The 57671-nt window shown below is 48.0% G+C and carries 42 protein-coding genes (2 of these 42 cut by a window edge); 20 read left to right on the top strand and 22 right to left on the bottom strand.

Features of this window, described 5'->3' with window-relative positions:
• Positions 1-683, top strand: the 3' portion of a protein-coding gene (locus PN498_RS10745) for a DUF554 domain-containing protein (protein ID WP_272062746.1). 64 nt of this gene lie to the left of the window's left edge; the window shows 683 of its 747 coding nt (coding positions 65-747); the start codon falls outside the window, past its left edge; its stop codon occupies positions 681-683.
• Between the two features lie 202 nt (positions 684-885).
• Here the strand turns inward: PN498_RS10745 and PN498_RS10740 are convergent, their stop codons facing one another.
• The 11 genes from PN498_RS10740 to PN498_RS10690 all read right to left on the bottom strand — a co-directional run bounded on the left by PN498_RS10740 (position 886) and on the right by PN498_RS10690 (position 18129).
• Positions 886-1323 (bottom strand): aspartyl protease family protein, encoded by a 438-nt coding sequence (locus PN498_RS10740; RefSeq protein ID WP_272062745.1) that lies wholly within the window; start codon positions 1321-1323, stop codon positions 886-888.
• A gap of 403 nt (positions 1324-1726) precedes the next feature.
• Positions 1727-3505, bottom strand: a complete 1779-nt coding sequence (locus PN498_RS10735) for a tetratricopeptide repeat protein (RefSeq protein WP_272062744.1) — start codon at positions 3503-3505, stop codon at positions 1727-1729.
• A 7-nt stretch (positions 3506-3512) separates the two neighbouring features.
• On the bottom strand, positions 3513-4796 hold the full coding sequence (locus tag PN498_RS10730) for a P-loop NTPase fold protein (protein ID WP_272062743.1): 1284 nt from the start codon (positions 4794-4796) through the stop codon (positions 3513-3515).
• 53 nt (positions 4797-4849) lie between these two features.
• On the bottom strand, positions 4850-5686 hold the full coding sequence (locus PN498_RS10725) for an SWIM zinc finger family protein (protein ID WP_272062742.1): 837 nt from the start codon (positions 5684-5686) through the stop codon (positions 4850-4852).
• Between the two features lie 65 nt (positions 5687-5751).
• Positions 5752-6210 carry a DUF29 domain-containing protein gene (locus PN498_RS10720; protein WP_272062741.1) on the bottom strand — a complete coding sequence of 153 codons (459 nt, stop codon included), beginning with the start codon at positions 6208-6210 and terminating at the stop codon, positions 5752-5754.
• A 17-nt stretch (positions 6211-6227) separates the two neighbouring features.
• Complete coding sequence (locus tag PN498_RS10715) at positions 6228-9443, bottom strand: DEAD/DEAH box helicase (RefSeq protein ID WP_272062740.1); 3216 nt, start codon at positions 9441-9443, stop codon at positions 6228-6230.
• 167 nt (positions 9444-9610) lie between these two features.
• Positions 9611-12259, bottom strand: a complete 2649-nt coding sequence (gene glgP / locus PN498_RS10710) for an alpha-glucan family phosphorylase (RefSeq protein WP_272062739.1) — start codon at positions 12257-12259, stop codon at positions 9611-9613.
• Between the two features lie 207 nt (positions 12260-12466).
• Positions 12467-14011 (bottom strand): DNA recombination protein RmuC, encoded by a 1545-nt coding sequence (gene rmuC / locus PN498_RS10705; RefSeq protein ID WP_272062738.1) that lies wholly within the window; start codon positions 14009-14011, stop codon positions 12467-12469.
• Positions 14012-14222: 211 nt separating this feature from the next.
• Positions 14223-15356 (bottom strand): glycosyltransferase family 4 protein, encoded by a 1134-nt coding sequence (locus tag PN498_RS10700; RefSeq protein WP_272062737.1) that lies wholly within the window; start codon positions 15354-15356, stop codon positions 14223-14225.
• Positions 15357-15536: 180 nt separating this feature from the next.
• On the bottom strand, positions 15537-16688 hold the full coding sequence (locus tag PN498_RS10695) for a UDP-sulfoquinovose synthase (RefSeq protein ID WP_272062736.1): 1152 nt from the start codon (positions 16686-16688) through the stop codon (positions 15537-15539).
• A 208-nt stretch (positions 16689-16896) separates the two neighbouring features.
• Positions 16897-18129: an esterase-like activity of phytase family protein gene (locus PN498_RS10690; protein WP_272062734.1), complete on the bottom strand. Its 1233-nt coding sequence runs from the start codon at positions 18127-18129 to the stop codon at positions 16897-16899.
• A gap of 256 nt (positions 18130-18385) precedes the next feature.
• Here PN498_RS10690 and PN498_RS10685 point away from each other — a divergent pair, with 256 nt between their 5' ends.
• The gene (locus PN498_RS10685; RefSeq protein ID WP_272062733.1) at positions 18386-20857 is read left to right on the top strand and encodes a bifunctional diguanylate cyclase/phosphodiesterase; all 2472 of its coding nucleotides are present in this window, start codon (positions 18386-18388) and stop codon (positions 20855-20857) included.
• Here the strand turns inward: PN498_RS10685 and prmC are convergent.
• The 3 genes from prmC to petH all read right to left on the bottom strand — a co-directional run bounded on the left by prmC (position 20841) and on the right by petH (position 24506).
• Positions 20841-21818, bottom strand: coding sequence for a peptide chain release factor N(5)-glutamine methyltransferase (gene prmC, locus PN498_RS10680; RefSeq protein WP_272062732.1), 978 nt, complete (start codon positions 21816-21818; stop codon positions 20841-20843). The two genes, PN498_RS10685 and prmC, sit on opposite strands and share 17 nt — an antisense overlap.
• Positions 21819-21827: 9 nt before the next feature.
• Positions 21828-23147 carry a homoserine dehydrogenase gene (locus PN498_RS10675; RefSeq protein ID WP_272062731.1) on the bottom strand — a complete coding sequence of 440 codons (1320 nt, stop codon included), beginning with the start codon at positions 23145-23147 and terminating at the stop codon, positions 21828-21830.
• A gap of 147 nt (positions 23148-23294) precedes the next feature.
• On the bottom strand, positions 23295-24506 hold the full coding sequence (petH, locus tag PN498_RS10670; RefSeq protein WP_272062730.1) for a ferredoxin--NADP reductase: 1212 nt from the start codon (positions 24504-24506) through the stop codon (positions 23295-23297).
• A gap of 714 nt (positions 24507-25220) precedes the next feature.
• On the opposite strand from petH, the gene PN498_RS10665 reads away from it, so the two are divergent.
• Positions 25221-26219, top strand: coding sequence for a phosphoribulokinase (locus PN498_RS10665; protein ID WP_272062729.1), 999 nt, complete (start codon positions 25221-25223; stop codon positions 26217-26219).
• Between the two features lie 86 nt (positions 26220-26305).
• Here PN498_RS10665 and PN498_RS10660 read toward each other — a convergent pair whose 3' ends face one another.
• Together PN498_RS10660 and PN498_RS10655 are read right to left on the bottom strand one after the other, a co-directional pair.
• Positions 26306-26965, bottom strand: a complete 660-nt coding sequence (locus tag PN498_RS10660; RefSeq protein ID WP_272062728.1) for a response regulator transcription factor — start codon at positions 26963-26965, stop codon at positions 26306-26308.
• A 3-nt stretch (positions 26966-26968) separates the two neighbouring features.
• On the bottom strand, positions 26969-28201 hold the full coding sequence (locus PN498_RS10655) for a sensor histidine kinase (RefSeq protein WP_272062727.1): 1233 nt from the start codon (positions 28199-28201) through the stop codon (positions 26969-26971).
• Positions 28202-28371: 170 nt separating this feature from the next.
• Between PN498_RS10655 and PN498_RS10650 the strand changes: the two genes are divergently transcribed.
• Both PN498_RS10650 and PN498_RS10645 read left to right on the top strand, forming a co-directional pair.
• The gene (locus PN498_RS10650) at positions 28372-28785 is read left to right on the top strand and encodes a Spy/CpxP family protein refolding chaperone (RefSeq protein WP_272062726.1); all 414 of its coding nucleotides are present in this window, start codon (positions 28372-28374) and stop codon (positions 28783-28785) included.
• Between the two features lie 699 nt (positions 28786-29484).
• The gene (locus tag PN498_RS10645; protein ID WP_272062725.1) at positions 29485-29859 is read left to right on the top strand and encodes a HesB/IscA family protein; all 375 of its coding nucleotides are present in this window, start codon (positions 29485-29487) and stop codon (positions 29857-29859) included.
• Between the two features lie 81 nt (positions 29860-29940).
• On the opposite strand, the gene cobQ is transcribed toward PN498_RS10645, so the two are convergent.
• Positions 29941-31431, bottom strand: a complete 1491-nt coding sequence (cobQ, locus tag PN498_RS10640; RefSeq protein WP_272062724.1) for a cobyric acid synthase CobQ — start codon at positions 31429-31431, stop codon at positions 29941-29943.
• Between the two features lie 421 nt (positions 31432-31852).
• Positions 31853-33490 (bottom strand): FAD-binding domain-containing protein, encoded by a 1638-nt coding sequence (locus tag PN498_RS10635; RefSeq protein ID WP_272062723.1) that lies wholly within the window; start codon positions 33488-33490, stop codon positions 31853-31855.
• A gap of 210 nt (positions 33491-33700) precedes the next feature.
• On the opposite strand from PN498_RS10635, the gene PN498_RS10630 reads away from it, so the two are divergent.
• On the top strand, positions 33701-34345 hold the full coding sequence (locus PN498_RS10630) for a hypothetical protein (protein ID WP_272062722.1): 645 nt from the start codon (positions 33701-33703) through the stop codon (positions 34343-34345).
• Positions 34338-34826, top strand: a complete 489-nt coding sequence (locus PN498_RS10625) for a hypothetical protein (RefSeq protein WP_272062721.1) — start codon at positions 34338-34340, stop codon at positions 34824-34826. The genes PN498_RS10630 and PN498_RS10625 overlap by 8 nt, the downstream gene beginning before the upstream one ends.
• A gap of 173 nt (positions 34827-34999) precedes the next feature.
• Here PN498_RS10625 and PN498_RS10620 read toward each other — a convergent pair whose 3' ends face one another.
• From PN498_RS10620 to PN498_RS10605, 4 genes are all read right to left on the bottom strand, one after another.
• On the bottom strand, positions 35000-35809 hold the full coding sequence (locus tag PN498_RS10620; protein WP_272062762.1) for an ABC transporter permease: 810 nt from the start codon (positions 35807-35809) through the stop codon (positions 35000-35002).
• Between the two features lie 8 nt (positions 35810-35817).
• Positions 35818-36675, bottom strand: coding sequence for an ABC transporter permease (locus tag PN498_RS10615; protein WP_272062719.1), 858 nt, complete (start codon positions 36673-36675; stop codon positions 35818-35820).
• Between the two features lie 94 nt (positions 36676-36769).
• Entirely contained in the window at positions 36770-38077 is a 1308-nt protein-coding gene (locus PN498_RS10610) for an ABC transporter substrate-binding protein (RefSeq protein ID WP_272062718.1), read from the bottom strand.
• 63 nt (positions 38078-38140) lie between these two features.
• Positions 38141-39340 carry an ABC transporter ATP-binding protein gene (locus PN498_RS10605; protein ID WP_272062717.1) on the bottom strand — a complete coding sequence of 400 codons (1200 nt, stop codon included), beginning with the start codon at positions 39338-39340 and terminating at the stop codon, positions 38141-38143.
• 765 nt (positions 39341-40105) lie between these two features.
• On the opposite strand from PN498_RS10605, the gene PN498_RS10600 reads away from it, so the two are divergent.
• The 13 genes from PN498_RS10600 to PN498_RS10540 form a co-directional block, all read left to right on the top strand.
• Positions 40106-42346, top strand: a complete 2241-nt coding sequence (locus tag PN498_RS10600; protein ID WP_272062716.1) for a GumC family protein — start codon at positions 40106-40108, stop codon at positions 42344-42346.
• A gap of 1046 nt (positions 42347-43392) precedes the next feature.
• Positions 43393-43821 carry a hypothetical protein gene (locus PN498_RS10595; protein WP_272062715.1) on the top strand — a complete coding sequence of 143 codons (429 nt, stop codon included), beginning with the start codon at positions 43393-43395 and terminating at the stop codon, positions 43819-43821.
• A gap of 543 nt (positions 43822-44364) precedes the next feature.
• On the top strand, positions 44365-46197 hold the full coding sequence (locus tag PN498_RS10590) for an ABC transporter ATP-binding protein (RefSeq protein ID WP_272062714.1): 1833 nt from the start codon (positions 44365-44367) through the stop codon (positions 46195-46197).
• 32 nt (positions 46198-46229) lie between these two features.
• Positions 46230-46781 carry a serine O-acetyltransferase gene (locus PN498_RS10585; RefSeq protein ID WP_272062713.1) on the top strand — a complete coding sequence of 184 codons (552 nt, stop codon included), beginning with the start codon at positions 46230-46232 and terminating at the stop codon, positions 46779-46781.
• An 18-nt stretch (positions 46782-46799) separates the two neighbouring features.
• On the top strand, positions 46800-47693 hold the full coding sequence (gene murB / locus PN498_RS10580) for a UDP-N-acetylmuramate dehydrogenase (protein WP_272062712.1): 894 nt from the start codon (positions 46800-46802) through the stop codon (positions 47691-47693).
• An 11-nt stretch (positions 47694-47704) separates the two neighbouring features.
• Positions 47705-48976, top strand: a complete 1272-nt coding sequence (locus PN498_RS10575) for a UDP-N-acetylglucosamine 1-carboxyvinyltransferase (protein WP_272062711.1) — start codon at positions 47705-47707, stop codon at positions 48974-48976.
• 224 nt (positions 48977-49200) lie between these two features.
• Positions 49201-50313, top strand: a complete 1113-nt coding sequence (locus tag PN498_RS10570; protein ID WP_272062710.1) for a glycosyltransferase family 2 protein — start codon at positions 49201-49203, stop codon at positions 50311-50313.
• A 144-nt stretch (positions 50314-50457) separates the two neighbouring features.
• On the top strand, positions 50458-51702 hold the full coding sequence (locus PN498_RS10565; protein ID WP_272062709.1) for a glycosyltransferase family 4 protein: 1245 nt from the start codon (positions 50458-50460) through the stop codon (positions 51700-51702).
• 126 nt (positions 51703-51828) lie between these two features.
• Positions 51829-52767, top strand: a complete 939-nt coding sequence (locus tag PN498_RS10560) for a glycosyltransferase family 2 protein (RefSeq protein ID WP_272062708.1) — start codon at positions 51829-51831, stop codon at positions 52765-52767.
• 59 nt (positions 52768-52826) lie between these two features.
• On the top strand, positions 52827-53726 hold the full coding sequence (locus tag PN498_RS10555; protein WP_272062707.1) for a sulfotransferase family protein: 900 nt from the start codon (positions 52827-52829) through the stop codon (positions 53724-53726).
• Between the two features lie 6 nt (positions 53727-53732).
• On the top strand, positions 53733-54995 hold the full coding sequence (locus tag PN498_RS10550; protein WP_272062706.1) for a glycosyltransferase family 4 protein: 1263 nt from the start codon (positions 53733-53735) through the stop codon (positions 54993-54995).
• Positions 54996-55045: 50 nt separating this feature from the next.
• Complete coding sequence (locus PN498_RS10545; RefSeq protein ID WP_272062705.1) at positions 55046-56392, top strand: O-antigen ligase family protein; 1347 nt, start codon at positions 55046-55048, stop codon at positions 56390-56392.
• A gap of 429 nt (positions 56393-56821) precedes the next feature.
• Positions 56822-57671: the 5' portion of a sulfotransferase domain-containing protein gene (locus tag PN498_RS10540; RefSeq protein ID WP_272062704.1), read on the top strand. It continues 5 nt past the right edge of the window; 850 of the gene's 855 nt are visible here — the first part of the coding sequence; the start codon lies at positions 56822-56824; the stop codon falls past the right edge of the window.

The following is a 57671-nucleotide window of genomic DNA, read 5'->3' as shown; positions in this document are numbered from 1 at the left end:
CGGGGTTTGGGCTGCTGCTCCGACATCGCTTGCCTGTTGCGATGCAGCAGATTATTACTCAGGCCGTGGGATTACTGACGCTGGTGATCGGGTTTGCGATGTCGCGGAGCCTGTTTGAAGCCGAAACAGGACGGGTGGATGGCGTCATCTTAGGGCTGCTGGCATTAGTCCTCGGAGGCCTGCTGGGCGAGTGGTGGCAGATTGAGAAGCGACTGGTTGCGATCGGCGATACGTTAAAGGCTCAGGTGCAGGGTGGCGGCAAGTTTACAGAGGGATTTGTAGCCGCTAGCCTGCTGTTTTGCATTGGCCCCATGACCATCGTCGGCAGCCTCAACAACGGCTTGTCGGGGGACAACACATTGCTAACGCTGAAAGCCACCATGGACGGCCTCGCCTCCGTTGCCTTTACGGGCACCTATGGCATCGGGGTCGGCTTTTCAGCCCTCACGATACTCGTTGTGCAGGGTGGCCTCTCTCTCCTGGCGGGCACCCTTGCCGCCGTCATCACCGACCCCACCACCGATCCCCATGTCCTCGTCGCGACGGGCATCGGCGGCATGATGATCATCGGCTTAGGATTTAGCCTACTGGAAGTCGCCAAAATTCGCGTCGCGTCGTTTTTGCCAGCGTTGGTGGTCGGGCCAATCTTGGTGGCGATCGCTCTACAATTCACCACACTTTAGGCTAGCTTTTGCAATCATCGTCAGCACTTACCCGACTTAAAATTCAAAACTTAAAATAACGAACTCTCCCTTCACCCCTTTTCTGACTTCTGCCCTTATCCCTCGGCCTTGTCAATGTCGTTTTCTGTCCTGCCGTCAGCCCCACCGGGCCTTTGATGTCTATTCCAGCACAAACGCGATCGCCCCAAACATCTGCATTCAGTTAGAGGATTGTGAGATAAGTCTCAATCGATTCTTCCGGCAATACTTTGAGATTCTGATTCCGTAAATCCAACTCAATACCAAGTGCTTCTAGAGGAATGACGCCTAATAAAGCATCCTGCCCACCTGGCAGTTCTAAGCACTCGAACGTACCTTCACGTCCCATCAGAGAAATACGAGCATCCTGAAAAATTCGAGCTTTACTAAAACCAGCCGCAGTAGCAACATCGACTTCTTTAAGAAGCTCTAACCCGAGTTGCTTGATCGCTTCAGCAGAGAGACATAAAGTTGTAGCTCCAGTGTCCACTAGAACGTTATTGAGGGTGACAGAGCGGATCTCGTCAGTTGGTATGACTTGTCTGGAGGCAAGAATCTGATCGGCTCGGTTGGTGATAGTGAGTGTGGTGAGAATTTTACCCATTGCTTGGTCTGTAGACATGGTGACCCTCCCAAGTTGCCCTATTGCTATTGTAGAAGCACACACAGACTATTCTCTCGGATAGGTCGTTCTCACCCATCCCCCTTCTATTCTCCTATCCGTTAGGCATAAGTTGCTCTATCGTTTGTACAGCCTAAGTTTTAGAAGCAAGTTGGGGGATTTCAAGCAATGACTTCGTGGTGAAGAGGAGCTAATCATTACTGCTGATCAGCAGCGCCCCTTTCATCATCGTGACAACATCAACCCGACCAATACGGCTATTCCCAATGCCAGTAAGAACCAAACCCATACAGGTACTTTTTGTCCCCTTGATGATGAACTTGATTCGTCAGAAGTTCTTGAGCTTTCAGGCCCACCGGGAGTGGCTGAAGCAGCTTGGCCGATGGGCGGTGCACGCTTTGGCTCAACCACCACCCGTTTCCCCCAAATTGCTAATGGCTGCGTCGCATCTTTCGACTTCTTTAGGTAAGTCTAGTTCTTCATACAAAGCCCGTGCCGCTTCGTAGCATGACTGTGCTTCCCATTTCTTACCCAGCTTCGCCAACGCATTCCCCTTGTTGAATAGGGAGGTTGCTTCGCCACGGCGATCGCCAATCTCTCGCGCAATCTCTAAAGACTGCTGTTGAAAGTTGATCGCCTGCTGATACTGACCTAGCGAATGGTACGCAATCCCCAAATTGCCAAGGGCATTGGCTTCGCCACGGCGATCGCTTATCTCACGCTTAATCTCCAAAGACTGCTGGTAAAAGTCAACCGCCCGCTGATACTGGCCTAGCGCATCGTACGCAATCCCCAAATTGCCAAGGGAATAGGCTTCGCCACGGCGATCGCCCATCTCACGCGCAATCTCTAAAGACTGCTGGTAAAAGTCAATCGCCTGCTGATATTGACCTAGTGAATGGTACGCAATCCCCAAATTGCCAAGGGAATAGGCTTCGCCACGGCGATCGCCCATCTCGCGTGTAATCTCTAAAGACTGCTGGTAAAAGTCAATCGCCTGCTGATACTGACCTAGTGAACGATATGCAAGACCTAAATTGCCAAGGGAATAGGCTTCGCCACGGCGATCACCCATCTCGCGTGTAATCTCTAAAGACAGCTGGTAAAAGTCAATCGCCTGCCGGTATTGGCCGAGCGAAAGATACGCACTGCCCAAATTGCCGAGGGAATAGGCTTCGCCACGGCGATCGCCCATCTCGTGCTTAATCTCTAAAGACTGCTGATGAAAGTCAATCGCCTGCTGATACTGACCCAGAGCAAAGTACGCATTTCCAAGCTGATTGAGCGTTGCGGCTTCTCCATGATGGTCTTCAAGCTGGCGGTAAAGGGCGAGTGCCTGTTCGTAATAGCTGATTGCCTGGGGGGGACGGCCGTGGGCACGCAGCGTATCTCCCAAATTATGGAGGGCGCGAGCTTGGTTGGGGAGATCTTGGTGAGTTTGGGCTAGGGTTTGGGCTTTTTTGTACTGTTCTAGCGCGGCTTGATAATCGTACTGACGCTGGTAGGCGTCGCCCAAGGTGTTGTGGAGAGTAGTCAGCAGGGGCGAGTGGGGGGAGGTTTCTTCAATGGCGGCGACTTGCTGTTGCAGGTCGGCGATGGGGATTTGACTGTCGCTATCGGTGTGGTCTGTTTCTGACTGGAGGGGCTGGGGGGCAAGGTGAGGGGCGGTGATGGCGGGGGCGGGAGGAGGGGTGGTGAATTCAAACACGCCGCTGCGCCAGCTCCAAAAGTCGGGAGCCTGCTGGGCGAGGCGAGTGGCGATGCTGTCGGGCAGCCACAGCACGATGGGAAAGTTGAACTGCCGCAGAGCTTCCCGCGTCCACTGAAGGGAAAAGAAAAAGCGTTCCTGCTCAGACTTGTCATCGGTGAGGCGAACGCCAAGGAGTTCTCCCGCGTTGAGAACGGTGACAATGGCAGGGTCTCTTTGCAAAATCGGCTCTTGTTCAGTGAGGTCTACTAAAGCGGCACGGAGGCTGGGCCGCTTATGGCTAAGGCGGACGCGGAGGGGAGTAATGTCGGCCTCAGCAAGTTTGGTTTCGTAGGCAGTGATGAGCTGGGCTTGCAGGTTGCGGTCATCACAAATGGCCAACACCAAATCGAGCCGCTGGATGTTGGCCTGAAGGGTGAGCACCAGCTTACGGAATTCGCGTCGGTTACCAGCGTCAAGATCGGGTAAGGACATGGGCGGATTAAATCAGCTGCTTGCGTCGCAGGATGTCGGCAACGAGGGGATGCAGGTCATACCACAGGTCGGCATTCTCATATTCCAACACATACAGCCCGTGCAGGAGTTCCAAAAACTCTTCGCTCTCGGCATCCGGCGGGGCAAAATTTTCATACGTCTGCGCCAGCATTGCATAGCGATTGGTGCCGATAGGCCGTGCATACTGGTTCCGCAGAGACTTGACTGCTTCGGTCAAAATGTCGTCGTTAATTTTAACGTCAGTTGTTTCAGGCTCCAGGTCTATGACCAGTAGGCACTCCCGACAGCATTCTCGACAAAGACGAACCAGTTCGCGGAGGACGCCGCCGCTTAGCAATACAATTTGCCGCACCATGTCAGGTTCAATTAGGTGCGCTGGAATTCGCTTCTCCAGAATTCGTTCCAACATCTCAACATTGGACTGAATAGGAACGCGCTCTGTCTGGTGAGCTTTCTCCTTCGGAAAGAACTTCATCACGGGTAGCAGGATAACGTTGCTTCTGGCCGCCAGCGCCGCATAAATCTGGGGTTCGCGAATCACCGAAATCGGGATCGTGAAGACAACCCGGACATTGGGTGAAAACAGTGCGTTGACATTTTCCTGAAAAATGGACCTCACTACGGGCAGGTCTAGCTTATCCAGGTCATCAATGATGACGAGGACCTTCTTTCGAGTTGCCGAAAAGATGGCTGCTGCAATTAGGTCAATCTGCCGGGATAAGTCTGAGACGCTGCGCTCGTAGGTTTCTTTGATTTCTTCTCGAAAAACGCTTTCCTTCTGCAACTTCCCTGTAAAAAAATTAAAGAAGTCTATTCCCGCAGACATGGCTTGGTTAAGTTGGTCTATGTAAGTCCGAGACTTGGTCTGAGTAAACCAGTTGATGAGGGTATTTTTGGTGTTCTCGGTAATGGGAATTCGTTGCTTCGTTGCCTGACTCAGCAGCTTCAGCGCAATAGCGTACAGGATATTGATATGGTTCACGTCTGACATTTCTACCATGTCAGCAATGGAGAAGAAGGAGACGAAGAGGTCGTCCTCTCGCATTAATCGAGGCAGTTGCGCCAGCAAAGTAGACTTGCCGCACCCTCGGTGCCCCGTGAAAATGACTTTACCGGCGTCTCCGACTGACAAAATGTCGCCTCGCAGTCGAGCCAGCACACGCTGTCCGTAGGGAACCCGGAATCTCTCGATGTCCTCTGCTGCTAATAGAGGAAAGTTCTCTAAGTTTCGAGAGACTGTGATGAACTCCGCGTAGCGATCGCTAACCATACCCACTCTTTCCCAGAAACCACACTCATCATACCGAGCGCTTAGCCAAGCGATTAGAGCTTCTTGGCATTCTTGCTCTTAACGTAGCCATACAGTCCTTCCATTGCTTCAATGAAGGAGTTGTCTCGGTGCCAGAATTCGGGGAAGTCGCCTTGCTTTTTGACCAGCACGGCTGAGACGGGCGATGGTGAAACGGCTTCAACGGTTTGGGGCAGTCGTTTTTCCCCTTGCCAAAATGTTTTCAAGCTCAACTCTGGTGCTGATTGCAGTTCGGGTCGAGTGAAATAGCTGTCTACAGGCGTTGGGGGCTTTCGTTGGGCGGCGAGTTCTGCGGAGAGGGCTTGACCGAGGGGCGTTTTGGCAAGTTCGGCTTGGAGCTGATCGCGGGAGAGACCACGGAGCTGAAAAAGCAAAAACGGGTCGCGATCAACTTCCTCGGCAATGCGATAGTAGAGGCCAGCGACGTGTTTGCAGGGATTGCTCCAGTCTGGGCAGGAGCACTGGGTATGGAAATCGCCTTTCTTGGCGGGCAGCAGGTGTAGTCCTAGCGTGGCAAAGCTGTCTTCGATGTTTTCAGGAATTTCGTTGAGGAGCAGGCGAGAAATGAGGCTGGCTTTGGACCCAATGAGGGCGATCGCAGCAGCCCACTTAGCTCGACTGATCGGCTCAAAGTCAATCACGGTGTGATAACGCGGTTCTTCATAAACGCCGAAGTAGGGATTAACGTTGCCGCGAATCTGAGCCGTGACTGTGCTGTCTTCCAGATTGAAGCTGAGGATGCGGGAGGGGCTAGCGTAGGAGCGTCCTCGACTGAGGCGACCAGGATCGGTCAGTTTCTCAATCGCTTCAATGAATTTCTGTCCCCACCAAGTTCGTCCAAATTTAGCCATTGCAATTTACTCCATAACACTTTTGGGTCAAATAAAGTCAGTCGGTCAGGGTCAGGCAGGCAGATTCAGGCAGGCAAAAACGCTGTATCTAAAACGGCTTCGGGAGCAAAGGGGCAAACATTGGGAAAAGTCTCAATCGGCAGCCCTGTTTCAACAGCAGCTTTCTGACGAGAGCGGCAATAAGCTTCGGCAAAAATCTGGCTGAAATAGAGTTTGAGGCTAGGGCTGTCACGGAAAGATTTGAGGATGCGATCGCGGTGTTCCAGAAGGGTGAATCGCCAACTGTTGGAGCGGAGATCTGGCTGGTACTGATACTTCAGCAAGTGCCGCAGGAGGATTTCTAAGTTGCTTTCAAGTGCTCGTTTTTCGCTGCGCCCCATGTCTTCGAGTTCTTCGACCAGGTTGACAATATCGACGGCTTCTAGCTTGCCTTCTCGCAGTAGTAAGGCTGTCTGGGATAGCCACGCTGCGTAGTCGCGATCGTAGAGGGGCGTAGAGGGTGAATGAGAGGGCACAGTCGTCATGGGAGTAGGAGAGGTTTCTATTCCAGGATGGCACTTTTGTTGAGAGCGATTAGTTCTTTGAAGGCGTCGTTGTCGAGTTCAGTGAGCCAGGATTCATCAGAGCCGACGATCGCCCCTGCCAGTTTTTTCTTGTCTTCAATCATCTGGTCAATGCGTTCTTCCAGGGTCCCCATCGTGACGAACTTGTGGACGAAGACATTTTTCTTCTGGCCGATACGAAAGGCGCGGTCCGTGGCCTGATCTTCAACAGCAGGATTCCACCAGCGATCGAAGTGGAAAACGTGGTTGGCTTTGGTCAGGGTGATACCGACACCGGCGGCTTTGAGCGACAGAACAAAAATGGCGGGATCTGAATCGGGATCTTGGAAATCGGCGATCATTTGCTCGCGCTTTTTGCGGTTAGTGCCGCCGTGGATGTAGTGGGTTTTGTAGTGACGGGTATGGCGCAGGTGATTTTCGAGGGCATCACCGATTTCGCGAAACTGGCTGAAGACCAAAGCGCTTTCGCCTTCCTCGACCACCTCTTCCAGCATTTCGGAGAGACGGCTGAGTTTGTGTGATCGCTCCGGCGCAAACTCACTCTCGTCTTGCAAAAACTGACGGGGGTGATTGCAGATTTGCTTGAGCTTCGTCAGCGTTGCCAGAATTAATCCTTTGCGCTGAATCCCCTCAGAGTCATTAAGCTGTTCTGTAACGTCCTTAAGAACCGCTTCATAGAGGGAAGCCTGCTCCTTCGTGAGGTTGCAAAATAGCTTTTGTTCCACCTTGTCGGGCAAGTCTTTGATGATGGACTGGTCAGTTTTGACCCGTCGCAGAATGAACGGCTCCACCAGCTTCTTGAGGGTTGCAGAGCGGGTAGGGCTGTTGTCTTTTTGAATCGGCACTTCAAACTGTTTGCGAAACTGTGCTTGAGTACCGAGGTAGCCCGGATTCAAAAAGTTGAAGATGGACCAGAGATCGAGCAGTCGGTTCTCTACGGGGGTTCCAGTCAGTGCTAGGCGGTGATTGGCTTCCAGCTTGAGGATGGCTTTGGTCTGGGCTGTTTTAGGATTTTTAATGTTTTGGGCTTCGTCCAGCACAATGCGATGCCAGTTGACTAAGTTGAGCAATTTGGCATCTTTGCGGGCCAGGGTGAAGGAGGTAATGACGATATCGTTGCCACGACACATAGCTTTGAAGTCTTTGGCTTCTTTGGCGCGATCGCTGCCATGGTGCACAATCGCTTGTAGACCAGGCGAAAATTTTTCAATTTCGTGTCGCCAGTTCCCCAAAACAGAAGTTGGGGCAATGAGCAGTGTTGGGGGAATGTTTTTGATTCCAGCCTCAGTCGCCAGTTCGCGCTCCTGCACCAAACGAGCAATGACTTGAACCGTTTTTCCCAACCCCATATCGTCGGCCAGACAGCCGTTTAGCCCCAGGTTTTCTAAATATTGCAGCCAGGAAAGACCGCGTTTCTGATATTCCCGCAGCGTCCCCTCAAACTGAGCGGGGTCCTCTGAAACATGCAGGCACGTTTTGTCGTTGAGCTGCGTCAGCATGGTGGCTAGCGTATCTTGGCGATCGAACTCCACCTCTAGGTTATTTTCGTCTTCAGCCGCTGCTAGCTTCATAAATTCCAGCAGCGACATTTCAGGATTCTCAGCCTGCTGCTGTTTCCAGAACTTCAGCATTTCCTGCATTTTGTCCTGGTCTAGCTCCATCCACTGTCCGCGAAATTTCACCAGCGGCGATTTCGCCTCTACCAGTTCTTGCCACTCCTGCTCGGTAACCGGCTTATCCCCAATAGACAACTCGTACTGGTACTGCACCAGGGTTTCAAACGAGAAGTAGCTCTTACTTTTGTCATTGCCGCCGAGCGACTTGCCTTGTGCTTTTAACCGTACCTTGGCGCGTTTGCGACCTTTGGGTGTCCACCAGGCTGGCACGATGACTTTGTAGCCGGCATCTTCCAACACCCAGGCCGCTTCCTTGAGGAAGTTGAAAGCCGTATCCAGGTTGACGGAAATGCCAACGGGTTCATCGGTTTCTAAACCATCCCAAAAACCAGGATAAATCCGAGCGGCGTAACCTAGATTCATGAGCAAGTGCTGCTCAAATTCATCGCCAAACTGTTTTTGTAGTTCTTGTTGTTTGCTCCCCCGCAGTCGCCAAAAGTCCAGCAGGGCTATTTGCAAAGAGGGATCATGCTTAGGCGCTACGTAGAAGAGAATTTGCCAAGCGTCTTCTGGTTTAGCAGGTTCCTCTAGCTTGAAGGCAATATGAAAGGGAGCCGCAGTTTCTGAGCGGCTGATGCGATCGCGCCATGCCTGCCATCGCTGATAGTTTTCTAGGGATGAACCGTTGCCTACCCACGGATACTGGGGGCTTTGTTGTAGGCAAACCTCAATGAGGGACCCTTCAATCCGCTTGCAATACGACTGCGGCAGGTATGTTTGCTTGATTAAAGCATTCATCCAACATTCTGAAAAATGGCGCAGCAGAGTTTTGCGGTCAAAGAGTTGGAGATCATCAGGTGGTGTATCAAAGCCCGCAACGCAGAGATAGGGCATATATTCGCTGTAGGCTTGCAGATCATTTTCGTAGCGATCGCCGGCAATTTCCCAACCGGCATAGATTTCAAACTTGTCGCTAGCTGATTTAGAACGGCTGGAAGTGGCTCGGGAGGACGCCTTTTTGGAACGAGTTTTCGTCTTAGCTGTCGTTGATTGAGCAGTAGATAGGCTGCGGTACTTCAGCGCCGGGATATATTGGTCCCGTAAAATGACCTGTTTGAACGCCTGGGTATAGTGATACCAAAACAGCAGATCAGCCCCTAGCTGAACATCCGCCAAGTTATAAAAAGCTAAAAAATGCAGGTCATTCAGCGTACTAATTAAGCTGGCATTGTCGCTAATAGAAAAGCAATCAATTTGCCAAAACTGCCAGTCGAAGGAATCTGGAGTCTCTGTTTCTAGGTAGCGAGACATCTCCAAAGAGGGCAGTGGCTGTTCCTCTACCGTGGGCAATAGGAACAAACGTGGGGCAATAAAATCCTTTAACTGCCATCGTCCTTTTGGTTGAATGCCTAGTTCACCCTCCAGCAGAGGAACCAACTCAGGCTCGAACAGATGGTAAGGATGTCCTGCTCGACGGCGACGACTTTTTTGATCGGTCTCTACCCAGAGACAAAAGGTACCCGTCTGCAGAAAATCGGTTGTTGATTGGGGTATCCAAGTACCGTGGAGAACTTGCATCGCGGCCCCCTGAAAATGGCAGCGGTGGACTTTTGATAGTGAATTATTGGAAATTTTAAGGCATTCATACGCAAAAAGAGCAGGTGCAGCCCTTAAGAAGAAAATTCTTATCAAGCTACCTGCTCTTTGAGTCGAGTGTCGGACAAGCTTTAAAGTGCTGCCGACCGTTATTTAGCGATCGCTGCTGGTTCTGCGATAGGCAGTGGGCTAGGGACCTGTTCGCCTACCGAGACCTGAACTTCATCGGGCTGTGCCCACAGAATCAGTCCGGGATCTAGTGAGCTATTGAGGTAGCGATGCTTCGGCAGAATTCGCAAAGACAACCCCTGCAAGCCACTCTTGGAATATTGCAGAGTGCCGCCATAGCGACTTTGACCTTGACCGCTGTCCCCTTCATAGGTCATTGGAATAGCAACGCCGCTGTGCATTTCGCCATCGACTTGCACCGTGCCCTGATAAAGCTCAACCTGGACATCCTCAGGGGTTAGCTGCCCCAAATTGATGTCAGCCTTGACCTCAAACGTTTGATTCACCTGCAAATCAGTCGGCTCGGCGATATTGATGGAGTCGATCTTGATGGCGTACCAGTGCTCGTGCAGGCGATTGTTCCAGGCTGCTAACTCCCTGGCAGGCTCATACTGGTTGGTGATGAGCTGCTGTAGGCGATCGCTGGTGGTGAAGTAGGCCCGGCGGGCATACTCCTTGACCATGCGAGCCGTATTGAAGGTTGGCGTGTTCAGATAGATGGCGTCCTTCATCTTGCTGACCCAACCGCGAGGAACATCATTTTCATCGCGATCGTAGAACAGCGGCACAACTTCCTTCTCAATCAGTTCATAGAGCGCATTGGCCTCTACATCATCCTGATAGTTGGGATTGTCGTACTCTTCACCAGAGCCAATCGCCCAGCCTGTTTTCACATAGTCTGCCTCATCCCACCAGCCGTCTAGGACGCTAAGATTCAGCACGCCGTTCATCGCTGCCTTCATGCCACTGGTGCCTGAGGCTTCGCGAGGACGACGAGGATTGTTCAACCAGACATCAGCTCCGGCAACCATCGCCCGAGACGTATGAATGTCGTAGTTGGGCACAAAGACGATTGAACTGTCGAGACCTTCATCACGGGTAAAGTGAATAATGCTGCGAATCAGCTCTTTTCCAGGAATGTCCCTGGGGTGTGCCTTACCGGCGATGACAAACTGGACTCGACGATTGAGCTTGCCACTGCCTGTGATGATTTGGCGAATCCGTTCCAAGTCTCTGAGGAAGAGCGTTGCTCGCTTATACGTCGCAAATCGTCGGGCAAATCCGATAGTCAGCACAGACGGATCGAGTACTTCCTCAGCCTTCATAATTTCATGCGGCGGGGCATCTCGATTAACCAAGCTCTGCTTCAGTCGATTGCGGACATATTTGACGAGCTGGGAGCGGCACAGCTCATGGTTGCGCCACATTTCCTCATCAGGAATAGATTTCACTCGTTCCCATAGCGGATCTTTAGATCCGGCTTGTGACCAATTCGGTCCTAGATAGCGATCAAAAAGCTCTTGAGTGGGCTTAGCTACACAGCTTCTGGCATGAACTCCGTTAGTGATGGACGTGATAGGCACTTCCGACAAGGGGAGAGCTTGCCACAGCAGACCAAACATTTCCCGAGATACTGCCCCGTGGAGCTTACTGACGCCATTCACGAAACTGGCAGTTCTGATGGCTAGCACCGCCATGCTGAACGGTGTTGACAAGTCGCCAGTATCCCCTCGACCTAGGGCCAGAAACTGATCGTCGGAGAGACCAAAGCTGCGGGCATAGTGCCCTAAGTAGTAGAGAATCTTGTCTGCCCCGAACAGATCGATCCCCGCTGGCACAGGTGTGTGAGTCGTAAAGACCTGACTCGAAGCCGCAACTTGGAAGGCTTCAGGGAAAGACAGCCCTTTGTACTGCATCAGCATGCGAATGCGCTCAAGGGCCAAGAAAGCAGAGTGACCTTCGTTCATGTGATAGGCCGTTGGCTGCAAGCCCAAGGCTTCCAGCATCCGCACGCCGCCAATGCCCAGCATAATCTCTTGGTGAATCCGCATGTCAATATCGCCACCGTAGAGGCGATCGCAGATATCTTGGTCGTACTGGCTATTGGATTCGATGTTCGTATCCAGCAGATACAGCGGCACAGTACCAACCTGAACCCGCCAGATCCGAGCGTAAACGGTCCGCCCCGGGTAGTCTACGGCAATGCGAATCTCAGATCCATTGTCATCCCGCTCTAGCTGTAGCGGCATGTTGTAGAAGTCATTGACCGGATAGCGCTCTTGCTGCCAGCCATCAGCATTTAGATATTGAGCGAAATATCCTTCCTGATAGAGCAGTCCGACTGCCACTAGCGGCAATCCTAAATCACTGGCGGATTTCAAATGGTCCCCAGCCAAGACCCCTAGTCCTCCTGAATAAACAGGCATACAGGAGGTGAGGCCAAATTCCATCGAGAAGTAGGCGTAACATTCGCCACCTACTGGCTGAGGACGGTTCTTGTGATACCAAGTCCTTTCTCGCAGGTAATCTTCCATGCGCTGGAGTGCACGATCCGTCTGGGCAATGAAGCCTTCATCTTCTGCTACTTCCTGCAGTCGCTGTTGACTAATCGTCCCCAGCATTAAAACCGGATTGTAACGGCTGGATTCCCACAGGTCAGGATCGAGACGCCGAAAAAGATCAACTGTATCGACATCCCAATCCCACTGGAGGTTATAGGCCAGCTTTCTGAGACCCTCTAACCGAGGAGGTAAGGAAGGAGTTACGTTGAAAGTGCGAATTGGGCGCATAGGCAGTTGTTAGTTTTGCGTCAGAACGGTGCGCTGTCGCATGCTCTTGCAATGCATGAACCCTATTGCTTCAGCGCTAGCGTCATTGTGAGCCTAAATTTTGGAAACCAGCAAACCTTTAACACTCTCTTGGGGATTGCCTCAACTTTTGTCACTTGTCAAGACTTTTCTCGGGACAAGGAATTTCGGCATGAAGACCTATCAACCTTACTCTTCGGTATCCAACGGTGTGTCGTGCCTCAGCTCCCCTGTCGTCAGCGATCGCGGCGTTCTATCCAGCGCTTCCACAGACGCCAATTCATCGCCCGAAACAGCCCCTAAATCTTTGAATTTGCGGGCTGTGACGAGAACACGAGATTCTAAAGAGCCGACTACTTTATTGAAAGCGTCTACGCTACTGTCTAATCCTCGTCGCAGTTTACCGAGATGGCTCACGAGCGTATAGGTGCGATCGTACATTTCTTTGCCCAGAGTGCTGATCTGCTCAGCATTCTCTGCGAGCTTTTCCTGTCGCCAACCATAAGCAACAGCTTTCAGCAAGGCGATCAGCGTAGTGGGCGTTGCGAGGATGACTCGCTGTTCCACACCAAATTCAATCAGTCCCGGATCTTGCTCTAGAGCGGCACTGAAGAACGTCTCGCCGGGCAGAAATAGTACAACAAACTCAGGCGCCGACTGAAACTGATCCCAATACCCTTTGCTGCCAAGCTGGGTCAGGTGGGTGCGGATCTGGCGGGCGTGATGCTGTAGGCGATCGCGCTTTTCCTGCTCAGTGGTAGCTTCCAAGGCGTCCAAATACGCTTGCAGGGGGGCTTTGGAATCCACAATAATATGACGCTGATTAGGGAGTTGGATCAGCATGTCAGGTCTGAGCCGCCCCTGCTCGGTTTCAACGGTTGCCTGCTGAAAGAAGTCGCAGTGCTCCACCATGCCCGCGATTTCGACTACACGCTGAAGCTGAATTTCGCCCCAGCGGCCTCGCACCGTAGGCGATCGCAGCGCCTTCACTAAATTAGCTGTCTCGCCTTGTAGTTGCGTTTGGGCCACGGCAAGAGACTTCACCTGCTCTGTCAGGGTGCTGTAGGCAGCCGTGCGGGCTGTTTCTAAGTGCTTCAAATGGGTGCTGACCTGCTGCAGAGATGTGTGCAGTGGCTGCACCAAAGCTGAAATAGCCGCTTGTCGCTGACCCAAATCTCCCTGCGCTTGAGTTTGAAATTTAGACAGAATGCCTTCTGCCAGCTGCATGAAAGATTGAGCATTTTGCTGTAGCGCATCGGTGGAGAGGGCTTTGAAGGTATCGGTGAGTCGCTGTTGGGCTTGATCCAGCAGCGCTTGTTTTTCCTGAGTCAGGGCTTGTTCTTGTTGCAATCGCGTTTGGACCTCAGTGAGGTGAGATCGCGCAGTTAGGTAAGACTGTTGCAACTCGTGCAGTTGAGCGTCCCGTTCCTGAAGCTGCTGCCTTACCTGAAAGACCTGATCTAGCTGAGCTTCTGCCGTTGCCCGTAGGGTTGCTTCCTGTCGCAGCGTGTCCTGGGTAGTTTCAATCCGCTTCTCTCGCTCTTGAACTGTGGTGCGCAACTCTTGAATTTGCCGCTCCTGCTGCTGTAGCCGTTCATAAGCGCTGGCTCGGTCAGCAACCACGTCTGCTTTGGCCCGCTCTCGAATGGTTTGGATGCGGGCTTGGAATAGCAAGGTGGCGATCGCGCTTCCTAAAACCAGTCCCAACAGCCCCCACAGTAGACTCTGCGCCATGTCACTCCTTCGCTTGAGTCATACCAAGGTAGCAACATTTGTACTAATCCTCAATGCCTTCAGGATTGACGCATAGCCACTTATAGTATCCAGCCGTGGCATTAACTATTGAAGCTAATGCACTTAGTCGCATCCAGAGGTGCTTAGCGCAATAGCCAAATGGTTTGCCGTCTTGTCTTAACAATCCTGACGATGGCTATATCATGCTCACTCAAGCTGCGGACGGCATGGAGTCCACGTCCAAAATCCTGCTATAAAACTGCTGTAGCTGCTGAGTTGCTGCATTCCAACCCCATTTCTCAGCTTCAATCCGAGCATTGCGACGCATTAACTCGCGTTCAGCACCCCGATTGAACAAGCGCTGAGCTGCCGCGATCGCCCCATAATCGTCCTTCGGATCAAACAAATAGCCATTTTCGCCATCGGTCACGATGTCAGGAATGCCCCCAGCGTCAGCAGCGACCACAGGACACCCTGCCGCCATTGCTTCCAAGAGCACTAATCCTAAGGTCTCCGTCCGCGAGGGAAAAACAAACACGTCAGCAGAGGCATAGGCTGAGGCCAGTTCCTCACCAGCTAGGTAGCCCACAAAGTGAGTGTGGGTACCCATAAAATGCTTTTCGAGCTGCTCCCGATTCGGACCGTCACCCACCAAAGCTAGGCGAGCATCTGGAATCGCTTCCAAAACGGGCTTGATGCGATCAATTTCCTTCTCGGCAGAAAGACGACCGATATAGAGCAGCAGGGGTGCATCTGGATGACCTTGGGTGAGGCGATCGCGCATTTCACGACTGGCTAGTTCAGGGCAAAAGAGTTCCGTATCCACGCCTCGTTGCCAAACTTGAACCCGCTCAACGCCGTGCTCACTCAGTTCCTGTTGCATGGCAGTGGAGGTTACTAGATTCACCCGAGCTTGGTTATGCACAGCTTTCACTAGCTCCCACATGACCCCTTCGAGCATTCCCAAACCATAGTGCTCCAGATACTTAGGCAGATGGGTGTGATAAGAGGCCATCAAGGGAATGTCCAAGGTCTTGGCATAAAACAATCCCGCTAGTCCCAATACTGCCGGATTCACAATATGAATCAGATCGGGACGAAACGCCTCTAGAGCTTCACCAATCGAAGGTCGAGGTAGCGCTAACTTGAGTTCTGGATAGAGGGGAAAAGCTAACCCAGACACACCGTGAATTTGAGCACCCTTATAGCTCGTCAATCCTCCTTCAGGACAAAACACCATGACATCGTCGTCAAGCCGCTGCAGGTGCTCGACTGTATGCTTCAGGCGAGTAACAATGCCATCGACTTTGGGCAAAAAGGTTTCAGTAAACAGGGCAATACGCATGGGCCATGACCGGAGGCTAGGACGCAAATTGGAGACTTAGGGCAAAAATCATCGAGCCAAGAAATCAAGCACCCGCCTGAAGGGCAAAGAAGGTCACTAGAATGTTCCGATGATCGGCATAAACCTGATGCACCCATTAGGCTCAACCTTCCTGCAGCTAGCGGTTGCTAAGCAATAAACCTAACGACGCCACTGTACCTTAGGAAGAATTTGGCTTTTATCGACTCGTTCTTTGTACTTCATCGCAAAGTTAAGAAGCGAATCAATCAGGGAGTCGGACAAATAGTGAGGCTGTAAGCCTAGATCCAGCAGGCTAGTATTCTTAGCGTTGAAGTAGTGATCCTCCGATTCCACACGAGGATTGTCTAGGTTCTTAATCTCAACATCGAGACCTAGCGCATTGCCTGCCTTCTTCACCGTCATAGCAAGGTCGCTGACGCTGAACATCTCAGTGAACTGGTTGAAAACGCGGAACTCTCCAGAATTGGCAGGGTTGTTGACCGCAATTTCAATACACCGAACCGTATCGCGAATGTCGAGGAAAGCACGGGTCTGCCCGCCTTTGCCGTAAACCGTTAACGGATGGCCCACGGCAGCCTGAATGCAGAAGCGATTGAGCGCGGTACCAAACACGCCATCGTAGTCCAGACGGTTGATCAACAGCTCATCCATGCCAGTTTCTTCGGTCAACACGCCGTATACAACCCCTTGGTTGAGGTCAGTTGCACGAAGTCCCCAAATTTTGCAAGCGAAGTGAATGTTGTGAGAGTCGTGCACCTTCGACAGGTGGTAAAAGGAACCGGGTTGCTTAGGATACGGCAGGGTATCCTTGCGACCGTTATGCTCAATCGTGATGTAGCCTTCTTCAATGTCAATATTGGGCGTGCCATATTCGCCCATCGTGCCAAGTTTCACAAGGTGACAGTCGGGGAAATGATCCCGCAAGGCGTAGAGTAGATTGAGATTACCAATAACGTTATTGGCTTGTGTCAGGACGGCATGTTCTCGATCAATCATTGAGAAGGGGGCAGAACGCTGCTCCCCAAAATGCACAACTGCATCTGGCTGAAATTGCAGCAGCGCTTTCTCAAGGTAGGGATAGTCGTTGAGATCTCCGACAAAAAGATCAATATCTTTGCCCGTCAAATCTTTCCAGCGCTGAAGTCTGGATTGAATAGGGGCAATTGGAGTCAGGGTGTCGACACAAAGTTGTCCATCCCAATGACGCCGAACTAGGCTATCAAAAATGCCTACTTCGTAACCTCGATTAGACAAATGAAGCGCTGTTGCCCAACCGCAATAACCGTCGCCGCCGATGACTAGGACTCTCATATTAATCAATCAAACACTTCGCTAATACCCGCTTAATTTATCAGCTTTATGTCCCCTAAACATAGCTTTCCTAGAAAAAGTAGGTCGCGAATCGGTTGAGCGCGATCGCAATACTGTAACTTACGAGCGAAGGAAAAAGACCTCATAACTCATCAGTTCCCCTTCACAGTTTGGGGCAGGTCAGCTTTGCTATTTGTGGCTCGTTGGATTACAAATTTTTCAGCCGAAATAGCCAAATCTGAGTCGTTTGTTCGTCAGAAAAGTTATCGTCACTGATTAGCCATAAGCTACGGGTTCCGTCGGAGAAAGGCGGACCCAGGGTCATTCCCTCCAAGTTGTCGATCGCCTCGACAGGACTATCTAGGGTATTGAAATCCAACATTAATTGCTTTCGAATCGGGTTGATGCCCGCCAAAGACGGTAGCGCTACTCGGTTAGAAATGTCGGTTGCTCCTCCAGTCGCCAGCTGAAAAAGCTTGATTTCAAACCCGCGAATTCCATACACTCGCTCTAGCGCCAAGAAATGCCCACCCTGATCAACTGCCACCAGTTCTGTCAGGCCACTGCTAACAGCACCCATCGGTTCCAAGCTCAGAGGGTAAGCATGCTCCGCAATGAAGGTGGATTGATCAGGGCCAATCAGATAGTGCAAGAAGCGGTTTGTCAGCGGATTTTCAGGATTAGGGTCGAAATCTTGCGCCAGAGCAGATTCAGTTGCCACAAACAATCGAAAGGGTTCGAAAGCGCCTGCACTAGAAAACAAGCCTAGTGTCAGTGCTTCAAGCCCTTGATTGCTGCGAACGCCTTTGACGATCTCAACGCCGTCTTCATCCGTCTCAGGAATCAATCTGTCTGGCAGCCTGAATTCTGTTCTCAAGACCCCTGTATCCAGGTCATATTCGTTGAGTGCTGGGGGTGACTGGGCCTCCGCCAAACCTTCGCTAGAGATAAATACGCTCTGGCGGGGGGAAAGCACAATCCCCTCTGAATCAAGACGATTGATTGGGTACTCAGTGCCTGTTGAATCTTTCAAGGTGGTAACAGCTTGCACTTCAACTGACAGAATTTTGGGTGCTTCAGAATTCTTTAAGTCCGTTTGGATATCAAGGGTATAAAAACGTGGCGGCGACAACTGACCCTTGTCATCCGAAACGGCATAAAACACATTTCGGTTGCTGTCATAGGCGATCGCTGACAGTCCGCCAACAGGCGTGCCTTCAAAGGATTGCTTCGGCAGCGTCACAACGTCCACCAATTCAACCTCTAGGGGCAAGAAGAGGCGGGACTCAGCGCTGACCTGAGGCAGTGAACACCCGACTAGCCAGAGGACTGAAAGCACTGCCAATAGTACCTTCCTTTTGATGAAGTGCGGCCAGACAGCGATCGCACGAGAGCCGTATCGAACAAAGTGCTTGATGCTAACCTGAGCAGCGTTCTTCACCGTAACCTACCTTTGCGATTCCCTGAATGCTATGACCGTTACCCGTTCCACGAGGACAGGACGGCAAGTCATCTGACTATACCTAAAGGGTACCGTCCCTAGCCTTAGATTTTTTGGCTTGGAGTGAGCGTAATCACGCATATTCCTTTCATCAAGAGGAATGACCAGGATTTAATTCTGAGGATATTACGGTTCGAGGGCCATCAACAGAAGAGCTATAACGATCGTTCAGATTCCTTCACCGTAACTTTAAAAAGTGAACTACCTATCGTTTGATTCAGCTCTTTTATTAGCTAGAACGGCTCCCGTTGCGATCGCGGTTCTAGATCAAGAACTCAAGTATCTCGCACACAGTCCTCGCTGGATCTCTGACTATGCCCTTCAGAATCAGTCAAGTCTCATCGGGCGCTGCCACTACGAGGTTTTTCCCGAAATACCTGATCGCTGGAAGGATCATCATCAGAGAGCTTTGAAAGGTGAAGTTTTAAATTCTGAAGCGGAAGTGGCATCCAAAGATGATGCGTTTAATCGCCAGTCTGGGATCATCGATCATCTGAGGTGGGCGCTCTATCCCTGGACAAAAGATGACCATGAGATCGGCGGCATCGTCATGGTCACCGAAGCCCGAACTGAAAACAAACGTCTGGAAGACAAGCTGGAAGTTGCTCAGCATCTATTTCACGCCTTTATGAACAACACTGCGGCAGTTGCGTTCATGAAGGATGTAGAAGGTAAATACGTTTACACCAATCGAGAAATGCACCGTATGTTCTCGACCAGCCATGACGACATTAATGGCAAAACTGACTTTGACTGGCTACCTAAAAATATCGCCCGAGCCGTACGGGCCAGTGACATCAAGGTGCTCAACACGGGGCAAAAGCTCCAGCAAATTGAAATGGTCCCCACTCCAGACGGAGAAGAGCATCACTGGCTCGTCTACAAATTTCCGTTTGTTGATGATCATGGAGAAAGTCATGTTGGCGGCGTCGCTTTCGACGTCACTGAACAGAAACGGCTCGAAACCCAACTCAGCAAAGAAAGAGATTTTGCCCATACAACGCTGGCCTCAATTGGTGATGCTGTCATCGCCACTGATAGAAGAGGGCGTGTAGAGTACATGAATCCCAAGGCCGAAGAAATGACCGAATACACCCTTGAGGAAGCGTACGGCCACTCTATCCTTTCAATTCTCAAACTGGTGGATGCCGACACTCGTGAACCGCTTGAAAGTCCAGTCCATCGAGCGATTAAAACTAGAAAGTCATCAGGTATTCCTGACAACACACTGCTCATCTCAGCAACCAACCGAGAGCGAGGTATTCAAGATTCAGCCGCTCCCATCTTCAACGTTGATGGTGAACTGACGGGCGTAGTCATTGTTTTTCATGACGTCACCGAGGCCCGACAACTCTCTAGACAGTTGGCTGAACAAGCTAGTCAGGATTCATTGACGGGCGTGATGAATCGGGGAGCCTTTGAAGTTCGTTTGAGTCAAGTTGTGGTTGATGCACAGCAGGACAATACGATTCATTCACTATGCTATCTGGACCTTGACCAATTCAAAGTCATCAACGACACCTGCGGACATTCAGCAGGGGATCAGCTGCTTCAACAAGTCGCTATGCTCATTCAAGGTGGATTGCGTAAGACCGATATTCTGGCTCGTTTGGGCGGAGACGAGTTTGGCATTCTACTGATGGATTGCAACGTCGCTCAAGCCCTCAAGGTCATCAATGACATTCGACAAACCCTGCTTGAGTTCCGCTTTGTTCACAAGAACCGTTCGTTTAATGTTGGCTGCTCTGCTGGCGTCACCGAAATTAATGCGCAGGTGAGGGACGGAGTCGAAGTGCTGGGACATGCAGATGTTGCTTGCTATGCAGCTAAAGATAACGGACGAAATCGGGTGCATGTTTATCGTAAAAATGACGCTGAACTGGCAAAACAGCGACAAGAACGGCAATGGATTATTGACATTCAAGATGCTCTGGAGGAAGAGCGATTCGTTCTCTGCTATCAGCCCATCCAGTCGATCTCAACTCATGAGAAAAGGCACCATGAGGTACTCCTGCGCATGATAGATCGAGAAGGCACAAAAATTTCTCCCAATGTGTTCATTCCTGCGGCAGAGCGCTACAACAAGATGGCAGAGGTCGATCGCTGGGTTATCAGTCGATTCTTTCAAGAGCTGACATCCTGTTTGCCGCAAGATGACTCTCGCATGTACGCGATCAACATTTCAGGCAGCACGATTACCGATGAAACTTTTCTCCAATTTCTGAGAGCGCAGCTAGAGGAATATCAGGTGAATCCGAAACAGCTATGCTTTGAAATTACAGAGACTTGTGCCATCTCCAATTTCCACACGGCGAAGGCATTCATCAACAACCTCAAAGAAATTGGGTGTCAGTTTGCTTTAGACGATTTCGGAACAGGCATGTCGTCTTTTACCTATCTCAAGCATCTGGAGGCGGTCGATTACGTCAAAATTGACGGTAATTTCGTGCGCTCTATCGGTGAAAGTCCTAGAAATCAAACTATTGTCGAGGCTATTCATCGGATTGCTTCTGTGCACGACATGAAAACGATCGCCGAGTTTGTGGAAGACAAAGCTATTCTCGAAAAACTGAGAACCATAGGCATTGACTTCGCCCAGGGATATGCCATTGGGGAACCCAAACAAGAGTTAAGCTGCTCGTATAGCTACTTCAACAAGGGCGCTTAATTCTGCCGTCTGCCGTTTGCTTTAGGGACATTTTCTTCAGCTCAATATTGCGTTTCCTAGCTACGACAAACCTCTCGATGCCAGCGAGGTCGCGCTCACTTTGAATCGCCACGTATTGATGGGTCTCTGCCAGTAGTGTCATAACTTTAGAAGCTTGATTGGCCATCAATTCAGTGATCCAGAGACCATCTGGGCGCAAATACTGAGGGGCTTCCTGAATCAGATGCTGAACGGCAGTTAGACCATCCTCACCCCCATCTAGCGCTAGTAGTGGCTCATGCTGAGAAACTTCAGGAGACAGGGTCGGAATGATGGCGTTGGGAATGTATGGCGGGTTAGAGACAATGCCTGTCAGCTGGCCGCGCAAATGGGACAACGGCTCAAACCAAGATCCATTCAAAAACTGAATGCGATCGCTCAGTCCGTTCTCTTTCGCATTCCGTTGAGCCATCTCCAGGGCTGCCACACTGATATCCACTGCCAGAATTTCAGCCTGGGGAAAGGCTTCGGCTAAACCTAGCGCGATCGCACCGCTGCCCGTTCCGAGATCGACCCAGATACCCTGCGTTAACTGCTCAGCCTGGGGGGATTGCGCTACTATTGCTGCCGCCAACTCAACGATGAGTTCTGTTTCAGGACGGGGGATTAGGACTGCGGGAGAGACGTGCAACGTGAAATTGCGCCACTGCGTTTTTCCCACAAGGTGCTGGACGGGAACACGGTCACGAATGCGCCGCTGCCATAAGGTCCTCAACTCAGCCAGGGGAACGGCTGATGGCACTTCAGATTGGTGAGCTAGCGTTCCTAAGCGAATAGCCAGCGACTCCAGTTGGCAGACCTGTTGCAGCAGCCAGTCCACTTCAGCGACATCAATTTGATGCGATTGCGCGTCTGCGATTGCCTGCGATCGCCACGTCCACAGCGCTGAACCTGAGATTACGTAAGGAAAGACGGTGTTCAAATTCAACCCCTACAGCACCCGCAGCACACTTGGAACAGCTTGAATATCACCAAATCCTCGCAGTTCATTCAGAGCGCTTTGCAGGTTACTTTCTTTCACTTCGTGGGTTACCACCACAATCTCAGCAATATCGCCGCGCATATCAATCTGCACGACGGATTCAATACTGACCTCATGGTTGCCAAAGGACAGCCCGACCTGACCAATAACACCCGGCTGGTCTTTTGCCAGCAGCCGGACATAAAAGCGGCTCACAATGTCGGCCATCGGACTGACCTGACAGTAATGCTGATGGGAACAGGCCAACAGTGGATTTTGGGTTTTTGACTGAGGTTCAACGACTTGAGAGGTCAGCATTCCAGCAATATTCAGAACGTCGGACACCACGGCACTTGCCGTCGGTCCTGATCCTGCTCCTGGCCCAAAGAACATGACCTGACCAATGGGGTCGCCTTCTACCAGAATGGCGTTATAGACGTCGTTGACGCTAGCCAAAGGATGATGCTTTGGCACTAACGTAGGGTGAACCCGCAGCTGTAGATGCTCTAGTACATCATTGGAGACGGGGCAGGTATCCCGGCGGGCGATCGCCAGCAGCTTGATCACAAATCCCAGTCGTTCAGCGTAGGCAATATCAGCGGCGCTAACCTGGCGAATCCCCTCACAAAAGACTTCCGACAGTTTAATGCGTCCACCAAAGGCCAGGGACGCCAGAATGGCAATCTTGTCAGCTGCGTCTAGACCATCGACATCGGCAGTGGGATCAGCTTCGGCATAGCCGAGGGCCTGAGCGTCTCTGAGAATGGGTTCAAAATCACCGCCTTCTTCCTGCATCCGGGTCAGGATGTAGTTGGTTGTGCCATTGACGATCCCCGTGACGGCATGAATGCGGTTAACACCTAATGCCTGCTTCAATGGCTGAATGACAGGAATTCCACCCCCAACGGCAGCTTCTAGCAAAACGTAGACGCCGGCGTCGTTGGCTGCCGTAAAGATTTCATCGCCATAGCGAGCAATAACAGCTTTGTTTGCCGTAACCACGTGCTTGCCCTGATGGATGGCCTTCAAAATGAGAGAACGGGCAGGTTCCAATCCGCCAATTAGCTCAACCACAATGTCCAAATCGGGATCGGCAACGATAGCTTCCAAATCTGTCGTCAAGAGATGGGGCGGAATATCGACTTCACGTGGCTTGTCGAGCGATCGCACGCCCACCCGCCCCATTTCCAGCTTGCTGACTAGAGGATGTCGCTCTGATGGGTCGAGCAAAATTTTTGCCACCCCTGTACCAACCGTACCCAACCCCAACAGACCTAGTTTGACCGTCACCTTTTACCCCTGTCTTTCGTACAGTGTCACTCTCATGGTAGGGGATGGTCTGCCATTACAAAAACCGGAGAAGCCAGAAGGCTTCTCCGGTTTTGACTACCCTAAATACGGGCATTTCATGCTGAGGCTAACTGTAAATGGAAGCCCCTAGTAGGTTTCTACGTGCCAGCGGTGCTCTTTCTTCATCTGCTTACGGAAATCATCCCAGTTAACGCCGTTCTTCTCGGCCTCAGCCGAAAGCGCTTCATCGATGCCGTCTTCCATTCCCTTCAGACCACACATATAAGTGTGAGTCTTAGGATTCTGCATGAGCTCCCAAATGCGAGCAGCATTTTCAGCAACACGGTTTTGGATATACATCTTGCCGCCCTCAGCGTTCTTCTGCTCACGACTGATGGCATAGGTTAACTCGAAGTTGTCAGGATACTTGGCCTGCAGATCTTCCAATTCTTCCTTGTACAAAATGTTGGCAGTGTAAGGAACGCCAAAGATGAGCCAGGCCTTACCCTTAAACTGATATTCAGGATTAGCTTCGCGCTCAGCGTCCTTAAACATGCGCCACAAATAGGCCCGGAAAGGTGCAATACCCGTTCCCGTCGCCAGCATGATGACGGTGGCATCCTCTTCATCAGGCAGCAGCATTTCCTTACCCACAGGCCCCGTGATCTTGATGTCAGCATCGGGTTCGATGTGGCAGAGATAGGTCGAGCAAGTCCCGTAGACGGTCTCACCCGTTTCAGGATGCTTGTATTCTAATTGGCGAACACAAAGTGAAACGGTCTTATCATCCATGTTGTCGCCATGACGGGTGGACGCAATGGAATAGAGACGCAGTTTGTGAGGTTTGCCTTTTTCGTCAGTCCCTTCAGGAATGATGCCAATACTCTGACCTTCGACATAATGCAGATCACCTTCAGACAGATCCATGGTGATATGTTGCACAATGCCCGAACCTCCTTCTTGAACCAGGGGTTCGTTGGAAATCACTTTACCGATGAAGGGATCCTTCGGACGATAAATATTGACGGGAATATCTTTCTTTGCCTTCGGCGTCGCTTGAGTCATAGACTTACCATTGTCTTGCTTTGCGGTCGCTGCAGGCGCGCTCTGCCCGTTAGTTCCGTTAGCTTCATCAACCGGACGAATACTTACGATTTCACCTCCCAAACGGGTGATACGCTGCATTTCTTGATTCATCCGACTGTAGGGAACTGTGATAAATACACTGCCACTCTGACGAATGGGCGTATTTGTCTTGTCAGTTTCAGCGTTTTGACGAAGTCCTTTTACCTCATATACAAACAGGCGACTTCCCGCTACAGAGGTGGCGTCACCACCACTTACGCTTGGATTATACATGTGCTGACTATATGGCTCCGAGAATCTAGCTTAGGTAACAGACCCTTTCTCATAAAGGCTGCAACTTAGTTATTGAATCGCAGCCAATCAGGGCTTACCAACTTTTTACTTAGCGTATCACTGTAACGGAAAACTCACCTCACGCCGCAACCCTAAGGTCACTAAAGCTTGATGAGATATGTTGAAACTATTCGGCGATCGCGACTAGCCTGCCCATCTAAATTTAACGGCATCACTCTCAAAACGTTGTTATTTTCAAAGCATTTTTAGATTTATTACGTAATTAGTGCATCAGTAATTTTAAGATGATGATTTCTTAAAATATTCAAATTTAGAATGACTTGTAAGCAGCGATACCAATTTGATACTATTCGTCGTAAGTGAGGGCGAAAGAAATCGGAATTCTCGTGTCTGGATTGATTCATGCTTACTTGGCAGCGCATCTCTTGTCACAAGTAGTGCATTCTGATAGTTCTAGTTCTGGGGTAGGGATCATTGAACCCAGCTTTCGTGTTGTGTTGACGTGATCGCAGGCTCCAAGAACCGCTAACAGTCGAATTCCAGCAAGCGACGGTCAGCGTTAGCTCTAGTCACTGCTTTATGCAGATGTTCGATGGCTTGGAGTTAGCATCGGCTCACAAAGCCTCCATTTCCTGGTTGCGACCTGAACCTAATCTCTATCGCAGTTATTATCTGTTTTGCTCGAGGAAAGCTATGACAAGTAAGCCGGATCGCGTGGTTTTAATTGGAGTTGCTGGAGACTCAGGATGTGGTAAATCCACATTTTTGAGACGGCTAGCTGATTTGTTTGGTGAGGAATTCATGACAGTCATCTGCTTAGATGACTATCACAGTCTTGATCGGAAACAGCGCAAGGCAGCAGGCGTAACTGCGTTGAATCCTAAAGCGAATAACTTTGACTTGATGTACGAGCAGGTCAAGGCTTTGAAAGAGGGTAATCCTATTGATAAGCCAATCTACAATCATGAAACAGGCGAGCTCGACCCTCCTGAGCGCATCGATCCCAACCGCATTATTGTGATTGAAGGATTGCATCCTCTCTACGATGAGCGCGTCCGTGGGCTGTTAGATTTCAGCGTTTATCTTGACATTCACGACGACGTTAAAATTGCTTGGAAAATTCAGCGGGATATGGCTGAGCGGGGGCATACCTATGAGGATGTGCTGGCGTCTATCAATGCACGTCGCCCCGATTTCGAAGCCTACATCGATGTTCAAAAGCAGTATGCCGACGTCGTTATTCAAATTCTGCCAACTCAGCTGATTCCTGACGACGAAGAGAAGAAGATTCTGCGGGTCCGTCTCTTGCAGCGTGAAGGCGTGGAAGGCTTCAATCCCGTTTATCTGTTTGATGAGGGGTCTACCATCGATTGGATTCCCTGCGGTCGTAAGCTGACTTGTTCCTTCCCCGGAATTCGGATGCACTACGGTCCCGATTCTTACTATGGTCATGAAGTATCGGTCCTTGAAATCGATGGTCAATTTGAGCGTCTAGAGGAACTCATTTACGTCGAAAGCCATCTCAGCAACACCTCCACTAGGTACTACGGTGAAATGACTGAGCTATTGCTCAAGCACCGGGAATATCCTGGCTCTAAGAACGGCAGTGGTCTGTTCCAGGTTCTGGTTGGTTTGAAGATGCGTGAGACCTACGAAAAACTGACTGCTAAAGCTCCTCAAGCCGTTAGCTAGACACTCTCAACAAAACCTTGAAAGCCGATATGCCTTGCGTGTCGGCTTTTTTGATGTCTGCTCAGCGTCATAGCTTCTGCTACCATTCATTCCTCTTTCATCCTTTCAGCAGCAATCAGGGCTGCTTGGGTGCGATCGCGCAGTCCTAAACGGCTCAAAATGCTAGTAACATGGTTTTTGACCGTTCCCTCCGATAAAAACAAAGCTTGGGCAATTTCTCGATTATTCGCTCCTTTACCGATGAGTGCCAAAACGTCTCGTTCGCGTGGCGTTAGCTCGTCCCATCCGGGGAGCACTGACTGCTTGGCAGTACTAGCTGGCTGTGGCATCACCTTTTGGAAAATGCCCGGACCAAATTGGGCATACCCTCGATGCACCGCTCGAATAGCCTGAGCAACTTCCTCTGAAGGCGTATCTTTGAGCAGGTAGCCCATAGCACCAGACTGAACCGCCTGCTGGACTAGCTCATCGTCGTCGAACGTGGTCAGCATCAGAATTTTAGGGCTGTCGTGCTGGCGTAAAATCTCTCGCGTAGCCGCGACACCATCCATGACAGGCATGCGGATATCCATCAACACGACATCGACCGAATCAGAGCTACCGAGCGATCGCTGAACTAGGGCCACTGCTTCTCGTCCATTGTTGGCCTCCCCCATGATGGTGATATCGTCTTCCAGACTGAGCAGTGCTCGCAAGCCTTGCCGTAGGATGGCCTGATCGTCCACCAGTAAAACGTTAATCGACATGACTTATGTTGCCTCCGGCGCTAACGGCAGCCAGACATGAATCGTGCAGCCTTGTCCGGGTGAACTGATGAGCTGCAGTTGTCCCCCTTCGGCCTCCGCTCGTTCCTGAATCCCTTTCAATCCAAAGCCCGTCGTATTGTCTTGAGGATGAAACCCTACCCCATTGTCTTTGACGGTGATCCCTAGGCGTGAAGGCTCAGAGAGCCGTTGCACTGTAATGGCAACCGCATCTGCCTGAGCGTGTTTACAAACGTTCGTTAACGCCTCCTGCACTATCCGATGGACCGCAAGTTTCAGCGGTTGAGAAAGGGGCACTGACTCTACAGTGACTTGGGGAACAATGCCTGTGAGTTGTTGAAAATGGTGTGAGAGAGGCGCGATCGCCGCCGCCAAATCAGGGTCTATAGGTTTTGTTTCCCTCAGCGTTGCCACCGCTTGTCGAGTTTCCTGTAGCGCGATCGATCCCATTTCTTTCGCCTGTGCGACAAACTGTCTAGCTTGTTCAGGATTGCCGTCCCACAGCTTCAGTGCTCCCTCCAGCTGAATATTAAGCCCTGTCAGGGCATGGCCCAAAGAATCATGAATGTCGCGAGCGATCCGCGCCCTCTCCTGGGCCATCGCTAAGGCTTCGATCTGATTAGCCGACTCTCGTAACTTCCGATTAGCTCGATCGAGCTCATCTCGACTTTCCCGTTCTGACAGCAGGGCATTCATCAACAGCAGCAAAAACACCAGCAGCATGATGAACATGATGATGAGGTTTAAACGAATGCCTAGTAAGTGAGGAAATAAGCGCCGTAACAGCCGCCGAGGTAGTTCTCCATTGAGCGATCTCAGCCAAGCCCGCGTAATTCCTAGAAAGAAAACGAAAGAGATGCTGGTGACAACCAAGCGTCCAGGCAGGCGAAACAGTAAACAGCTGCGCAAAACCAGCACGACATACAGCAACGGGAATAGTCGCAGTCCCATGCTCCCCAATCGACCTGCTAGATAAACCAGCGTTAGCTGTAGGAAAACATGGGCAATTTTCAATCCCAGCGGTCTAATCGGTAGCCTTAGCCCCAGCACGGCAAAACCGATAATGGCGAGGAGGGAAAGGGTTGATGTGCTCTCAACTTCAGTCATGAGAGCGGGCACAAGCTCACCGAAAAGCGCGATTCCTAATAGTGTCCATTCCACATACAGCAAGAAACGAAATGGATGGTTGGCTGGACGAATCGTAAAATCGGTTGACATGGCTCAACGTGGGGGAGATTTCCTCTCCTCTATGTAAGCCCAATTCATGAAAGATCAGGCATGACCAAAGTCATGGGCAGAAACATGACCTCTTTCCCCCTTTTTACCAGCTTGTATTTTCTAGATTGAAATCGTTTCCGTTCAATCCTTTTCTCAACAGGAGATTTTCCATGAAACGTTTTCTTCAAATGGGTTTGGCAGGTTTGGCAGCGATCGCGGCTACAGCCAGCGTTCTGACAGTTGCCCCTCAGGCGATCGCCCAAACGCCGCGCATTCTAGAAGAACTTGACCTCACCGACGAGCAGCGAGAGCAAGTTCAAGACATCTTTGCCGAGCGACGGGAAGACATCAGCGATATTTTGACAGACGAACAACGAGAGCAATTTCAGGAGGTTTATCAAGAGGAACAAGACTTTCGGTCTGCGGTTGCGGCAATGGATACGCTAACGGATGAACAAAAGACTGACATTCGGGCCTTGGTTCAAAGTGCTCGGGACGACATTGCTGATGTCCTGACTGAAGAGCAACTCGCGGAGCTGCGTGAAATAGCTCAAGAACGTCGGCAAAATCGTCGTAATCAATAAGCACTGCGGGCCAATGTCGCTGTAGACTCTCAGCCTTCTGGCTTAGGTTACACTCAGATCTTGCAGTTGTCCCGACATTGCCTGACTTGGCCCCCCTGCCCCCCAAATTTGGGGGGTTCTGAGGTCGAAGTCCCCCAGAATTGGGGGGGCAGGGGCAAATGCAGGATGCCGATGTACTAGTGCAAGATCTCAGTTACACCTCTCTCCGGAAACCCGACATCTGACACTGAATTCCTCAATAAGCAAAAACGCTGAGGAACTCCCATGTCTGGTAACTATCGCTATAACCACACCTCAAAACGGGCCATTCGGCGCAACCGTTATAAATCTCCCTATAAGCCTGTGAATCGGGGAAAGCCCAGACGTTCTAGAGGTGCAGGAACCAACTAAGTTCTTGACAAATTGCTCATGAATTTTACCTTTGACCTCGGCCTGAGATGTGCGATCGCATACCTCAGGCTGTTTTGTGTTCAGTCAATTCCAAACCCCAAAATCGAGCGCGGTTAGCCGTCGCCAGTTCCGTTAGGACAAGACGGCAAGCCATCTGGCTTATGCTAAGCATCTGGATGCTACTGGGAATGCACAAACCTAGATGGCTACAGCTATACCATCTCTCAAAACAAGTCTGACACAACATTAGGGTCGAGATTGAAGAAGGCGGTAAGCTGGACGGAAGTAGAGTTTGTGGACACGACTGCCATGATTCAACTGAGCCAAAGCGTTATTCGCGAGTTAAAGCGTCTGGAAGCCAAGGATCCCTATGGCAGTGGTGTTGTGCGGCTCGCGATCGCCCCTGGTGGCTGTTCTGGCCTTGTGTACGATTGGCAGTTTCGGCAAGCAGCCAAGCCAACCGACCAAGTCCTCAAAATCGATCAGCTCAAGGTGGTGATTTCAGAAGACCATCTGGCTCAGTGCGAAGGGCTGGCGATCGACTACTCAGAAGATCTGATGGGCGGCAACTTTAGATTTACCAATCCCCTCGCTAAGCAAGTTTGCGGTTGCGGTGCATCCTTCAGCTTGGAAGAAACACCTATCGAGCAGACTGATGATTGTTCTCACATCACGTCCGGTTGATCGTCCACTTCTATCAAAGATCTGAAAAGAGCTAACATTTCAGGTCCGCTTAAGCACTGCCTTCACCCTTTCGCCTGATCTTTACGGCTTCAACAGGGGGGCCACGTCAATATGTTTCTCCACCGCATCGGCTAAACCATCTAGCATCATTTCTCGCTGCTCACGGTAGTTTGCCACTCCGGTAGGTAGGGAACCCAAACCGCGCTGCTGGCGCAGACAGTTGAGCCACGATCGCCGCCACGGACCGTTATCAAACAACCCATGCAGATAGGTTCCCCATAAAGCCTGGCGGGTGTCTACGATACCCAAAGATTTGTCTTCAAACAGGAAGTCGAACTTTGCAGAGCCAGCTTCTTCCCCTTCTAGAGAAACCAGCTGAGTCCGTCCTTGGTGTAGTTCATAGCCCGAGATAGGTAGACCCATTTGAGGGTATTGGGAACTGGTATCGCGCTGGCGGGCAATCTTACGGGTGGTGATGACGGTCCGAATGGGCACGAGTTGCAGTCCCTTATAGCGACCGTCTTGTCCTTCAATCCCCTCGGGGTCGGCCAGATATTCACCCATCATTTGAAATCCACCGCAGATACCCAGCAGAGTTCCCCCCGCCGTGACATAGTTCTTGATCGCCTCAGCCATTCCTGTTTTCTGCAGCGCGATCATATCGGCAATGGTGGTCTTCGTTCCCGGCAAAATCACTGCATCTGGATAGCCCAAATCCTCTTTGGGGCTGACGTAACGCAGTTTCACAGAGGATTCTGACTCCAGCGGATCGAAATCAGTGAAGTTGGAGATGTGGGGCAGTCGAATGACGGCAATGGTCAGCTCTGCCGAGGAATTATCCGGCGATCGATCCAGGAGTGATAGTGAGTCCTCAGCGGGGAAAGCCTGATCAAGCATCGGCAAGACGCCAATTACAGGAATGCCGGTTCGTTCTTCAAGCCAGTCAATACCGGACTGCAACAGTTCGCGCTGTCCACGAAACTTGTTAATAACAATGCCTTTGATGAGCGATCGCTCGTCGGGATCCAGCAGCTCTAACGTCCCGATAATATGAGCAAATACACCGCCGCGATCAATATCAGCTACTAGTACTGTTGGCGCATTCAAGTGCTTTGCCACCCGCATATTGGTCAAATCGCGGTGTTTGAGGTTAACCTCAGCAGGGCTTCCAGCCCCTTCGCAAACTAAAAAATCAAACTCTTGCTCAAGTCGTGCCAGACTTTCTTGAATCGCCTGCCATCCGGTATCAAAGAATCGCTCGTAATATTCTTGCGAACTAATCCTTCCGACCGGGCGTCCCCGTAAAACCACCTGAGAGGACATATCGCCCTGCGGCTTCAGTAAAATCGGGTTCATTTCGGCAATGGGGGATACCTTAGCAGCCCACGCTTGCACCGCTTGAGCATAACCAATCTCGGCACCGGCGTTGGTGACATAGGCGTTTAGTGCCATGTTCTGCCCCTTGAAAGGAGCAACCCGCCATCCACGACGACTCAAAATCCGGCAGAGGGCAGTTGTGACCAGGGACTTGCCTGCATGGGATGTAGTGCCCACTACCATAATTGCCTTCATGAGTTCCTCCAAAGGAGACGTATAGAAGTTTTCATAAAGTCACTCAGGTGACTGTTGGATAAACGTACTGACAAGGGATCTCCGAATTGAATCAGCTTACAATTCGCTTTCGTAAGCATACCCATAGACTCGTCGATTATATAGGCGATCTGAGAAAACCCTCTAAGGACAACCGTGGGGATACTAGTCCATTGTGATAGAAACGTGTTGACCATTCAGAACACTGAGGAGGCTTTTTTGCCTGAGTTTTGAGTTTTAGGTTTTGAGTTTTGAGTTTTGAGTTTTGAATTCTGCGTAGCGGTACTAGAGTCAGCATCACTAAAGCAACTTCAGTCTGCACAACAGCAGTCCGCTGACAGACAGGGTCAAGGGGACTGTTCCCTTTGTTTCTGATGGTTCGATGTCATTGCTTTTCACTTCTCTACAGATTCAATACCAATTGGTCAACTGGCGCTTTTGGCTTACGTTTACGAATTTTCGGAGGAGCAATGTTGACATGGGCCACAAACCAAGTTCGTAGGGCTTTGGCCTGTTGTAGGTCTAATTGAGAAATGTTGAGTGGTTCAGGAAACAGACCTTCGACAGGGTTTTGCGCCCAGGTAATTTCACTGGGATAGCGATCGCTGCCAAAGGGCGTCAAGTCCTCGGGCAGATCGGCCAGATAGGGAACAACGTTCTCTTGGCATAGGAATCGTCCGCGCTGTTCTTCCAACTGCTGAACCCGCTTCTGGCGGGCTGTACGATAATCCAAAATAGGTGCCGGATAGCCTTTTGTTTGGGGTGGAATCCCCAATTGATGGGTGGGCAGGTGCGCTAATTCCGGCACCCAGTGCTTGATGAACGCCCCGTTTGGGTCACATCGATCAACGGCAACCTGGCCGGGATTGTAGATGCGGGTCCAGGTTTTGTCTAGACAGTGCGTAACACCCGACTGCATAGCCCATTGGTAGTGGTCGATGGGGCAGTCACCATCAATCAGATGTCGCATAAAGTGCAGCGCCCCAAACCGCCAGTCCATCCCCAGCAAGTTGCTCAGGAAACTGGCGTAAATTGCCCGAGACCGAAAGTTCAGCGCTTGCCATCCCCCAGTCGCTTGCAGACAGCGGGCCGCAGCATCCACGATAGGGAATCCGGTTTGCCCTGCCTGCCAGGCCTGGTATAAGTCTTCATCAAAAGCCCAACCATCTTCGTCAAAAACGGTGTAGAGCGATCGCAGCTCTAACTGAGGTAAATACCGAAATCGTTGCGCAAATCCACTACCCCACCGTAGCCGAGCAATTAACTGCTGTTGGCTGCGCCGAATGCGAAAGTTACCTTCATCCGGTGTTTTTTGAATCGTCTGTACACAGTCTCGGACCGAAATGGCTCCAAATTTGATATGGGGACTCAGCCCCGTTGTCGCCTCAGCACTGGGATAGGAGAGTTGCCAATAGTAGCGATCGCTTTTCTCGCTTAGAAAATTGGCTAAGAATTGCCGCGCCGCTGCTGTTCCCCCTTGAGGAATCGACTTGCCGTCTGGCGCCTGTTTGAGTGCTGTCAACGTTGGCAGGTCATCGCTAGGAATATCCGTGGGAACATCAACACGGGTGGGTTCAGGCAGCATGGGCGCGGCCATATCTTGATACCAGCGCGATCGGTACTGCGGGTAAGAGATCAGTTCTGGCAGACTAGCTGGCGGCTCAAACCAGCGAATTTTCATTCCTTTTCTTTCCAAAGCCTGATTCAGCCGGGCATCCCGCACTCGACCATAGATGCGCTCACAATCGGTGTAGGCATAGATGCCCTCAGCCTGCGTTTCCTTAATGAGGTCGGGGAGGACTCGAACAGGGTCGCCGGTTCGCAAAATCAATCGGCCATCTTTTGACTGAAGATCGGCCTCTAACGAAGCCAGACATTCCAGCATAAAAGCAACTCGGGCTGAGCCTGTTTCTGGATGCTGCAAGAGCGCCTGGTCAAACACGAATACTGGAATCACCAAACCTCGACGAGCAGCCCGAAAGAGAGGCTCGTGGTCATAAATCCGTAAATCTCGCCGGAACCAGACAATCGTACGATTCATGCTGGGATGAGCTGAAACACTGTGCAGATAGGAGTATCTGCTTCTCCTCTAGCTTAGCGAATGTTTAAACTTGTCGAATTCTTCATTGTCTTAGTATTTTTGTACTATACTCCTTAGTAGGAAATAGAAAGTACCTCTGAGGTCGGTTGTAGCTTGGAGTGCTATCTGTCCGCTAGATGAGTTCTACAGTTACTGAGGAGGGCGAACCCCATGACCCATTCTGATCCTCAATATTCTTCTAGAGAGCGCTACAGCTCTTATTATCAGAACGGTTATCACAACGAGCAAGCGGCCCAATATCAGGAGGGCTATGTTTCTGACTTTGCTCCCCCGACTCAGCGATCGCGGGTCATGCCCCACCAGAATGTTCCTCGTCGAGTCGGAACGCCTCCACCTCAAGCTCGTCCGACCACGGGTCGAAGACGAGTACCAAAAGCAGGTGCAGCGACTGCCCAGCGTCGTAAGACGCGGCCATCCCGTTCGCCCAGCATGTTAATCGCTGGTGGGGGTGTACTTCTAGCAGCAGTCGTGGGAATTAGCCCTAAACCAATGTTTAACTCGGCTAGCGATGAGGCGAATGCACCGGTGGTTTGCCAAGAGAAGGTGCAACCCCAATCAGTCTTGTCCCGAGACGAACTATCACAGCTGCTATCAGTCTCAGAACGTGCTCCCAAGGCAGACGTTCGAGCAGTCATTGACGAACCCTACTGTACGTTGCCGTCTGTGCAAGTTCGTGAGGGTGCTGTTTCGGAACGCGAAGCTTACCCTCTAGAATTCAACCCTCAGACCTGGTTCATCGTGCTTTATGAAGAGGGTGAATATGCCGGGTTTGACTTTAGCTTTGAACGTGAGTAACAGCATTCTTAAGGTTGTGGGGGTGAATATGCGATCGCATCTACCGCTAAAGGTTATAGGGCTATTGTTGCTGTCAGGGGCAGGGGCTTGTGGCTTTACGCAGGCGCAAGTCCCACCTCGCAACATTCCTATTCATCAAGATTGGGCGCTTCAGCCGGGTAGCGAAGTTGGAGATTTTCAGGTTGTTGGCAGTCTGGGGGATGTCTCCATTGATTTGGAGGGCGGCAAGATCAAGGCCCCTTTTGACGGCAAAGTTCAGCCTGCGGACAACAATTGCATCGCTTTTACCAGTCCAGAAATCCCCGCCTATCTGTTCCGTCTTTGCGGGGTGAATCGTCCTCGGTTAGGAGAAGTCGAAGCTGGAGAGGTCATTGGGCGTAGCGATATTCTTCAATTTGCCGCCATGCGTCGTCAGCCCAGTGGCACTTGGGCCATGGTCGAACCAGCAGTGGACATCTTGGAACGAACGGTAGGCAAGTGACATAGCTTTAGCTATCCAAGCTCGTGCACTCAACAGCATTCGGGTGCTTAGCAGATAGCAAGATGGCCTGCCGGCTCGTCCTAACGGCACTTTTGAGACTCGCTTGAGCTAGAAATCCTATTTGGGTAGGGAGTTGGAGTCCGGCCTACTTCTTTTACCCTTTCCTCTTGGTTCTATCCTTGTTGTCGGCGCGCGAGGCGACTCACAACGAGGTAGGCAATCACGATCATCGTGAATGAAAACAGCGTTGTTAGCGTACCTAAGGCGTAGAGCGCTGGAGACGTGACGTTGGTTGTCATTCCGAAGATTTCTAGAGGGAGCGTGTTGTGTTGACCGGAAACGAGCGACGTGCGAGTGAACTCGTCATAGGACAAAGTGAACGTCAACAACCCAACGCCGATCAAACTGGGTGCGATCAAGGGCAACACAATCTCCCAGAAGGTTTTGGGGTCGTTTGCGCCTAAGTCTTTCGCGGCTTCTTCGTAGGAGGGGTTGAAACGATTGAAGATGCCTAACATGATGAGAAAAGCGACAGGTAGCGTCCACGTTAGATGAGCCCCTAAGCCCGAACTAAACCAGTTCACTGGCCACCCCAAGACTTGGAACATGACGCCCAGGCCCAATGAAATGAGAATACTAGGGACGATGAGGGCGGCGATCGCCAAATAAAACAGCACGGTCGAGCCTTTGAACCGCTGGCGATAGGCCATTGCCGATAACGTTGACATGCCGACAACCAATCCGGTGACAATCAATCCCAACACAATTGATCGCTGGAACGGTTCGACGAAATTGCCCACCCGCTGCTCTTGGAACACTTGACCCAACCAATAAATTCCAAAGCTCCGGATAGGAAACGTCAATGTACCATCGGGTCCCTGTAGAGAGAGGATGAAGATTGTGATCATGGGGCCGTAGAGAAAAAGAACGAACAGCCCAAAGAAAATAGCGAGTAGGTAAAAGGAGAGCGATCGCTGTTTCATGGCGTTCACTACAGCTCCTTGCGAATATTCACAACACGGAGAATGGAAAACACGATCAGCAAGGTAATCGTCAGCAGAACAATCGCGTTTGCGGCAGCTAGCGGATATTGCAGACTACCGATTTGCGTTTGAATGAGCTTGCCAACAGAGGCAGCCTGCCCACCGCCCATCAGTCGCACTGTGACAAACTCCCCCATTACCAGCGTCACCACGAAAATAGACCCAATCGCGATGCCTGGAGCTGACAGCGGCAAAATGATCTCTTTGAATACCTCGAAACCAGAAGCTCCCATGTCCTCAGCGGCAGTAATTAGGGTCCGGTCTATCCGCATGAGGCTATTGAAGATGGGAGCAATCATGAAGATGATGTAAAGGTGCACCATCCCTAGAACGACGGCGAAGTCAGAGTACAGCAAAAACTCCAACGGCTGATTGATCAATCCTGCTCCAGTTAGCAGTTGATTAACCAGACCTTCCTTACCCAACAACGGCAGCCACGAGATCATCCGGATAATATTCGATGTCCAGAATGGAATCGTACAGATGAGAAACAGGAGAATTTGCCATTTCAGCTTGGGAATATGGAACGACAGAAAGAAGGCGACAGGATAACCTATTAGCAGCGTCGCTAGCCAAACCAGACCGACAAACTTGAAGGTATTAAGGTATGTCCTCAACGTGACTTCAGAGGTGAAGATACCTCGGTAGTTCGCCAGAGTGAACGCGGGCGTCATGGAGTAGCCATTAAATTCCCAAAAGCTCACGACCCCAATCAGCACAATAGGGAAAATCAGGAAGATGGCAAGGGCGATCGCCTGAGGCGTCACCAGTAAATACGGTTTTAGGCGAACCCAGGTTTTGGACATTGGTCGTGTTGAATGCGAAGCCTATGAGGCTAGAGACTGTAGGGATAAATGAGGAAGGTGGGCACAGCCCACCCTACCTGTAGAGATTGGGCCCTTATGAAGCAATAAACTCATTCCACTTCTGAACGAGATAGGTATTTTCCTCCATCGCGGAATTCCAGCAGACAATATTGCCGAAGCGCTCCTTAAAGGATCCACCGTCACGGACTGTGCTGGTCTTGGCTAGGGTCTTACCAAAGGGGTCTACGATATCTTCGGGAGCAGGTTCCCCCTCATACCAGTAGGCCCATTCGGCATCAGACATATACTGCTTGGCATTTTCAGGAGCTGCACTGTAGTAGCCTTGACGGCCTAAGAACGCGCCGACCCAGCCTTCCAACATCCAGTTCAGATATTCGTAAGCCGCATCCAGCTGAATGCCCTCTAAGCCTTTAGATAGGCCGACACCGCCACCCCAGCCGCGATAGCCTTCTTTTAGAGGAGCGTAGATGCAGTCAATTCCCTTGGATTGAACTGCTGTCACCGCTGGAGACCACATCGATTGCAGGATAACTTCGCCAGAAGACATTAGGTTGACTGATTCGTCGAAGGTCTTCCAAAAGGCTCGGAACTGGCCCGCAGCTTTTTGCTCCTTCAAGATCTCAATGATCTGGTCGATTTCGGCCTGCGTCATATTGCCTTTATCGCCAAACGTCATCAGTCCCAAGGACTCAGCAACCATTGCCGCATCCATAATGCCGATCTGAGGAATATCCAGAATGGAGGTCTTACCCCTAAATTCTTCGTTGAAAAGCTCGCCCCAAGTTTCAATGTTGCGTCCCACCAAGTCAGGACGATAGCCCAGGGTATCAGCGTTGTATTGGAACGGGATCAGCGTCGCATGATCCGTAGGCGTACTGGAAAATTCCGTTGAGTCTGCACCCTGAAGGTACATGACCTTGTAAGGTGCGGTGCCCTGAGAGGCTTCTACAGGCATACCGTCGAATTCACCAGTTGTGAAAAAGGACACAATTTTGTCCCAGTCTGAAATCCGTGAGATATCGATCGCCTGCAAGTTTCCAGAAGGGACCACCAGCGGCAAGCTGAAGTATTCCCCATCAAAGATGTCGTACTGCCCTGGCTGCGTAATGGCAATCTGGTTATTCTCTTCGGTGCTCAGTGCTCGCATTTCCACGCTGAAGCCTAGATCTTCCTGCGCCTTGTCGCGAATCTCATTGATTTGAGACACTCCAGTACCAATGAGTCGCAGGGTCACGTCCTTAATTTGGTTGGTGTTGACCTCGGGACCCGGAGCGGGATTATTGGGAGTTCCTTCAGGGGCAGTACCACATCGAGCCGCTGCGATCGCAGCCCCAGCGGCCAGCCCAGTCCGAATGACGTGACGACGAGAAATGTTAGCCATCGAAAATGTTCCTCACAACGTAAATTGATTAAGGGCAGTTTAAGGCAATCAGTCAACACCGTATCAATACGGTAGAAAAACGCAATCATGGGCAGACCAGCGCAGCATAACGACCTGCCCTTCGCTCAATCCCATCCGCGACCAGTCTGAGGTCCGAACCTTGTAGAGCAGTTCCTGTCCGGTGGCTTCAGAGAGAAGTCCTACGCGAGTCACGTAGCCCGTCAGCTCAACGTCTACGATCCTCGCTGTCAGGTGGTTGTCCTTCGTGAAGGATGATTGTTCTTCTGAGCTAGTCACTATGGCCAGTAAATCTGGGCGGACAGAGCAGGCCGCCGTTTGGCCCACAGGCACGGCTTGTCCTCGGCTAAAGACAGAGCCCAAGCCTTCGACATCTAGTTCAATGACATCGAAGGTGCCGTCATCGGGAATGACGTTCACCACCTTGCCTTCGAAAATGTTGTTGTCGCCAATGAACCGGGCCACAAAGCGAGAGGCAGGCGCTTCGAACAGTTCCGTGGGTGTTGCGACCTGATCAATGTGTCCGTGGTCCATCACGACAATCTGATCAGAAAGCGAAAAGGCCTCTTCGACGTGATGGGTGACCTGAATAAAGGTCAGACCAAATTGCTTCTGAATGTTTCGCAGTTCACTCCGCATACGGACTCGCAGATTTTCGTCCAGGGCGCTAAGTGGTTCATCTAGCATTAAAACTTGGGGACGGGTGACCAGTGCCCGAGCCAACGCGATCCGCTGCTGTTGGCCTCCGCTTAGCTGATCGGGCTTGCGATCGCCGGTATGTCCCAACCCAACCAACTCCAAAATTTCACTGACTCGCACTTGCCGCTCAGCAGTGTTGATGCCTCGCATCCGCAGACCAAATTCCACGTTTTGCCACACGGTCTTGTGAGGAAACAGCGCATAATTTTGAAACATCATGGCAGTGTTTCGTTTGGCTGGCGGCAGGGCGTTGACGCGGCGATCGCCAATGTAAACATCACCATTCGTCACCGGCTCATGCCCTGCCACCATCCGCAGCGTCGTCGTTTTTCCACAGCCGCTAGGACCTAATAGACAACAATAGGAACCTGCAGGAATATCTAACGTCAGATTTTCGATCGCAGTGAAGTTACCGTACTTCTTCGTGACTGAGCGTAACGAAACCCCTGCGGCTCCCCGCGCTACAGCCTCCTGAATGTCCCCCGCTGTATCCAGTTGTGATAGCTTCGGCTGAGTCGAAGCTAGATTTTGGGTGTCCAGTGCCATAGTCCTTCTCGTCTACTTATCCGCTTCATATCTTTAAGATGCTGCTGTGATGACAGGCTACCAGACAAACTCTCACGAAGATTGAAACACCGTCTGTAGCAATGGCAGCAGCCTTTCACGGATCTGTATAGATTCATGAGCGAAGTCTGTAGATTGATAGGCACTACAGATTGCCTTAAATGAAGCAAAGAGGTACTAAAACATACCTATCTCTTCAGCAAAGTACTCTTTCCTGACAGCTAAGCAAAAGGACCGTAGGTTAATGCAGGGAAGTGTACTGCAGTCAAAATATCGCACTGCCAGTTCATCGCTCGCAGTCGGGTGTACTGATAGTTTTTTGGGCGACCGTTTCAGTAATTTTACACACCTGAAGTCAGCTATTTAAGTGACATCACTGAAATTAATTTCGGGTAGCAGCTGAGAGAGTACGGTTCAAGTTTCTTTCATTTATCTATGCGTTCAAAAAGAACGATCTGGGGTTCTACATAGTTTCACCTAAATTTACTTGATATGAGCAAAACACCGTGTTTCTCAGGAAGTGATGTGGGAACTTTTGAGTAATAAGCGGGACTCAGAAGAGAGTACGAAGGCGTTATTGTTTGTAATGTGGTGTTGGCAATTTTAAGGTACGGTCTATATCCATTTGACCACTGACCGAGGTGTCAAACTAACTCATAGCTTTGTCATAGGCTGACTTAAACTGCCGTAGCCTGTAAGCAAAGACTTATCCGGGGGCGCTCTATAATAAGGGGCTGATAAGCTGATATGTCTCAACAACATGATAGTGATACTCGGCAAACCGCCGAATATATTGAAGAAATAGACTTTCAAAAGTATTGGCTAGTGCTCAAGCGGCGCTGGTTGCCAGCGCTTGTCGTGTTCGGCGGTACGGTGGCACTAGCCCTCTTTGCTGCTTTGAGGGAGGAGGACGTCTACTCTGCCGAAGGTCGAGTTAGGTTTAAGAGCGATCGTACCTCTGCCCTCACTGGGTTGGAAGATGATCGGGGTCAGGTGGACGTACTTCCAGGTCGTGGAGAACCATTAGATACACAGTCTGAGATTGTAAGATCTTTGCCTGTCATGCAAGAGGTTATCGAGGAACTGGAACTCATTAATGACAATGGTGAGCCTGTTGAGCCCCGATCATTACTTGGTAGGGTTGATGTTTCACCTATTACAGGAACCGAAATCCTACAAATCTCAACTCAATCCGATGATCCAGAGGAAGCGGCGGCGATCGTCAATCAGGTTATTCAGGAGTATCGCGAGCTCAACATAGCAAACAACAAGGAAGAGGCAGCAGCAGCCCGGCGTTTCATTGAGGAACAACTACCTACTATTGAAGATAATGTACTAGAAGCAGAATCAGACCTTCGTCAGTTCAAGGAAGATAATGGCGTCATCGTTTTAGATGCCGAAGCTAACAACGCTGTCAGGACATTGTCCGAGCTTGATGAGGAGATTTATCAAGTTCAAGCTGACCTTTCAGAGGTAGGTGCTCAAGCTAACCGACTACAAGGACAATTAGGATTAGGTGTATCAGAAGCAATTTCACTCAGTGCACTCAATCAATCTGAAGGGGTGCAAACTGCCCTAGCGAATTTGCAGACAGTGCAGTCTGAGGTAGCAGAACTGCGGGCCCTCTACAGCGAAAATCATCCAGAGATGCGGATTTTACTGCGAGAACAAGCTGAAGCTGAAGCTCTATTGAAGGTTCGCATCGAAGAAGTTGCTGGGCAATACCTATCTGTTCCAGTAAGTCAAATAGATTTTGGCCGTCTGCAGCTCGGCAACTTGCGTCTGGGCTTGATTGACAATTTGGCTAATTTGGAAGTCCAGCGAGTGGGGCTAGTAGATCGGTTGAACGAGTTAACCCAAACCCGAGATCTCTACACTCAGGAGATGGATAACTTGCCAGAACTAGAGAAGACTCAACGCCAGCTCGAACGTCAGCTTCAGGCATCCCAATCGACTTACGAGGCACTACTAGCCCAGCTCCAAGAAATCCGCGTTATCGAAAATCAGACTGTTGGCAACGTACAGGTCGTGTCTTTAGCAGAGGTTCCTGAAAATCCAATGGGATCTAGCAGTAGGCTTTACCTTGCGGCAGGCGTATTTGTTGGTTTTCTCTTGGGGGTTGCAACGGCATTCTTGATCGATTTGCTAGATAGCTCTGTCAAGACGATCAAAGAGGTAAAAGAACTCTATGGCTACACGCTACTAGGTGTCATCCCTTTTGTAAAAAGTTCAGGACGACAGGATCTCGATCCGTCCCTACCACGACTCCTGGTGGATCAACCTGAGTACTCAGGAGTACGAGAGGCCTATCAAATACTTCAGGCGAATCTGAAATTTCTGCAGTCTGATACTGAACTTAGAACGGTAGTCATGACGAGTGCAGTTTCTGGAGAAGGAAAATCCGAAGTTTCTGCGAACCTTGCTGCGGCGTTAGCTCAGGTTGGCAAGCGGGTTTTGCTAATTGATGCTGATATGAGATGTCCACGCCAACATCATGCGCTTAAGGTTTTGAATCAGCAAGGGCTTAGCCATGTTATTACAGGACAGGCCAGTGTTAAGGACTGTATTCAGCCAGTACTAGGCAATCTAGACGTTTTAACCGGAGGGGTTGTACCGCCAAACCCCGTGGCCCTGCTAGATTCGAAACGAATGAATTCGCTTCTGCAATCGCTAGCTCAGCACTACGAAATGATTATTGTAGATGCACCTCCCCTATCAGGATACGCAGATGCGTCCATCTTAGGCAGAATGTCTGATGGTATTTTGCTAGTGGTGCGTCCTGGTGTTGTTGATCATGCTCAGGGGCGCAATGCGACAGACGTTCTTGCCCAATCTCAACAACGAGTGCTGGGCATGGTTGTCAATGGTGTGAATCCAACGAATGAGCCAGATGGACAGTTCTATCTGCGTCAGCCCAAGGGCTATTCTGTAGAAAATGCAGTTGAGTCTGAAAGAGTTTTGACTCGTAGAAAGGGCTTATCGCTTTAAGCAAAACCGCTTCGATTATTGACGCAGATAGTGATCACTTGCTACAGCAAGTGATCTGATGCTTGGGAGTTTGTATTGTTATCGCTTGATTGAGAATCTATTTTTGCTGTCCAAAAATAGCAGAAGAGAGAAGGAGAAGCGCTTTTTGATTTAGTAGAAACCCTGATGATCTGAATGTCCTGATTGAATAGTTGCGCCTATAAGCACTTGAGCTCATAGACAACAATTATCAACGAATAGCACAATTCACTACAGTCAAATTCTTGTTGGTCGCCAGGATCATAGCTATTTATAAGCATATCCCTCTAGGCTGTGCACTCAGTGGCATCCTGGTGATTAGCACATCACGAGATGACCCGCTGTCTAACCTAGCCGAATTGGCGACAACTATACTTTAGAGAACCCTATGTTTTGCACTTAAGGCTCATGAAAAGCATTTGAAGAACCTTTAATGGCTCTTTTGTTCATGCCAGAAAATCAGAATACATCAATTTTTTACACGAAAACGCCATAAATATAGCCTATTGCTCTGTTTGCTTCTTTGAAGCGCATATTCATGACTTCAGGTTTGATGAGAACAAAAGAGCTTTTGCTTAGGTACTTTTTTAGGGCTCAGTAGTTTCCACAGGTGTGCTGCTTTATGTCTATGAGTTGACCCTTAATGCCCAATTTATTTGTACAATACTGTTTGAAAGCCTTCTGAATTGTCCGGATTTCCACTAAATACTGCTGAGATAATAAATGTAGAGCATCAATGCAAAGACACAACTTCTGTATTCATTGTCTGAGATAATTCTGCATTCCTAATGTCGCCATGAATACATATCGGTATGCATAAAATAGATTAGGAGGTCGTACACATATGAGTTTGCATTCTGGAACTTAAAGCAGTTTTTTAGAGTCTTTATAATAGTCTGAAAGTTTTTAGTAGTCAGAAATACAATTTAGCCTTTTAAGAGTTGGAGTTGGGCTTCGACGGTCTTAGGATCTCAGTCCCTCCAGATAACCCCTCTACAGGATTAGTGTATCTAGTGATAGGAGGTGTTATGAAGAGAAGATCTGAACGCAACCGAAAGCGCTCAAAACGACGAGCGATCTACTGTCCAGTTCACAACTGTTATCTGGATAGCGTTAGCCAAAAGCATTCTCTATACGCGGATGAAGCAGGTCAGCTTCAGGAACGAGGACTAAGTCCGAAGCGATCGCTACTAGCCATTGCTCATCACAATACAGTGCCGCTTACCGGAGAATGGCTAGAGGCGTTCTGGTGTGACCACTGTCAGGAAACAAAGTGGTATCACGTTTGTAAGACGGGCGATCGGTCCTATGTGCTCAGAGTGGCACCTAAAGAACTTTGGCAGCAAGTATCAGGTGTGATTCAGCCTGCCGGAAATCCTTCAGTGAGTGAATTTACAAGGCGACAGTCACGAATGATTAATTTTAATGGAGTCAAAGATTTTGGGTTTGTACGTTAGCACCCCTTTCTTTATTATTTGGCTGTATCGTTGCCATCTTAAAAGGCAAAACGACTCTACAGCTTAAGGGTGTCAGCAACTAGGTTTTATGCATCCACTAGAAGTTTACCTTGTATCCAATTGCACTATGAACTGCTCTTTCATTTTACAGAATAATCCTAAGGCTATTTAGGTACGGATAATTAATTTGAGGTAAAGATAACATCAGAACAAGGGTTCGCGTCGTTTCTACCTCGGTTTATTTGCCCTAGGCTACTTGCGAGACTTAATGGCTAGAAAACCTACAGTATTAGCCTCGTTATTTCTCTATGGAGATCTCCAAATGTCTGAGAGCATAGAACTTGACCGCGCTTTAAAGAAAAGTAGGCTGTCTCGTCACTGGAATATAGTCTGCTTGAGTGGTTTTCTCAAAGGTCACTGCTGTGTGATTTTCTACAATAGCTTCCAGTCGTCTAGAGACTCCTAATAAGGATTTGAAGAGATTTCTGAGTTAGACAATGTGTCATTTGGACAAACATCTAAACGATTTAGCCTAAATTATATATGAGAATTAAGACTAAGAAGAAAGCAAAGGGTAATACCTTAGTTCAGGATATTCGGCAGTTATTCAAGCATATAAACAACAAACATCAGCGGCATCTCGTCGCTTTATTAGCCCTGATGGTGTTGTCTTCTTTAAGTGAGATGATTAGCTTGGGAGCTTTGTTGCCTTTTCTAAGTGCACTCAGCAACCCTGAGGAGCTGCTAGAAAATCCTAGATGGCAGGTACTAATAACATTCTTAAATATCGAGACGGTATCGCAGCTCGTCGTCGGATTAGCACTAGTCTTTGTCTTTGCGGCCATAATTTCAAACAGCCTACGTTTCTTGACCGTTAGAGCACGAGTATATTTATCGGCTGCTATTGGTTGTGATATAAGCTGCAAAATTTTCCATAAAACACTTCAACAGCCTTATCAATTTCATGCTCGCCACAACAGCAGTGATTTGATGCAAACCCTGTTAGACGACACAAATCGTTTGACAACAAGGATTATAACTCCGCTGCTGACTGCTTTCACAGACGGTATTCTAGTTTTCTCGCTAATCTGGGCGCTGATTCTAATTGACGCTCCAATTGCAATTTCAGCTGCCGCAATATTGGGATCTGCTTACCTTGTTACATATCGCCTCAGACAGAGGATTCTGAAGCGTAATAGCAAACTCGTATCTCAATCGGGGCAGCGTAGAATCAAGACTGTCCAAGAGAGCATCGGTGGTATTCGAGATGTCTTGATTGCTCACACCTACGGCTTTTTTGAGAATGAGTTCCAAAATGCAGAGCTTAAGTTTAAGAACATACAGGCTCAAAATGCTGTAATTTCTCAGTCTCCTAAGTTTTTAATCGAGGCGATTACGATGGCGGCGATCGCTCTTCTGTCTGTGGCCTTAGGTAGAAACGGCGATTTTAGTCAAGCTGTTCCAGTTTTAGGCAGCTTAGCATTAGGTGCCAAACGATTACTGCCAGCTCTTCAATCTGTTTTTCTTTCCATTGCTCAAGTTCAGGGATCACGAACATCTTTGGAGAGGGTTCTTGTTGCACTAAAGCGTTCAATAGACTTCTCACACCAGAAACAACTGGCAGCTACTAGGCAGTTGACGTTGGAACGAGGAATTAGAGTAAAAAACGTCTGGTTCCGATATACCGAAGATGGCGATTGGGTACTCAAAAATTTGAATTTGAAGATCGCTGCGAAGACAACAATCGGGTTTGTAGGAACTACAGGAAGCGGAAAAAGCACAACCGCAGATCTGATTTTAGGGTTACTAAGACCTCAAAAAGGGACAGTCTGGGTTGATGACCAGGTTTTGGAGGGAGATAGTTGGCGACAGTGGCAAAGCGGTATTGCCCATGTTCCCCAGCATATTTTCTTGACAGATGCTTCAATTGCAGAAAATATTGCATTTGCAATCCCTAAAGCAGAAATTGATTTTGAGCGCGTTCAAAATGCTGCTCGATTAGCTCAGGTCAGCGATTTTATTGATAGTCTTCCAGCAAAATACGATACCTATGTAGGTGAAAGGGGCGTGAGGCTATCGGGCGGGCAAAGACAAAGAATTGGTATCGCTCGGGCACTTTATCGTCAAGCCTCAGTCATTGTATTCGACGAAGCAACAAGTGCATTGGACAATGCGACTGAAAAAGAAGTAATGGACGCAATTAATCGCCTAAGTCACAAATTCACAATTATTTTGATTGCGCATCGTCTGAGTACTGTCGAAAAATGCGACACAATTTTTGAGCTGCATCAGGGAAGTATTGTTGCTAAAGGAAGTTATAAGGAGCTGTTAAATCTTAGCCAAAGTTTCAGAAGCATGGTGCAAGCTTCAAAGTAATAGTTTTGTATGTCTCTTGATTAGATTCTTCTATGAAAGATACTCTTTCTACAACAGATCGGCATCCCTATCCTTTAGGTGAGCTTCTTTCAGACTTGAAATCTGATCTTTCTTTAAAGACAAGGTCCTACAAACTTGCTCTTTTCTATCTCGTATTCTCACCAAGCATTAGAGTACTTTTCTGCTATCGTATATCTCGGTTTTTGTATGTTCATGGGCGTAAGAGATTTGCATATATTTTCAAGTCTTTACAGAGTCGATATGGTTGTTACTTATCCTTTAAAGGCTCAATCGGAAAGCGGTTGTACTTACCCCATCCAGCGGGAATTGTAATTGGTGATGGTGTAGTTATAGAAGATGATGTTTCAATATGGCAAAACGTTACTCTTGGCAGCCATGGCAAACCACGTGCCCGACAAGAATATCCCTATATTTGTAGCGGAGTGAAAATATTTGCTGGTGCTGTTTTACTAGGTAATATCAAGGTTGGTGAAAACGCAATTGTAGGAGCTAATGCCGTTGTTCTATCAGATGTTCCTGCAAATACGGTAGCAGTAGGTGTGCCTTACAAAGGAAATCTATGATTTTTTTGGTGAGCTTCAGTGAAAAAGATAGACTCGTCCATCCAATTGTTGCAAGAAGTGTTACTTGCTGACTATACAACCTGGAAAGTAGGTGGGACTGCCCGTTGGTTTATCGAACCGAAGGCAGATCAGATGCCAGATTTGATGGAGTGGGCCAATACTCAAGGCATCAAATCTTATTTCATAGGGCGTGGTTCCAATATCCTGATAGATGATGAGGGTTTACCAGGGTTGGTTATTGTGACCTGCAACTCTCTCACTGAAATATGTCGAGAAAACAACTTGATTGTTGCAGAGAGTGGAGCTTTTCTCCCGCATGTCTCGAAATTCGCAGCTAAACATGGATTTGCAGGATTCGAGTTCCTTATTGGTATACCTGGAACTGTTGGAGGAGCACTGGCGATGAATGCTGGTTTAACAGTTTTCCGTCCTCGTGAAATGGTTTCCGTTGTCGAAAATTTTGATGTTCTTAATGCAGACGGTAGCGTTGAAACACTAACTATGCAGGATATTAATGTTGGCTATCGAAGAACCGATTTGCTGAATGGAGAAAGATTTGTTTTACGGGTTCGTTTTCGGCTAGAGGAGGAAGAAGACCCAGCAGTGGTTCGCCGTAATACATTTGAGCATCTTGCAGAGCGCAAACGAAAACAACCTTTAGATAAACCTACAGCAGGGAGCACTTTCAAATCAGTTCCCGGAGGTAAAGGAGCAGGTTGGTATATCGATCAAGCTGGTCTGAAGGGATTGCAAATCGGAAAAGCTAGGGTAAGTTCAGTGCATGCAAATTGGATTGAAAACTTAGGGGGAGCAACAGCGAAAGATATTCGTCAACTTATTGCTCATATACAAAGCAAAGTTGAGATCCAATTTGGTATTCATCTAAGTCCAGAAGTTCATTTCTTAGAGTAGATAGCAATAGTATGGATAAACTTATTGTCAGTCCTTCGCGATTAGTCGGAGAGGTAAAAGTTAGTGGTGCCAAGAACTCCGCTTTGCGTTTGCTTGCAGCATCTTTATTGACCTCAGGCAATATTCGATTGCAAAACTATCCAAGTACTCTCCTGGATGCCTGTCTGCATGTTGAAATGCTTGAGGTATTAGGCAAACACTGTACGCTCATTAGTCCTCAAGAAATAGAAATCAAAGAAAAAGAATTTCCATCTTCAGAACTTCGATGGAAAAAACGTTCAATTCGCAACACGCTGCTGATCCTCGGAGCACTCACAGGACGGACAGGCAAAGGCAAAGTCCCTCTTCCAGGAGGATGTAAACTCGGCGATCGCAAATATGATATCCACGTCATGGCGTTGGAAACCCTCGGAGCAAGCGTTTGGGAAGAAGACGGGTGTCTTTGTGCTGAAGTACAAAATGGAACAAGGTTGAGAGGCGCAGATATCTTTTTGCCAATTCGTTCTACAGGAGCAACAGAAAATAGCATTCTTGCAGCCTGTTTAGCGAATGGAACGACTCGCATCTGGGGGCCTCACATTCGACCAGAGATCCTAGATTTAATTCAATTTCTAAAATCCTTAGGAGCCAAAATAGAGGTTCGTGGACAAGAAAGTATTCTTGTCGAAGGAGTAGATGAATTAGGGAGTACTCATCATGAGGTTATTCCCGACAACGTTGAAGCACTTACATGGCTGGTTGGAGCAGCTGTAACAGGGGGAGATGTTGAAATTATTGACTTTCCTTTCGAGCATCTAGAAATTCCTTTAATTCATCTTCGAGAAAGTGGTGTTCGTTTATATCGGCTTGACGATAGGTTGATTGTGCGTGGCTCAACTTGCTATCCAGTTGACATTAGTACTGGCCCATATCCAGGAATTAATTCTGATATGCAACCACTTTTTGCCGTACTAGGTGCAGTTGCCAAAGGAGAAAGCCGCATTGTAGATCTCAGATTTCCTGGACGATACGCATACGCTGACGAGTTGTCGAAAATGGGTGTCCGCTACAAGGTAAAAGACAATCTTCTACTGATTGAAGGTGGTAATTCTCTCCATGGCGCTGAGGTAAGAGCACTTGACCTGAGGGCAGGTGCTGCGTTGATGACAGTAGGCTTTCTGGCCCATAACTTGACAATAATCACAAACGCTTGGCAGATTTCGAGAGGATATGATCAGCTAGAAAAGAAGTTGTCACAACTAGAAGCAAAAGCACTATTCGAATACGAGAGCCAAGCTTCATGACTCAAAAGAAAGGTTTCGGAGAATTGCATAGTGGTTTGTACTTGTCTGAAACATGCTTTATAGATAAACCGAAAGGACTACGCTCCTTACATAATTCTGTTTTTATAATTGTTCAGACCTTCATTGATACGGACGAATGTTTTTCAGGAGATTTACCATTGAGTAACTAAGAAAATGCATGCTTTTGAATGTTGAAACGATGAACGATTCTCGTGCAAAAAATTATGAGTAAATTACTGACTGTAGTCACAGCAACTTATAACAAAGGAGAACGAAACCGTCAGTCCATTCGAAGTATTTTGAACCAGACCTACAAGGACTTCGAGTATATTGTAGTTAACGACGGTTCGCCCGACGATACGAAAGAAATTTTGGCAGAGTTTGATGACCCACGATTGACGATTATCCATCAGGATAATCAGGGTTTCATCAAAACAATGATCCAGGTGATGAGCAGTATAAAAACACCCTATGTCGCAATTCATGGAGCTGGCGATATTTCGTTGCCTGATAGATTAGCAACACAGCTGCAGTATCTTGAATCGAGGCCAAATGTTGCTGTTGTTTCGTGTTTTACAAATATCCACATCGTGTCCGACCAATCCAATCCAAAGAAGGTTGAAAAACTTGGGAGTAATACTTTACGTGAGCGACGCAATCACGTTGAGTACACCACTGTCGATCAAATGATTGAGAGAAATATCGTGGACCACGGTGATGCGATGGTCAGAATGAGGGCATATCAAGAATTTGGCGGCTACCGATCGTTTTTTGTCTACTGTCAAGATCGCGATCTTTGGTTACGTATTTTGAGCAAATATGCAATTGTCAGGCTAAGGCAGGAGTTGTATACCAAAGTCATTGATCCCAGATTTGACGTAGCTGGAAACCCAAGAAAGGCTGAAAAGCAGGCACTTTACAGTCTCTTTGCCAGATTCTTAGCTCGTGAGAGAAAGACAATCGGGCTTGACCGTCTCGAAGCGGAGGGGCGAAAGTCTTTTGAGGACTATATTGCTAATCTGGACGAATACAGCAAGCTTGAAGTATCTACGAAGGTATTTCGAAATACTCTTCGGTCTAGACTAACAACAGAAGATATAAGTGCAGCACGAGAAATTATTCACAGATATACGCCTAAGCATTTTTTGGAGGGTTTGATTATAACGCTGAGTTTGATGAAGGAATTTGTTCCTTGTGGGGCTTCAATATATAGATTTTATTATTACCAAGTTCAAAAGCGAATTAATCTCTACAAGCTTAAGTTTTCGAAATTAAAGCTAATTGTCCTATCTAATGGCGGAATTTTCAAACGAAAGGATAGTGCCAAAAATTGCTGACATCAATGCTGGCGATCTTTGCATGATGTAAATATAAGGACTAAAACAACAAACCAATTTAAAGAATAGAAATTATCAAGCACTGAAAAACCTGATAGCCATAGACCTTTTAGAATACTCTATATAGAGTCGAACATCAGGTCTATGATTATCCGAAAAGTTTATATCCCAATCTTCTCTGACGCTATTCAATCAAAAGTATTCTCTGCAGATGGATGCAATCCTGGAGTCGGAGGTACACAATTTACTTCCATTCGATTATCGCTACTTTTAGCGAAAGCCTCTCCCGAATGGGAGATTGTCTTAGTAAATAATGCTCCCTTTCTATTAGATTGTTGTCCAGAAAATCTAAGAATTGCTATTTTCGAAAATAGTTCAAGCTTCTTTAATAGTCTCAATTTAAGTGAAGAATTCGTTGTAATTTCAGTGGCATCAGTTCTTAAAAGAAGTGATGTGAAAGCTCTCCAGAAAATTGCGCGAAGAATAATTTTTTGGAGTAGGCACCCATTTGATAAGAGTTTGAGATCACTGTCCTCGCGAATTGAATTCAAAAATATTGTTTGTGTTGGCACATATCAGTTCTATTCTAATCAGGCCATAAGCCATCATGTAAAGCATATACAAAATATCTTTGTTCTTCCGAACCTTGCTAGTGAAATTTCTTTTTTGCCCGTCAATCAATCTCGTCTTGAAGTTGTATACTTGGGTGCCTTGATTCCTGGAAAATGCTTTTTAGAAGTTGCAAGGGCATGGAATTTCTTAAAAGAGCGCTTTCCTGAAATGACATTACATGTTATCGGTTCCGTCGCTACATATGGTCTAAAGGTCAATTCTGATTTAATTCCGACTTCTCCAGACTTTGCAAAGAGAATACTTGAATATATTCCCAAGCAGGATATTGATGATGGGAAAGTTGTATTTCATGGAAATCTTGGCAAGGAAAAATTTGACATTTTAAGAAAATCTCACTTAGCTATTCTCAACCCCAAAGGTTATACCGAGGCTTTTCCAGCTTCTCCACTTGAATGTATGGCTTTTGGTACTCCTGTAATTGCTTCCGGTGACTACGGCATGTCGGATTGCATGCGTTTTTTTCCAGAGCTAATTGTTGATGGGCACAAGAAGATACCCGAAAAAGTTGAATGGCTGGTCTCTGAACCCCTAAGATATCGTGAACTTCAACAGAGGTCTATGGCAGTTGCTCAATGGTTTGATGCTCAAACAGATCTCACAATAACAAGGTGGATAAGGCTGATTGATGCTGTTTTTCACGAAGCTTCGCATGAGATACACATGGTTCCTTTCATGCATTTTTATGGTTCACGTATTAGATTATTGTACAGGCAACACATACTTCCATTGCTTACTACGATCAAGAGTAGCTTCTAAATACTACTTGAGATGGGTGTATTTTTGGCTTGTGAAAATTCATTAAAGTTTTTCCTTTCATAAAGGGTAATTAAGTTTGGGATGAATTTAACTTGCAAATGAAGTGTACTAGCTTAGACGGATTTTATGGAGACTGCAGTTGTTCTAGTTATTTTCAAGAGGCCAGATACGACACAAAGAGTGATCGAAGCGATTCGTCTGGCGGCTCCTCAAAAACTTTTTGTTATTGCTGATGGTCCAAGAAGTGATCATCCTGAGGAAACAGATAAATGCTATGAAACTCGCCAACTTATCGAAGGAGTTGACTGGAATTGTCAAGTCTTCAAGAATTATTCGGATATCAACCTAGGCTTGAAAAAGAGAATATCGAGCGGACTTACCTGGGTGTTTGAACAGGTTGAGACTGCGATCATTCTTGAGGATGATTGTGTCCCTAATACTTCCTTTTTTGCCTATTGCAGCGAGCTGCTAGAAAAATACAAAGACGATGAGAAGATCTTTTGTATAACAGGCCACAATCATCTGGGTGACTGGAAAAGCGACGATCAAAGCTTTCATTTCTCCGCATATTTTGATTGTTGGGGATGGGCAACCTGGCGTAGAGTATGGCAACTGTACGATCCTCACATGAGTGCTTGGAGTAGCCCTAATATTAAAAAAAATATTCGCGAATTTATTGATAACGATCAGCAATTTGAAAATCGTTCACGAGTACTTGACAAAGCATACAACGGAAAAATAGATTCGTGGGCCTATCCATTTTTCTTCATGTGTTTGATGCATTCTGGTATGACTATTACTCCAGCTGTTAACGTGATCTCGAATGTCGGATTCAGCAAAAATGCAACAAATACCAAATCTTCAGAGGACACTAGAGCTAATTTGAGAGTGGCTTCTATCAGCTTTCCACTGAAACCACCAAAAGAGACTGCAATCGATAGAGAGTACGATCAACAGAGGTTTATGAAAGTTTGGCATAGATCTTTAAAGGCCCGTACTGTCCAAAAGTTACGTAAAGCAATAAGCTATGCTCTGAGCATCTTTAAGGTGAAAATCGGGCTTTAGGATAGTTGTTTAAATGAAGCTCAATTAAGATTCATATGATGTGAGGTATTGATAATTCTGTGGTACTTCCTAATTTTTTGATTATCGGTGCTCAAAAGGCGGGCACTACTGCTCTTGCTAGACATATGAGTCGGCATCCTCAAATATTCGTGAGTGAAATTAAAGAGCCGGGCTTCTTTGACTTTGAAGGAGAATCTCCCAAGTTTGCAGGTCCCCGTGACCTTGAGCTATATAGCCACATCATTACTGACTTCAAAGCATATCAGCAACTTTTCAGTAATGTTTCAGATGAGGTAGCGATCGGAGAGGCAACAACTTGGTATCTGTATAGCACTAAAGCTCCAGAAAGAATCTACCACTATTTGCCTAACGTTAAACTTATCGTCATTCTTAGAGATCCAGTGGAGAGGGCATACTCAGCATTTATGCATGCGATCAGAGATGAACGCGAGACTATCTCTGATTTTGAACTAGCGCTTCAACGCGAGGAAGAACGCTGTGCTAACAACTGGGAATATCTATGGCGCTACACTCAGATGGGCTTTTATTCAGTCCAGCTTGAACGTTACTTCAACCTTTTTGGCCAAGATCAAATTCGAATATATCTCTACGAAGACCTTAAGAATGAAACATCGAAGCTTCTCTCAAATATTTGTGAATTTTTAGAAGTTGACGATTCAATCGTTACTACTTCAATTGGTCGTCGTAATGTTTCTGGGACTCCCAAAAATAAGCTGATTCATGATTTTCTGTCAAAACCTAATCTGATAAAGAAGTCCTTAAGACCTTTACTTTCTGAGAAACTCAGAAGCCAGGTCAAGATCTCTCTGAATAATAGAAATCGCGTAAAAGAAGAGATGCCTCAACGTGCTCGAGTCAGTCTTAGAAAGCTTTATAGAGAAGACATTCTCAAGCTTCAGGATATGCTGAACCGTGATCTATCGAATTGGTTAATCTAACTATATATGAAAGTTCTAATTCTTAGTAGCTCAGACAATCAGGGTGGAGCAGCTCGAGCAGCTAACCGACTTCATAAAGGATTGCTGACAACTGGCGTCTATTCGCAAATGCTTGTTCAGGACAAGAACACTCAGGATTCTGATGTTGTTCCAATCACTAACACCAGAATAGGGGAGTCTATTGCCTGGAGTCGTGTTGCGATCGATAACTATCCTCTCAAAAAGTATTCTCAACGAAAAAAGTCAACCTTTTCTCTTCAGTGGCTTCCTGATAAAGTCAGCACAACGGTAAAGCAACTAAGGCCTGATATTGTAAATCTTCATTGGGTAAATGCAGGCTTCCTAAGGATTGAATCTCTATCTAAAATATCTCTACCGCTGGCGTGGACACTTCACGACATGTGGCCCTTCACCGGAGGTTGTCACTACGATCAAAACTGTGAACGATACGTGGGTGCCTGCGGCCAATGTCCAGCTTTGTCAAGCAAAAAAGATTCTGACCTATCTCGCTGGGTTTGGCAGCGGAAATACAATACCTTCCAGAAGGCTAATTTAACAGTTGTTACTCCCAGTCAATGGCTTGCCCAGTGTGCTCGTAAAAGTACTCTTTTCATGAATCGACGTGTAGAAGTTATTCCAAACGGCGTTGATGAATCTGTATACAAACCTATTGATAAGAGCCTGGCGAGAAATCTGTTAGGCTTGCCATCAGACATAAAGATAATTCTCTTTGGGGCACTTAGAGCAACCAGCGATAAGCGTAAAGGATTTCATCTCTTGCATCCAGCTTTGCTAGAGTTAACTAAAGCTGGGAGGCTCGATGGGGTCGAAATTGCAGTGATAGGTTCTCCACCTCCCAAGAATCCGCCTGATTTTGGGTTAAAAACTCACTATCTAGGTGTTTTTAATGATGATATCTCTATGGCGACTATTTATTCTGCTGCAGATGTCTTTGTAGCTCCCTCTCTACAGGAAAACCTAGCGAATACTGTTATGGAAGCCCTAGCGTGCGGATTACCTTGCGTTGCCTTTCGTATTGGAGGTATGCCAGATATGATTAATCATTGTGAGAATGGTTATTTGGCAAAGCCATTTGAGGTTGAGGATTTAGCAAAAGGAATTTTTGAGACACTACAGGATGGAGAGCGTTATCAAAAGCTCACGTTTAACTCTCGGCAAAAAGTCATTTCCAACTTTACTCTCGATATTCAGGCTAAGCAATATTCAAAGCTTTTCGAAGACATTCAGAAAGCGAAAGTAAACAGTTGACATTTTGACTGTAATAGATTGCAAAGCAAATAGCTCTTTAGATATAGGACATGAAAATAAAGGCCTTTCAAATACCGCTTTTGCTTTTGATAATAGATTTATCCTTATCTATTCCAGCTATTTCATCAATCGTGAATGTTCGTGTTGGTAGCGTCTCCTTTCTGGGTGTTTATCGATTAGGTGCACTAGTTATACTGGCTTTAACGCTTCTCCTAATTCTCAAGAAAAATAAATACTTCTTGCAGAAGAAAATATTCTTAGTGCCGATATTCCTGTTGATTTTGCTTTCTATTCTTCAAGCAATAGCAATATCGCCAAGAAGCCTTGCGTCAGCACATTCTAGAGGACTTGTAAGAATACTATTCTGGTTCTTTTCATACTTGAGCCTCACAACAATTTTGACGCCAAGGAATGAACAAAGAATCAGAAATGTGCTTTTAGGCTTTCTTACCTTCTTGTTTCTGATTACGATAATTCAATATCCCATACTGGTCATTCAATCGAAGCTGAGTATAGGCAGTATCCTATCTGCGCTTGTTGGAGGTAGTAAAATCAAAACATTCGGCATTTTCCATGCAGCTAATGAAGATGCAAATTTCATGATGACAGTCTTCCCGTTAGCACTTTTGCGCGTAGAAAGTACAAAAGGACCTAAGAAAATACTATTCAGATATATTTTGATATTTGGTACTTTACTTGCGCTTTTACTAAATGGGACAAGAACAGCAATTTTCATAACATTTCCCTTGGTTCTGTTCATGTATTACTCCAGACTTTCTATGGGAAGAACCTTGATATTTTCAACTCTGGTTTCTGCGGGATGTGGACTATATCTTTTGGCAGACGCTAGCATCATAACCGGTACATTTAATGATGAATTGAACGATGGTGGTTCTTTTGGTTATCGTCTGGAGCATGCTTGGATCCCAGCAATTTCATACACCTTGAGATACTCTCCAATATTTGGTTTTGGTGCCCGTGGGTGGGAGTATTTGAACGAACACATCAGACTTTTTGATGTAGTGAATGAATGGGGAGTGATCCAGGGATCTGCGGCTCCCCATAACGTGTATGTTTGGGCCTTTGTTACGTGGGGAACAGTTGGTCTAGCATTCTACATATCATTGATATTCATTCTTTTGAGACAATCTTTTCTGCTATTTAAGACAAATAGACTGAAGTTTCAATCTGACCGAAACATTGGCAAGGCTTTGTTTTGTTCAGTCTGTGCCTACTGCCTTTGGGGGTTTATATCCAATGCTCATGCACCTTTTGGATGGATAACTCTCTTTATGTTGGCGTGCATCATAGCTTCCTTAGAGACAAAGGTTTTGTCAGAAAAGTTAGCCTCGAACAAGTCCGGAGTTAACAGAAATCCTTTGATCGAAATTCGATAGATTACTGATTATTTCTGCAACTTTCAATATCGAAAATTAAGCAATTGATTCATGACTAAAGGCCATTTTACAAGCGCTCAAGCATAAATTTTTACTATGAAATTTATGCTGTTCGACAAACTTCCCGCTGTTGAAGGGGACTGAACCAGAAGAGGAAAAATCACTCTTTTCATGGCTGTTAATTTGCTTTTTGGTTAGCTCAGATGCACTTAATGGCTACACTAGTAGTGCAAAACTGACGGCTCATCTGCATGAACATGTCGTTTTGTACCTGTGTGCTTGAAAGCTCGTGTTAAAAAGTCAGCATAAACACTCTTATGATTTACATGTAACTATTGCATTCAATATTGCCATTCCAACAACTTCACCATGTGTCTCTTAAGGCATTCTAATTACTCCAGTTATTATCTATAAAGTGCGAGTAAGAAAATGACATTACCAAACTTTCTCATTATCGGGGCTCAAAAGTCAGGAACTACCTGGCTAGCCAAGAATTTGAAGCAGCATCCAGATATTTTTATTCCGTCTGGAGAAATACACTTTTTTGCGAAAGAACAGTTTATCAATGGTATTGATTGGTATGAAAAGCATTTCTCAGAAAGAACGACAGAAAAGGTTGTTGGGGAGAAAAGCACAAGCTATTTATGGTTGTCTCGTTCACCTGAGATACCTCAGAATATATTGAGTCAACTTCCTGACGTCAAATTAATCGCTGTTCTTAGAAATCCAGTGAATCGTGCTATCTCAGCATTTACACATCATTGGTCATTGGGAAGAGTTCCTCCGTCTATTGACATCGACGAGGTTTTCTCTGGCCGCCATGATGATATTGTAAAGAAATTTGGGCTGCTACAAATGGGAATGTACTACAGTAATTTAAAGAATTACTATAGCGCTTTTCCAAAAAATCAGTTATTGATTCTTATTTTTGAAGAGGACATAATACAGCAGCCAGAGCAAACGATGAGTCGTGTTACACAATTTCTTGGCATCAATACCTCCTTTAAGTTTCAAGAACTTAATCGAAAAAGGAATGCTTTCCGTACATCGAAGTATGCTGCAAACCTGAGTTATCATTTTCCATCAGCCTTTAAGTTGATTAGATTCTTGGATTTAGCAACTTTCCGACTTTCCAATAATCACTCACTTTCAGGCTCAAGGCCAAAACACATTTTGTCACCCGAGATTTCGAGTCGGTTATACGACTACTTTTCAGAGGAAAACAAAAATCTTTTTCATCTTTTGAATCGCAATATTCCTTCCTGGAAACAGTCACAGG

It is taken from the genome of Oscillatoria sp. CS-180 (assembly GCF_028330965.1).
Taxonomy (GTDB): Bacteria; Cyanobacteriota; Cyanobacteriia; order Phormidesmidales; family Phormidesmidaceae; genus Halomicronema.
This window is presented reverse-complemented; position numbering and strand designations above follow the sequence as displayed.

Coding starts and splice junctions, on each gene's coding strand:
- PN498_RS10740 (WP_272062745.1), bottom strand. CDS start 1,323: ATGTCTACAGACCAAGCAATGGGTAAAATTCTCACCACACTCACTATC.
- PN498_RS10735 (WP_272062744.1), bottom strand. CDS start 3,505: ATGTCCTTACCCGATCTTGACGCTGGTAACCGACGCGAATTCCGTAAG.
- PN498_RS10730 (WP_272062743.1), bottom strand. CDS start 4,796: ATGGTTAGCGATCGCTACGCGGAGTTCATCACAGTCTCTCGAAACTTA.
- PN498_RS10725 (WP_272062742.1), bottom strand. CDS start 5,686: ATGGCTAAATTTGGACGAACTTGGTGGGGACAGAAATTCATTGAAGCG.
- PN498_RS10720 (WP_272062741.1), bottom strand. CDS start 6,210: ATGACGACTGTGCCCTCTCATTCACCCTCTACGCCCCTCTACGATCGC.
- PN498_RS10715 (WP_272062740.1), bottom strand. CDS start 9,443: ATGCAAGTTCTCCACGGTACTTGGATACCCCAATCAACAACCGATTTT.
- glgP (WP_272062739.1), bottom strand. CDS start 12,259: ATGCGCCCAATTCGCACTTTCAACGTAACTCCTTCCTTACCTCCTCGG.
- rmuC (WP_272062738.1), bottom strand. CDS start 14,011: ATGGCGCAGAGTCTACTGTGGGGGCTGTTGGGACTGGTTTTAGGAAGC.
- PN498_RS10700 (WP_272062737.1), bottom strand. CDS start 15,356: ATGCGTATTGCCCTGTTTACTGAAACCTTTTTGCCCAAAGTCGATGGC.
- PN498_RS10695 (WP_272062736.1), bottom strand. CDS start 16,688: ATGAGAGTCCTAGTCATCGGCGGCGACGGTTATTGCGGTTGGGCAACA.
- petH (WP_272062730.1), bottom strand. CDS start 24,506: ATGTATAATCCAAGCGTAAGTGGTGGTGACGCCACCTCTGTAGCGGGA.
- PN498_RS10665 (WP_272062729.1), top strand. CDS start 25,221: ATGACAAGTAAGCCGGATCGCGTGGTTTTAATTGGAGTTGCTGGAGAC.
- PN498_RS10660 (WP_272062728.1), bottom strand. CDS start 26,965: ATGTCGATTAACGTTTTACTGGTGGACGATCAGGCCATCCTACGGCAA.
- PN498_RS10655 (WP_272062727.1), bottom strand. CDS start 28,201: ATGTCAACCGATTTTACGATTCGTCCAGCCAACCATCCATTTCGTTTC.
- PN498_RS10650 (WP_272062726.1), top strand. CDS start 28,372: ATGAAACGTTTTCTTCAAATGGGTTTGGCAGGTTTGGCAGCGATCGCG.
- PN498_RS10645 (WP_272062725.1), top strand. CDS start 29,485: ATGATTCAACTGAGCCAAAGCGTTATTCGCGAGTTAAAGCGTCTGGAA.
- cobQ (WP_272062724.1), bottom strand. CDS start 31,431: ATGAAGGCAATTATGGTAGTGGGCACTACATCCCATGCAGGCAAGTCC.
- PN498_RS10635 (WP_272062723.1), bottom strand. CDS start 33,490: ATGAATCGTACGATTGTCTGGTTCCGGCGAGATTTACGGATTTATGAC.
- PN498_RS10630 (WP_272062722.1), top strand. CDS start 33,701: ATGACCCATTCTGATCCTCAATATTCTTCTAGAGAGCGCTACAGCTCT.
- PN498_RS10620 (WP_272062762.1), bottom strand. CDS start 35,809: ATGAAACAGCGATCGCTCTCCTTTTACCTACTCGCTATTTTCTTTGGG.
- PN498_RS10615 (WP_272062719.1), bottom strand. CDS start 36,675: ATGTCCAAAACCTGGGTTCGCCTAAAACCGTATTTACTGGTGACGCCT.
- PN498_RS10610 (WP_272062718.1), bottom strand. CDS start 38,077: ATGGCTAACATTTCTCGTCGTCACGTCATTCGGACTGGGCTGGCCGCT.
- PN498_RS10605 (WP_272062717.1), bottom strand. CDS start 39,340: ATGGCACTGGACACCCAAAATCTAGCTTCGACTCAGCCGAAGCTATCA.
- PN498_RS10600 (WP_272062716.1), top strand. CDS start 40,106: ATGTCTCAACAACATGATAGTGATACTCGGCAAACCGCCGAATATATT.
- PN498_RS10595 (WP_272062715.1), top strand. CDS start 43,393: ATGAAGAGAAGATCTGAACGCAACCGAAAGCGCTCAAAACGACGAGCG.
- PN498_RS10590 (WP_272062714.1), top strand. CDS start 44,365: ATGAGAATTAAGACTAAGAAGAAAGCAAAGGGTAATACCTTAGTTCAG.
- PN498_RS10585 (WP_272062713.1), top strand. CDS start 46,230: ATGAAAGATACTCTTTCTACAACAGATCGGCATCCCTATCCTTTAGGT.
- PN498_RS10575 (WP_272062711.1), top strand. CDS start 47,705: ATGGATAAACTTATTGTCAGTCCTTCGCGATTAGTCGGAGAGGTAAAA.
- PN498_RS10570 (WP_272062710.1), top strand. CDS start 49,201: ATGAGTAAATTACTGACTGTAGTCACAGCAACTTATAACAAAGGAGAA.
- PN498_RS10565 (WP_272062709.1), top strand. CDS start 50,458: ATGATTATCCGAAAAGTTTATATCCCAATCTTCTCTGACGCTATTCAA.
- PN498_RS10560 (WP_272062708.1), top strand. CDS start 51,829: ATGGAGACTGCAGTTGTTCTAGTTATTTTCAAGAGGCCAGATACGACA.
- PN498_RS10550 (WP_272062706.1), top strand. CDS start 53,733: ATGAAAGTTCTAATTCTTAGTAGCTCAGACAATCAGGGTGGAGCAGCT.
- PN498_RS10545 (WP_272062705.1), top strand. CDS start 55,046: ATGAAAATAAAGGCCTTTCAAATACCGCTTTTGCTTTTGATAATAGAT.